This is a genomic window from Flavobacterium tructae (genome assembly GCF_001853485.1).
Classification (GTDB): Bacteria; Bacteroidota; Bacteroidia; order Flavobacteriales; family Flavobacteriaceae; genus Flavobacterium; species Flavobacterium tructae.
In genome coordinates, this window is record NZ_MIKE01000011.1 from 1,038,086 (window position 1) to 1,095,756 (window position 57,671).

Sequence of the window (57,671 nt, forward strand, 5' to 3'; positions counted from 1 at the left end):
TGTTTTGGTTAAAACCACGAATGTTGATTCTTGAATCTCCAAAACCACCACCAGCTTTAGTAGCATATACAGAAGGCGTGTTTCTTAAGATCTCTGGAAATTCCTGAGTTCCAAGTTTTTCCTGGATTTCAGCAGCTTTAATTGTTGAAACCGCTACAGGAGTTTTTCTGTCTTTTGCGATGTCAACGATTGTGCTTTTTACAACAATTTCGCTTAATTCATTAGAATTAGAAGTCAAAACGATTGTTCCTAAATTAGTAGTTTCACCATTTCTAACTGAAAATCTAAGAGTTAAATTCTCGTAACCTAAAAAAGAAATAACGATTTCTCCTGTACTTGTTGTTGCATTAAGAGTAAATTTACCGTCAAAATCTGTAGAAGTAGCAACTGTAGATCCTTTGATCACAACGTTTGCTCCCGGAAGTGAACCCACTCCATCGGTAATCATACCGGAAATTTTTCCTTGAGAAAATGCGGTTGAAACTATCATGAACAATAGTCCAGTAAGTAACCAATTTTTCATTGTCTTCATTTGTTAATTAGTTTATTGTTTTTGGCAAAATTATAACAATAAAATCAGATAATGTTATCAAACTGTTAAGAAAAGAAAGATTTGTATAATGTGTTGCGCATTAAAATGATTTTTCTTTTTTTTGTTAGATAAAATGAGGTTTTTTTGAATTTTTTGGTGTGAATTTTGTTAAAATCGTAATTATTTTAATTGTCTTGTAGCGCTAAACTTGCAGGAGATCGCTTTTTTAGCTGCTTACGTGATGCTTGTGTACGAAAAAACGCCTTAATTTTCATTAAATCAAGGCGTTTCAGTATGTTGTGTATGGATCTTTTTTGAGTTTTACTTATTTTTCAAAAAGTGATTTAATAAGAAAGAAGTCGAGCTATCATGATTTTTTACCGTCTTGGTGTTAATTTCATCCAAAATAGAATTCGCTAATTGCTTTCCTAGTTCTACTCCCCATTGATCATAACTGAAAATATTCCAGATAATACCCTGAACAAAAATTTTGTGTTCGTACAATGCAATCAGTGACCCCAGGCTTTTTGGAGTTAGTTTTTGAATTAAGATCGTGTTTGTTGGTTTGTTTCCGGTGAAAACTTTAAAAGGTAACAAGTAGGATGTTTTCTCTGCCGATAATCCTTGTTTGTCAAATTCAGTCTGAACTTGTGCAGCGGTTTTTCCGTTCATTAAGGCTTCAGTCTGAGCAAAAAAGTTGGACATTAGTTTGTCGTGATGATCTTCGTTACCGTATAGAGGTTGAACGAATCCAATAAAATCTGTCGGGATCAATTTTGTTCCTTGGTGAATCAATTGGAAAAAGGCATGTTGAGAATTGGTTCCCGGTTCTCCCCAGATGATTGTTCCGGTTTGATAGTTAACCGGTTTTCCGTCGCGGCCAACACTTTTTCCGTTACTTTCCATAGTAGCCTGTTGCAGGTAGGGAGCTAATTTCTGAAGATATTGAGTGTATGGAATTAATGCTTCGCTTTCAGCGCCAAAGAAATTGTTATACCAAATACTTAACAATGCCAGAATTACAGGAATGTTTTTGTCGAATGCTGTTGTCTTGAAATGTTCGTCCATTTCATTAGCTCCTTTTAACAGTTCGTTGTAGTTGTCAAAACCAATCGCTAACGAAATGCTTAAACCAACAGCGCTCCAAAGTGAAAATCTTCCTCCAACCCAATCCCACATTGGAAAAACATTGTCAGGATTAATTCCAAATTCAGTTACTTTTTGAATATTGGTTGAAACCGCGACAAAATGTTTGGCAATATCTTCCTGGGAAGCCGATTTCAAAAACCATTCTTTTATAGTTTCAGAATTAGATAAGGTTTCCTGAGTAGTAAAAGTTTTGGATACAATAAGGAATAAAGTAGTTTCCGGATTCAATTTTTTAATCACTTCGTTTACATGGTCTCCGTCTACATTAGAAACAAAGTGTAAGTTTAAGTGATTTTTGTAATACTGTAAAGCTTCAACCGCCATAACCGGTCCAAGATCAGAACCTCCAATACCTATATTTACTACGTCAGTAAAAGCTTTTCCGGTGAAACCTTTTCTTTCTCCCGAAATTACTTCGTGACTAAATTGTTTGATTTTGTTTTTTACCTCATAAACTTCCGGAATTACATTTTCGCCTTCTACTTTAATAACCGAAGATTCCGGTGCGCGCAACGCAGTATGCAAAACCGCTCTGTTTTCAGTCTGGTTAATGATTGCTCCTTCAAAATATTGGGAGATGGCTTCTTTTAATCCAATTGAATTGGCTAATTCCAGTAAAAGAGAAACGGTTTCCTGACTAATGTTGTTTTTGGAATAGTCAATTAAAAAGTCATTCCATTGTAAATTGAATTTTTCAACACGGGCATTGTCCTGTTGAAAAAGCTCTTGTATAGTAGTTTTATGAGTCGCATTATAGTGGTTTTGTAGATTTTTCCACGCTTCAGTCCCAGTTGGGTTTGTAGTGTTTAAAGCCATTTTTTGTTTAATTGAGAATGTGGTTATAAAAAAACAAAAATACTGAAATTAGTTCTAATTGCTTTAAGCTTCACAATTATATAACAAATAGTTACGAAAACGATATAACTGTTTATTTGTTCCGAATTCTTGCTGTAATTATGACAGCACCATCGTTTTCTTTTTCGTTGTAAATGATGCGGCTGCTGTTTTCATTTAAAAAGTCTACACTAATAATGTCAGTTTTTTCAAGGGGCAAAATTATAGTGTCTTGCTTTTTATGGTATCGAAACGGAACTCCGTTTATCACAATTAAAGGGGATTTTTTAATGATATTTTTTTCGAATGCCTGTTGGATAGATTCCGATACAAAATATTGGTTTTGTTTCTTATCGTTTAAAAGAAAAGTGTGTGGATTCGAACATCCCACAGCTATGGTACAAGAAAGCAGTAATAAGAATCGTTTCATGCGTCGATGTAGGATTGGATAGATACTTGTTTTTAAGTGGAAGTTTTACCAAATTTTCCACCAGGGCTTTTTATTGATTTCGATTCGCTTTTTGATTTTATTGATTTCTATTCTTTGAACTTCCTCTTTTTTGATAGTTGAATCGTCAAAGTGTAATTCACCGGAAAGACTGATACCAATAGGGGCTTTTGTTTTTTCTCTCCAGAGTTCGGTTTGTAATTCCGGAATTAGGGGAGCGTTGATTTTAGCGGTGAATTTTTGTCTTGCTTTTTCTATAATTTCTTCTTCGAGATTTGAAGTTGAATTTTTAAAAAGCGGAAGTGAGTTTCCGGGAATGTTGAGGAGGAAAATCTGGGTTTTGTTGTCGATTTTACAAATGTCCAATACTTTAAAGAAGGAATTGTCGTCCAGAAGAGCATGTCCGTTTTTTGCCGAATCCGGATTGAATTTGGATAAATCTCTTGCTCCGGCACTTGCAATTAAAAATCTACAGTTTCCGGAAAGACCGCCACCAATAAAGGACATGTCTGTGAAATCTTTTTCTTTTAATATTTGTCCAATTTGATAGGCAGTAAGTAAACTGTCATCTAAGGTGGTGTCTCTGTAGAATAATTTTAAATCTGAAAAAGTTTCATCAAGAAGGTCTTTAATGCGTTTGTTTTTCATGGTTGTTTCTATATTAAGGATAAAAACAGATTTTTATAGATTCCCAATGCTGTCCAGTTCTCTTTTCAAAGGTTCTATTTGCTGGAAGAAACGGGTCTTGTAATTTCCGGTTAGAGATTCTCCGGTTGGTAAATTAAGTCTTAAAGCATCTACCTGTACGCCATTTTTCCAAAAACGGTAACAAACATGAGGTCCTGTCGCAAGACCGGTGCTGCCCACTAATCCAATAGTTTGTCCCTGTGTCACACGCTGACCACGTCGAACTAAAATTCGGGACATGTGTAAATATTGAGTAGAGTAGGTTCCGTTGTGTTTTACTTTTACAAAGTTTCCGTTTCCTGCCGTGTATCCTGTTGCTTCTACAATTCCCGAGGCAGTTGACGAAATTGGTGTTCCGGTTGGAGCGGCGTAATCCGTTCCTTTGTGGGCTTTCCAGGTGTGTTGTACCGGATGAAAGCGGTTTGCGGTAAATCTCGAAGTGATACGGCTGAATTTAATCGGAGTTTTTAAGAAAAAGTTTTTCAGCGTTTTTCCCTGATCGTCATAATATTCTATTTTTCCTGAAGTAGTGTCTTTTTCAAATGGGAAAGCATAAATAATTTTGCCTTTATATTCAAAGAAGGCAGCTTCAAGATCTTCAACACCGTCGTAAGTTTTGCCGTTAATAAAACGTTCTGTGAAAATTAATCCATAACGATCTCCTTTTTTTAGTTTAAAGAAGTCAATCGACCATGAAAAAACTTTGGTAATTCTACTGGCAAGAGCGGCTTCCACGCTTTCGTTGCCCAGAGTTTCGGATAAGGAACTTTTTAAAACTCCTCCGATAATTTTACGTTTTAAAGTGACCGGTTTTATTTTTTTGCTGGCCTTTGCAATGCTGTCTCTTAAATCTATAACATAATAAGTCAGTGGATCCGGCTGATAAATAAAAACCTGTAACTTGTTTGTTTTGTTTTTTGAACGAAGTATAGTATAAGGTTTGTTGTAACGAATGGTTCTTACATTAAAAGAATCCTTTATTTGTTTTACAACATCATAGACTTTTTTGTCTCCAATATTCTGACTTTGAAGAATAGATCCAAATGAATCTCCTTTCTTAATAGTATCGTGAATAACATTGAAATCGGCGTAATTAAAACCAAATTCTACTTTTTTAGTTTTTGGCTTAGTGATTTTAGTTTCAACTTTTTCGGCAGTTTTATTGCATGAAAATATTGAGAATAAAACGATTATAATTACGAATGCTTTTTTCAAACTTTTAAATTTTTTTAGGAAATTAATTGGTTGTTTCATTTCCCCAATTGGACAATTCTTCTTCGGTCCACAATTTAGGAAAAAAGATGCGTCTTTGGTATTTTGGGTGCATATATTTTTGCCAATCACTTCCTCCGGTGGCTTCTCCGTTTCCTTTTCCGCTTTCCAGTATGTATTTTCTTGCAGTATTTAAATGCTGCATTACCCAGGTGATGTTTACCGTTTTGTCGTAATGACGCATCGCATCAATTAACTCCTGATTCTGTTGGTCCTCTAAAGGTAACTGAGTAAATTTCTGCCAGATATTTTTTGATTTAAAAGTTGACATTTGTCTTAGGAACTGATCCTTATACTTGTTTTCAAATTTCTGAAGTAAATATGATTTTTCTCCGGTTTGATAATCTTTTCCGGCAGCCTGCCAGTATAAATGTTCGAAACTGGTTTCTAGCGGAGTATTTTCGTCAAAGTTTGATTTGTATCGGCGATCGGTTAAATTGATCACATCTGTCGATGCAAATTCGATTAATCGGTATTGTGCACTTTGAAAGCCGCTTGCGGGAGTCAATGTATTTCGGAATTTCATGTATTGATCTACTTCCATTCCGTTTTCCATAATGCTAAACGAATTCGTCAGCATGTCAAAGTATCTCGTTATTCTGGATAATCTTTCACTGAAAAAGACAACCTGAATATCTTGCGTGTTGGAAATTTGGTCAATTTCCCACAATATCATTTTAAAGATCAATTCGTTTACCTGATGGTACATGATGAAAACCATCTCGTCAGGAAGCGTAGTGCGTTGGGTTTGTAAACTTAACAGGGCATCCGTTTGTATGTAGTCCCAGTAGGTGATAGGTTTTGACCAAAGCAATCCTTCTAGTTGTACATCGGTTTTTTGATTTATAGCTTGGAATTTAAGGTCAATTTCTTTTAAAATTGATTCTGAATGATCAGTAGGGTTCATTATTTTTTTGCTTTAAATGGATTTTTTAATCCTTTATATTCGTCAAGGTCGGCTTTAAGTGATCCAACAGCCAAATCTGCTTTTATGCGTATCGGAACTTTGTTCTCGTCGTCTGTAATCCAAAGAGTTACGCTTTCTTTTTCTTTGAAAACTCTCCCGGTTTGTACCAGTGGTTTGAAAACCATTGAAGAAACGGTACCAAATTTAGTTGTAATATCCTGTCGGCCTACATATTTTAACTTAAATTTTGTGATTTCATCATCAAAAAACATATCAATGGTGATGGCCTCACCTGATTTGAGTTTGTCTATGTTTGGATGGTTTCTCAAATAATAAAAAGAAGAGATAATATCCTGAACATTGTCGGTAATTACAATTGTTTTTTCGGTTTTGCGCTTGTAATCTTTTACTAAAACTTTTTTCTCAGACTGATCAAAAAAGCCTTCCTGATTTTTGGTGTAGCCTCCTTCGTTTATTTTTCTAACGTAACGATAAGGGTCTCCGTTTTGTTTGTCGAAATAACTTTCATAAAGGTCTTCCACCTTAAAGAAAAATTTTGACATTCCGGTTGTGTATCCTTTACCTACGGCATGAAAAACTTTTTTATTGTTGATCGTCGCGTCTTTAATTTCGAGAGTGGCATAGCCGGCGTTTATGATTCCGTAATGAATTCTGAATTTGAAGTATTCTCCGGTGTCAAAAGCATCTTCTTTTTGAGTGTCGAAACCTAGGGTCGTAAGAACTAATATGAGCAGGACTATTTTTTTCATAGTACATTTTTTACATTTCACTATTAAAGATATATAAATGCAAATTTTATTCCAAATGTATCAAAACAAAAAAACTCCGTCAAGGAATGACGGAGTTTTTATGCTATTAACTAACCAAAAAACTATAAATTATGAAATTTATATCAATTCGGAAGGAAACCACCCCTTCCTGATTTGCGAGTGCAAAGATAGATACAAAGTTCAAAAAATAAATGTTAAAAAGTGAGTTTAACATAACATTTGCATAAAAACCATCATTTTACAGAGAATTTTTTTGCATAATGTAAAAAAAATGCATTTTTACAGCGTTCCTCTCAATTCCTGCTCTCTCTCGATTGACTCGAAAAGGGCTTTAAAGTTTCCTGCACCGAATCCTTTTGCACCCATTCTTTGTATAATTTCAAAGAATAGTGTTGGTCGGTCCTGAACTGGCTTCGTAAATATTTGTAACAAGTAACCGTCCTCGTCAGCATCGACCATGATGGCCAGCTTTTCAATTTCGTTAATGTCTTCTTTCATCATATCCATATGCACGCCTAATCTTTCAGGAATTGCCTGATAGTAAGTGTGAGGAGGAGCAGATAAAAATTCAACACCTCGTGCTCTCAATTGTGATACTGTTTTGATGATGTCATCTGTAGCAATAGCAATGTGCTGGATTCCGGGACCACCATAAAAATCTAAATATTCTTCGATTTGAGATTTTTTCTTCCCTTCTGCCGGTTCGTTAATAGGGAATTTGATTCTTCCGTTTCCGTTAGACATTACTTTACTCATCAATGCTGAGTATTCTGTGGTAATTTGCTTGTCATCAAAGGATAAGAAATTTACAAATCCCATAACATCTTCATAGAATTTTACCCAGGTATTCATTTCATTCCAGCCTACATTTCCAACCATGTGGTCGATGTATTTTAAACCGGTTGGCTCCGGATTGTAATCCGACTTCCATTCCTGATACCCCGGAAGGAAAATACCGTTGTAGTTTTTTCTTTCCACGAAAATGTGAACCGTTTCTCCGTAAGTGTAGATTCCGGAACGGATTACTTCTCCAAATTCGTCCGATTCAACCGTTGGTTCCATAAAAGAACGAGCACCGCGTTTCATCGTTTCTTCGTAGGCGCTTCTGGCATCTTCAACCCAAAGAGCGGCTACTTTTACACCATCACCGTGTTTTTTAAGGTGTTCGTGAATAGGTGAATCCTGAGTTAAAGGTGTTGTCAGAACAATTCTGATTTTGTCCTGTTTTAAAACATAAGAGGCTTTGTCTTTTACTCCGGTTTCTAGTCCGGCGTATGCTAATGACTGATATCCGAAAGCTGTCTTATAATAATGTGCCGATTGTTTTGCATTCCCGACGTAGAATTCTACATAATCGGTTCCTAATAACGGAAGGAAATCCTGTGCTCCTTCAAAGATTTTTTCTAATCCGTATTCTACTGATTTTACTTCTTTTGACATAATGTTTATTTGTTTGATCGGTTAATCGTTTAATTGATTGAACCGTAGTGTTGTTTTTAAGATTTGTTTTTTACCGCAAAGCACGCGAAGTTATTTCGCAAAGTTCGCGAAGTTGTTATAGCGATCTTCGCGTAAAATCCTTGCGAACTTTGCGGTTAGATCGAAAATGGAATTACTCCGTCCAGGATTTGTAGTACTGACCGTCGTCAAGACCCATGGCTTCTTCTGTAACCATAAGTGGACGGAAAGTATCAACCATAACGGCTAATTCCTGTGTTTCTGTGTGACCAATGCTGCGTTCCATTGCGCCTGGCGCAGGACCGTGTGGAATTCCTTTTGGGTGTAAAGTGATATGACCCTGCTCAATATTGTTACGGCTCATGAAGTCACCATCTACATAATATAGAACTTCATCAGAATCTATATTGCTGTGATTGTAAGGTGCCGGAATTGCTTTCGGATGATAATCGTAAAGTCTTGGGCAGAAAGAACAAACGACAAAAGTAGCCGTTTCGAATGTTTGGTGTACCGGAGGCGGTTGGTGAACACGTCCCGTTATAGGCTCAAAATTATGAATCGAGAATCCGTATGGGAAATTGTAACCGTCCCAACCCACAACATCAAATGGATGTGTAGCATAAACCACTTCGTGAATCATGCCTTCTTTTTTGATTTTAATTAAAAAATCGCCTTTTTCGTCATGTGTTTCCAGTTCATTTGGCAAAATAAAGTCGCGTTCGCAAAAAGGGGAATGCTCTAAATGCTGTCCTGATTGGTTTTTATAACGTTTTGGGGTGTAAAAAGGAGAGTAGGATTCGACATAAAAAAGTCGGTTTTCTTCCGTCTCGAATTCTATTTGGTAAATAATGCCTCGTGGAATAATCAGATAATCACCATATTCAAACGGAATGTTACCTAACATGGTTCTTAATTTTCCTTTTCCTTTGTGGATGAAAAGCATTTCATCGGCATCGGCATTTTTGTAGAAATAATTTCGAAGTGATTCTTTAGGAGCTGCCAGTCCAATGATACAGTCTTTATTAACCATCATGGCTTTACGGCTGTCCAAAAAGTCATTTTCAGGTTTTAATTCAAAACCTTTAAAAAGTAACGATTTTATATTTTTTCCGATGGCAATTTTTGGCTCAACGGAATAGGAATTTAAAATTTCTTTTACCTGAGTGGGTCTGTGAACATGATAAGATAATGACGAGTGTCCATGAAAACCTTCAGTTCCGAATAATTGTTCGTAGTAAAAACCTCCGTCAGGTTTTTCGAATTGTGTGTGTCTCTTTTGAGGGAAGTCTCCAAGTTTGTGATATAATGGCATGGCTTTTCTATTAGATAATTTTAAAATTAGATAATTTGAAAATTTGAATTGTGTGAACAGATAACCAGCTCAATTTCTTAAAATTGACCAATTATCTCAATTCGATAGCTTCACTCAGGATTTCTCTTGATGAGGAATTGAAGATACTCTAATAAACCTGTCCATTTTGTTTTCATTATAACAAATGTCGTAATTTTTGCTGAGTAAAATTATAAATTATATCATTTATAAACATGATTTTTTTTAATTTTTTTTTGATATAATTTTTAAAGGGCAAAAAAATAGTACAATTTTGTTGAACTATTCTTTGGTTTACTGCTAAAATAAAAAACCAATACTAAACCAGGTGTAGCTTTTAGACATTTCGGGAGACCAGGATTGTTTAATCTCGATTGGGCCAATGATAGTTTCCAGTCCATAACCAACAGCATATCCGGTATATTTTGGCATTGAAATCCAGTCGACCTTCGTAAAAATATCATCTCCCAAGTTGGCAAAGTTGGCAGAAAGATTTACGTGATTCTTTTTGAAAATTTCATAATCGAGAGTAATTCCCGTTTTTATAAAGCTGTTTCCGGCTATACTTAGAAAATCGTATCCATAGAAATAATTGAAGTTGTTGATTTTGCTATAGCCATATCCTCCGAGTATAAAGTCGAAAAACGGAACGCTGTCGCTGCCAATGTTAAACCCTGCGTCGGCATCAATTTTGAAAGTAGCCTTTCTGAAGAACGTTTTTACAAAAGCAATTTCGGCCTTTGCGATCGAGAATGGTTTAAACTGTCGTGTATAGTCAGACGATGCTAAGTAGGTTTGTAAATCGGTAGAGAAGTACCAACCGGAGCGAGGGAAGCTTTTGCTGTCGAACGAATCGTATTTTAAATAACCAAAAAGACTAAGATAGCTGCTCTTTTCAATAGTATTTACTGTATTGTTAAGTGTTGGAGAGTCTATTTTTAAGTATTTGTACTCAAAGCCGCCCCCCATTAAAAATTTTTGTACAAAGATGGTTTGAAAATAGGCCTGATTGGTAATGTCTAAGAAGTCAACATTAATAAGATTGACATTTGGATTCTGTGCTGTTAAGGTATTTATACTTGTGGTGACATTCCGATTAAATTGATTCAAACGTGACTGGAATCCAAAACTGATATTAAAACCGTTTTCTATATAATAGTTGAAGTCGTACCTGAAGTTATCTCCCAGGATAACATCAAGTGAGGTAACATCATTTTTTAAAAAGGTCTTTTTGTGGGTAAGATTTAGCAGAATTCCACTTTTGTATAGCCCGTCATAATGCAGGCCAAGTTTTAAAAAAGTCTGAGTGGGATTTTCTTTTAAGACTATATCAAGGTCGTCCTGTTGCTCATCCGGCTGCAGACAGTAGGAAATGGTACTGAAGTTTTGGGTAGCATTCAGGTTATTGATTCCGGTTTTAAGATCGCTGTAGGTTATAGTGCTTCCGGGTTTAAAACGCAGCTTTCCACGAATGTATTCTTTTGTGTAATTCTCAAGATTTTCACTGTTTATCTCTTTGATTTGCAGTGTGTCACTTGCGATTTTTAGTTTGGGTTTTTTATAAAAATGAGCTTCATCGGTTAAAGATTTGATTCTTTCATAGACTGCAAAAGCTGCTTCTTCTCCTTTTCGGATAATTTCTTCTCCTTTGTCAAATGAAATTACGCCATAATCCCGAATGTCCGGTTTGATATAAACATCGGTATCCTTGATTTTATTTTTCATCTTATCGATAGACTGCAAATTGGTAATCTGTACGAGTATCTTGGTTGCGTTTTTCAGATTTTTACGATTCATAAGATCGTCCTGAACATCGACACCAATAATAATGTCAGCACCCAGATTGCGTACTTCTTTTATGGGATAGTTGTTGACTACGCCTCCATCTACTAATAAATTTCCATCAATTTCGACAGGGGTAAACAGGGAAGGAAATGCGGAACTCGCCATCATAGCCTGAACGAGATTTCCTTTGTTCAGCAAAACTTCTTCTCCGGTTTCAATATTAGTTCCGATACATAAAAAAGGAGTTGGAAGTTGATTGAAATCACGTACATGACGCACATTTCGGGTAAGACCACTTAACAAATTGTAATTGTACATCCCTTTTGAAAGGGCTTCCGGAATCCCGATTCTGAAGTTGCTAAAAGGCAATGCAATGGCATATAACTCATCATTTTTTTTGCCATAGAAGTTTTTGGACGATCGCGGTATGTAATCGTTGATGAGTTCATCAAAGTTGGTTTTCTTGAAAATGGAATCAATTTGAGAGGCATTGTAACCGGAAGCATAAAGTCCGCCGATTATAGATCCCATACTGGTACCACCGATAAAGTCGATTTTAATTCCGGCTTCTTCCAGAACTTTTAGAACTCCAATATGAGCGAATCCTTTTGCGCCACCACCACTTAAAACCAATCCTATTTTGGGCCTTTTAATACTATCCTTTTTCTGTTCCTGTGAAAATGCTTTTTGCGGATTTAGAAGCAACACTGTAAAAAGTAATAGTGTTGTGGTCCAGACTGAAACAGGCAACTGCGAACTACAAAGAGACTTTCCTTTTAGAAAGAAGAGAACAACTTTAGAAACATCTTTTTTCAGTGGAGAAAAAAAAGGTTTCGATGTGGTATTTTTGTGGGTCAGTTGATCTGGGCGCATAAAGATAACTAGTTGGTTTTGTAAAAGTCGACAATTTTTTTGGCTTTTGATACCCCTATTACATCAGATATTTCTTTTTCGGTAGCCAGTTTCAATCTTTTAACACTTTTGAAATGTTGTATTAACGTAAGCATTGTTTTTTCGCCAATGCCGGGTATGCTTTCTACTGAGGAGTTAAGTGCGGCTTTGCTTCGTTTGTCTCTGTGAAACGTGATTCCAAATCGGTGAGCCTCATTTCGCAGCTGCTGAATCACTTTTAAAGTTTCGGATTTTTTATCAAGGTACAACGGAATTGAATCTCCGGGGTAAAATAATTCCTCGAGACGTTTCGCAATCCCGATGATCGCAATTTTGCCGCGAAGTTCGAGGGCGTCGATACTTTTTAATGCCGCAGAAAGCTGCCCTTTTCCTCCGTCAATGATGATTAATTGTGGCAATGGTTCGTTTTCATCCAGTAATCTTTTGTAACGTCGGTACACAATTTCGGTCATCGAGGCAAAATCGTCAGGACCTTCAACGGTTTTAACGTTAAAATGGCGATAGTCCTTTTTGCTTGGTTTCCCGTCTTTAAAAACCACACAGGCGGCTACCGGATTTGTTCCCTGAATATTTGAGTTGTCAAAACACTCAATGTGACGGGGTTCAACAGGCAATCGCAGGTCTTTTTGCATTTGTGCCATGATCCGGTTGGTATGTCGGTCAGGGTCTACAATCTGTAATTGTTTGAGCTGTTCGATTCGATAAAATTTCGCGTTCCGAATAGACAGTTCTAATATTTGTTTTTTATCTCCTAATTGGGGAACAGTAGTTTTGATGTTTTCACCCAAGTCAATTTCAAACGGAACGATGATTTCTTTAGACAATAATTGAAAGCGCTCGCGTAATTCTATAATGGCAAGTTCTAATAATTCTTCATCCGTCTCTTCCAGCTTTTTCTTCATTTCTAAAGTATGCGAACGGATAATCGATCCGTGTGAGATTTGAAGGAAGTTAACATAAGCTGCCGTTTCATCGGAAACAATCGAGAAAACATCAATGTTTGTAATCTTCGGATTGACAATGGTGGATCGCGACTGGTAATTCTCCAGAACTTCGATTTTCTCTTTTATTTTTTGGGCTTCTTCAAAACGCAAGTCTTTCGCATACTGGGTCATCAGTCGTTTGAAGTCTTTCATACTTTCTTTAAAATTCCCTTTTAGAATTTCTCGGATTGCATCCACCTGTCTTTGGTAGTCTTCCAGAGATTCAAGTCCTTCACAAGGTCCTTTGCAGTTACCGATGTGATATTCCAGACAGACTTTAAATTTTCCGGAATCAATGTTGGACGGACTCAAATCAAAGTTACAAGTTCTCAAAGGATACAATTCCTTGATTAAATCGAGTATGGTATGTACAGTTTTGAAACTGGTGTAAGGGCCAAAATATTCAGAACCGTCTTTGATCATTTTTCGCGTATGGAATATTCTCGAAAAAGGTTCCTTCCTGATGCAGATCCAGGGATAACTTTTGTCGTCGCGAAGCAGTACATTGTATCGGGGCTGCAGGGTTTTAATCAGGTTGTTTTCCAATAAAAGTGCATCGGTTTCTGTGGGAACTACGATGTGTTTTATGGTGACAATTTTCTTCACCAAAACGTTGGTTTTGGCAGTATCATGTATTTTATTGAAGTAAGAGGAGACTCTTTTTTTTAGGTTCTTAGCTTTTCCAACATATAAAATCTTCCCGTCTTTGTCATAATACTGATACACACCCGGATTGTCCGGCAAGGTTAGGATTTGAAGATCTAAGGATGATGGTTTGTGCATTCTGTTTTGTTTCTGAAGATAGTTGTTATACTTTTAAAAAACCTTTTGTGGTATTAAAAAGCTTAACATTGATTTAGTTTCAAATTTACGAAATCAAAAGAATAATTTCTATATTTAGATTTTATAATTCTACATGAAAAACAGTAAACCCCTGATTATTTTTGGCGAATCAGTTTTGCCGGGTGAAAGTAAAACAATAAACGTTGAAATTGCACGTCTGCATACCACTACAAAATTGAATATTCCGGTTATTGTACGCCGTTCAAAAACGGAAGGTCCGGTCGTTTTATTTTCGGCAGGAATTCATGGCGACGAGATTAACGGTGTTGAAATAGTCCGACAGCTTATCAGCAAAAAAATCAACCGTCCCGCTAAAGGAACCATTATTTGCATTCCCATTATCAATATGTACGGTTTTGTCAATAAATCCAGAGAATTTCCGGACGGACGTGACTTAAACCGTGTTTTTCCGGGAAGCAAAAAAGGATCTTTGGCAAGCCGTTTCGCCTATCATATCGTAGCAGAAATTTTGCCGATTATTGATTATGCGGTTGATTTTCATGCCGGGGGAGCGAGCCGGTTTAATGTTCCGCAAATCAGGATTACGGAGAACAACCCGGAACTGAAAGAACTTGCCGATGTCTTCAATGCGCCTTTTACCTTGTATTCTAAAAATATTAGCGGTTCATTTCGCACTACTTGTGAAAAGGCTAATATAAAAATGCTGCTTTTTGAGGGCGGAAAATCTCTGGATATTAATGATACAGTGGCGAATGAAGGGGTAATGGGGGTGAAGCGTTTACTGAATTATCTGAATATGCTGGATCCTAAACATCTTGTCGAAAACGCAGAAGATCCTTCTATCTACATTAAAAATTCGGTTTGGCTGCGTGCGAAATGCTCGGGTCTGCTGCACGATTATAACAGGATTGGACGTTTTGTAACGAAAGGGACTATCTTAGCCATTATTACCGATCCGTTTGGTAAATTTGAACAAAAAGTAAAAGCACCGCATGACGGATTTGTGATCAATGCCAATCACTCACCCATCGTGTACGAAGGAGATGCGATTTACCACATGTCTAAAAACAGAGACGAGTATGCCGACGAATAAAAAAGAATTACGATTACACTATAAAAATCTTCGAAAAGAACTTTCAGAAAATGATATCGAAGAGAAAAGTCTGGCTATTGCCAATAATTTAATCCAATTGTCTATTTGGGATAAAACTTATTATCATGTTTTTCTTCCGATTGAAGAACAGCGAGAAGTAAATACAGAATACGTATTGCATTTGCTTTCCGGAAAAGATAAAGAAATAGTAGTTTCAAAAAGTGATTTTGAGACTCGCGGTATGACGCATTTTTTGTTGACCGATAATACCAAAATCAGAAAGAATGAATACAATATTCCTGAACCGGTAAATGGTTTGCAAGTTCCTTCTGAAACTATAGAGGTCGTTTTTGTACCGCTTTTAGCTTTTGATGTCTTCGGAAATCGGGTAGGATACGGAAAAGGGTTTTACGATAAGTTCCTGTCAGAATGCAAGCCCGAAACGATTAAGATTGGCCTTTCTTTTTTTGAAGCTGAAAATCAGATTGGGGATGTTTTTGAATCAGATGTGAAATTGGATTACTGTGTGACGCCTTTAAAAACCTACGCTTTTTAATTGCAAATTAAGAATTTGGCATAAGCAAATTTAATGACTTGGCAGTCTTAGATTTAAGTTTGCTTATAGCATTGATGCAATTTCGTAGTGATTGATACCCATACAAAAAATCCCAAACACCATTTTAAGATTGGTATTTGGGATTTTTTTATTTGATTTTTTGAAGATTTATTTTACTTCCCGAATGGTCGAAGCATCAATCCAGCCTTCCGTTCCATCGGTTAATTCTATTTTTTTCCAGCCCCCAACAGTTTCCAAAACATATACTTTGGCTCCTTCGTGCAGTAAAATAATTGAGGAACCTGCTTTTTGAGGTTCGCTGCGAACTTCACTTAATTCGGCAAAAACAATTGCAGGACGGTCGTTGCTAAAATGATTTTTTTCAGACATTCCCGCTGAAACACTTAAAAGTAAAGCAATCAAAAGAACAAACATTCCAATAAAATAAATTCTTTTCGACAGAGTAAGCTGTGAGAAATAATATCCGATAAAAGTTAGCAAGAAAGCAAATGCGATTGCGATAGAAATTATTGCCCAGGTGTTGTAATCGAAGATTCCGGTAAAATTCTGAATCAGTTTTGCAAAACCTACTTTTGGGACTTCTTTAATTTCATCGATGGTTAGCTTTTTGGCAAATTTTAAGTTGTTTAAGGTCTCCGAATCATGTGGTTTTAAAACCAGTGCCTTTTCATAATTATATATCGAAGGAGCTACTTTGTTTAATTTGTAGTAACTGTTCCCCAAATTAAAATACAATTCTGCCGATTGCTGTTTGTCTTCTTTGATAATACTTTCATAAACATCAACTGCTTGCTGATATTGCCCTTTTTGATACAGCGCATTTCCTTTTTCAAAGCTGTTTTGAGCAAAGAAAATCTGAGTGATTAGTAAAAAAAGATATACTATGTTTTTCATTTTACTGTAGTTAAACCTGGCAGGTTTTTAAAACCTGTCGGGTTTGATTTTTTAAGTTTAAACGATTTGTTTCTCTAAGTCCGAAATGATCAGAACAGCTTTATCAAAATCTTGTTGGATTGATGTACTCGATGCCGGAGCATATCTCGCAAATTCACAGTTTTCGGTAAGATTAATGAAACTTTGAACCGATTCGGGATTGGCATTTCTGGACAGCAGTAAGTCGCTAATATTATCTTTACTCATTTCTGAAGTTTCGATATGCAGTTTCGCTTTTAGGAAATTGTGCATCGCTTTTTCCAGAGCAATATAAAACGGTTCTTTGTTGTTAAGTTGTTTTTTAGCTTCCGATAGATATTTTTTCGCCAGCTTATTGTTCATTTTAATACGGTTTCCGGTAACGTCACCGTCAATTGCTTCTTTTCTTTTCTTAGCCAGAATAATGATTGGCAGAATTACGAAAGGCAGATACAATAGGGTGTAATATAAATTAGAGCCGTAAAAATCATTTTTAGCGATCGAAACTAAAGTTGTTTTAGGTTTGATGTACTTAAACTGTTCTGTTTTTGCAATTGCATTTGTAGCCGCATGTGCAGGGGCATTCGCTGCCGATGGCATTGGGCCGTCTAAAACGTCAATCATGATTTCCTGTGAAGTGATCGTTTTGTACGAACCTGTGCTCAAATCAAAATAAGAAAACTGCATGGGTTTGATTGCGTATTTTCCTTTGTATTGTGGAATAATGGTGTACTTGTCGCTTATTTTTCCGGACATTCCCGAAAGTGATGTGGTTACTTTTTCATCGTGAACCGGATCGTACATTTCTAAAGCATTAGGAACGACAGGTTTTGGCAAAGTAAACAATTTCATGTTTCCGTTTCCGGCTGCACTCACAAATAAGTCAAGACTTTCTCCGCTCTTCAAGGTTGTTTTAGAAGGGGTAACCGTAAAATTAAATTTACCTACAGCGCCGCCAAAACCTTCAGGTTTGGTAGCTTCCGGTAAAGGTCGTACATTGATTGTTTTGGCTCCGGCCGAAACCACTTTGTTGTCGTCGCTTACAATCATCTGACCAAACATATCACGACGGTTGGTAGGCAATTGTACGCCTATATCCAGTGAAAGTGGTTCAATGGTAAGTCTGCCTGATTTTTGAGGATACAAAATGGTCTTTTTCAAGACTACATAATAACATCTTTGCCCTTGATAACTTCCCTGTTCAACAGCAAGTTGTTTGATATCGATATTCTGATTCCAGAAGTCGTTGTATTTAGGTTTAGCCAACTCTTTGAACCCGGTTACATTGATATAGTTGAAATACAGTTTGTAAACAACAGTTATCGGTTCGTTCAAATACGGATTTGTTTTTGAAATTTCGGCCACAAGGTGTAGCATTTCATCACCTGTACTTGATCCCTGAGGTCTGTCATTAGGGTCTCTTTCCTGTGCAATAGCATTGGTTACCACAATTTTTAAAGGTGCCGTTTTGTAGATCTGACCATTGTATTCAATAGCGGCTTGTTTGATTGTTACCGTCCCTTTGTGGTCCGGCTGTAAGATATAGGAATAGATTTTTTGAAAAGAACTTCTTCCATTAATCCAGGACTGGCTTATTTGCTGGCTTGGTCCGGCTACAACTTTAAAACCATCAAAAGAAGGCTGGTCAAAGTTGTCCCCATCAACATTCATGATGAAGTCAATACGAAGCCTTTCGTTTACTCCAAGCGTATTCTTGCTTACTTTGGCTTCAAATTGAACTTGAGCCATAAGCCCCTGAAAAGTGAATAGTAATAGAATTAAATATCTTTTCATTACTTGTTTAATCTTTTTTTATGTTGAATCGTTTAATTGGTAATTTGTTTAATCGTTTTTCTACAGTTTTGCTGTTTGTCCGAATTAACAGTTAAACGAATAAACGGTTAACCTAAGAATCCTACCAGTCTTTTTCTGTTTTTTTCGGGTTACCTTTTACTTTTTGGGCGTTGACTTTGTCCTGAATTTTCTTTTCTTCGTTGTTTACGGCATCCAGCAAATTCTGAACTCTTTCTTTAGATATACCTCCAGGCATTGGTTTTGGCTCCCCTTTATTGTCTGATTTGTCATCCTTCTTAGGGTCATTTTTACCGTCTTTTTTATCTTTGTCTTTATCGCCTTTGTCGTCTTTTTTCTGATCGTCTTTTCCGTCCTTTTTGTCTTTGTTGTCGCCGTCTTTTTTCTGATCGTCTTTTTTGTCGTTCTTTTTATCTTTATCCTTGTCCTTGTTTTTGTCGTTTTTCGGAGGATTTTCTTTTAGTTTCTGTTTTGCCAAAGCATAATTGTAACGGGTCTCATCATCGGTAGGATCGTTACGCAAAGCTTCTTTGTAAGCTTCAACGGCCTGTGTATAATTTTTCTCTTTCATAAAAACATTCCCTAAATTGTGAAATGCCTTGTGTTTATCAGGTCTTGCTTTAGCATTTTTTATCGCTTTAGCGTAAGCAAACTTAGCCTCAGAAACCTGATTCTGTTTGTATATAGTGTTTCCCAGATTATAAGGAGCAGCAGTACGTTTTGGGAATTTTGATTCTGAAATTCTGTAATTGGCTTCTGCGTCCGTAAATTTATTCTGCTTATATTCTTCATTAGCCTCGGGCAATGTCTTGTCTTTCTCCTGAGCAGAAACTGCTAAAGAAAATGTGAGTAAAATATAAAGAAGTAAATTTTTCATTCTAATTTTTTTATGTTTTGTTTCCGGTTTTATGGGAAACAATTATTTCTTTTCGTTAAATAAATTCAACTCTTTAATCCAGTTTGTTTTTCTTTCCAAAAGGAAAATGTCTAAAAACAACAACAGAAAAGCAAATCCGATGAACCACTGAAATTGTGATTGAAAATCGGCCATTTGAGTTGCTTCGAATTCTGTTTTCTGAATGTTATTTAAGGCATTCTTGATGTATTCCAGCACTTCTTTGGTATTTCCGCCGTAAACATAACCACCTTTGGTCGCTTTTGCAATATTTTTTAAATCTTCCTGATTTAATTTTGTGGTAACGGTTTGCCCGTTTTGGTCTTTTTGATAACCTCTGACTACGCCATTTTCTTTTAATGGAATGGTACCTCCTTTTTCAGTTCCAACACCAATGGTAATAATTTTCATCCCCATTTTATTGGCTTCTTCTGCAGCAGCGGTAGCGCCTTCAGAGTGGTCTTCTCCGTCAGAAATCAGAATCAGTAATTTACTGGTTTTGCTTTTTTCGTCAAAATAAGTAGAAGAAAGTCTGATGGCCTCATCCAAAGAAGTTCCTTGTGAAGAAACCATATCAGGAGTCATGCTTTGCAGGAACATTTTGGCAACACTATAATCGGAAGTAATCGGTAAAACCGGAAAGGCACTTCCGGCATAGGCTACGATCCCGATTCGGTCACTTCCTAAATTGTTGATGATTTGAGAAACCAGCTGTTTACTTTTCTCCAAACGGCTTGGTGCCACATCTTCGGCAAGCATACTTTTTGAAACGTCAACGGCAAAAACAATATCGATTCCTTCCCGTTTTACGGTTTCCATTTTAGTCCCAATCTTCGGATTTACCAATCCGATAATTAAACAGGCAAGTGCCAAAAGCAATACCGATAATTTTAGGACAGGTTTAAAAACAGAGCGTTCCGGGCTAAGTCTTTTTACCATTTCAAGATCACCAAATTCACGCTGTTTTTTCTTTTTCCAATACATATTGAAAAGAAAAATACACGCCACAATCGGGAGTAAGAATAAAAGGTATAAATATTTTTTTTCGTCTAATTCCATATAATTTCTAAAATTCCAAGAATCTAAATTCCAAATTCCAATTTTTGTTGTTGCGCTAAAAGCTATTCTTTTTTAAATTCCAATTTTAAAAATTCCTAAATTCCAATTTGTTATTTGGAATTTTATTATTGGAATTTTATAATTTTTTCAAAATTAAATGAAGCTTCTGTAAACTGTATTTCTTAATCCTACTTCCAATACTAACAAAAAGGCGGCAAGTAAAACAAATACTCGGTACTTTTCGTCGTAATCGTAGAATTTTAGTTCCTGTATTTCGGTAGTTTCGAGTTTATTGATGGCACTGTATATTTCGGCTAATCGATCGTTGCTGGTAGCTCTGAAGTAAGTTCCGTCTGTTTTACGGGCAATACTTTTCATCAATTGCTCGTCGATTTCTACTTTTTGCATTTTAAACAGGAAACCTCCGTTTGGTGCGTATGCGTATGGCGACGGAGCCATTCCGTTCGTACCAATTCCGATCGTGTACACCTTTATTCCGTATTGTTTCGCAATGTCAGAAGCAGTTTCTGGCTCGATAAAACCGGCATTGTTTACTCCATCAGTCATCAAAATAATCACACGGCTTTTTGCTTTACTGTCTTTTAAACGATTTACAGCGGTTGCCAATCCCATTCCAATTCCCGTTCCGTCTTGCAGCACCGTATCGTATTTGATTCCTTTGATAGCTTCTAGGATAATAGCTTTATCGCTTGTAACAGGAGTTTTGGTATAAGCTTCTGAGGCATATAAAACCAATCCGATTCTGTCGTTTGGCCTTTCTCCAACAAAATCTGCCGCCACTCTTTTTAAAGCTTCCATACGGTTTGGCTTTAAATCTTTGGCCAGCATACTTCCCGAAACGTCAATTGCCATTACGATATCAATCCCTTTCGTGGTCTTGGTCTGATTGCTGATGTCTACTGTTCTTGGTCTCGCTAAGGCAATAATTAAAGAGCTTAAAGCGATAATCCTGAAAACATATAAACAAGGTTTTAATTTGGTCAATAGCGATTCGCTGTTTTTGAAACCCTGAGTTGAACTCATTTTTAAAGTCGCCGATTGCTGGTTGCGTTTCCAGAAAAACCAAGCGATCGCAATTGGGATTAACAGAAACAACCAAAAAAATTCCGGATTTAAAAAAGTTATCTTATCCATTAGTTACTCGCTTTTCTAAGTTCTACAGAATTTAATATTCTGGTTGTAATATCATTGGCATAGGTGTCTCCTTCTTCGTGTAAAATCAAGATCTGTTGTAATCCCTGATCTTGTTTAAAAAGTAAAAGTTCATAATATGCTTTTGTACTTGTTTTGTCAATAGGATTGAAAACGGTCATGGTTCCGTATCCTTTTAGTCCCTGAACACCTTCATTGGTTTGGAAATCTTCTTGTTTCACAATAATATTTTGTCCGCCCTGAGCTTCAATAACTTTTAAAGAACCTTCTAATGCTTTGGCTAAGTCAAGCTCTACAGGATTCTTAAACTTGCTGGTAGAAACGGTTACGTAGAAGTTTCCAACCATACTTCCGTAGGCGAAAAGCTGCATTTCTTTGATTAGGGCCATAGTTTCTTTCGGAAGGACTTTTTGAGTATCCATACGTTTTAAAACCTTAGGAGTTTCAATCAGGATGCCTGGGTTTCCGTACTCACTTTTTACCCATTCCCCTTCTAATAATTCTTTTGAAGGATGTCCGATTACATTATCTTTTACATAATTAAAACCTTTTGTAACGATAAAGAAGGCAGTGGTGGCAATCAGTAAAAATAAAACAGATCCTACTGAGATCGCAATACGTTTGTTGCGTTTCTTTAACAACTGAAGTTTTATCTGTTTTTGTTTTTGTGCTTCGTTCAATAATTGATCCTCTTCTTCTGCCGGTACTTCGGTTGGAATAGCATTATCAAGTGTCAGGATTACTTTCTGAATTTTATTTCGGTCTTCTGTGATTTCAAACTCTAAGGGTTTGGATTTTGCAAATTTCACTAAATCTGCCTGACGTAAAACACGTTCTAGGTTTTCAACGGTTTCCGGTGTTAAAGTCATCTTCTTTTTGGTAGAAGCAGTTCTGATGGCCTGAATCAATTCAGAAGTGGTGCTTTCCATTGCCGGAATATGAATTGCCTCCTCGATGTAGTTTCGGGCAATATCCGTCAATTCACTATAGTATTCTTTAATTTCTCCTTTTTGTACCAGTTCTTTCTGCTCCAGATTGTTCAATAAACTTGTCGCTTTTTCGATAGGAGTTTTGTAAACTTCCTCTTCTATCTTTTTCTTTTGATGTTTCTTAACATACCAATAAACAAACGCTCCGATGGCAAGAATTAGAATCAGAATCAAAACATAAATCCACCAGTCACCAATCGAATTGTCAGCAGCTGTAATGTCCTTGATGTCGTACATTTTTTGCTGTAACGTATCGACTTTTACATTGGCCACTTCAACGCGAATAGAATCTGTTGCGTATGGCTTCTTGTCAATTAAAATTTTAATAGACGGAATAGTATATTTTCCGGAATCAAATTGGGTTAATCCGTATTTTTTAATCAGTTCGTAAGTGTCATTTTTCTTAACAGTGTCGATAGGATAGGATTGAATAACCTCTAAAGGACCAATGTTTTTTAGTTTGGGAAAAACAACCTTAGATTTTGAACTTACAACTGTTTTAAGAGTTAGTTTAAATTCGGCACCAATTTTATTTTTTGTAGTATCAATGCTTGTCTCAACTTGTTTTTGTTGCGCAAAAACAGCTGAGGAAAGTAAAAATAAAAATATGTAAAATTTTAATTTCATTTGGTTTTTGATTTCAGATTTTGGTCTAAAATGAATGCTTAAAAATGGAACACGGATGACACAGATTTAAACGGATTTTTTTATCTAAAGATTCTATAATTCGTGTAATCTAAACAGTCTGACAATCTAAATTATCTTGATTTGAAATAACCTAATAATTTGGTCACGTAATTTTCGTCGACTCTTGTATTTACGACACCAGCTCCGGATTTACTAAAAATATCCTTGAAATAATTCACTCTGTCCTGATAGTGTTTTTCGTAATTCAGTCGTACTGTTTTTGAGCCGGTATTTACCAATTGAATTTTCCCTGTTTCGGCATCCAGCATACTTACCATTCCTAAATTAGGAATTTTTTCCTCACGGATATCGTACACACGTACCCCGGTGATATCATGTTTTTTAGAAGCAATTTTTAAAGTCTGCTCATAATTTTCGGCCATGAAATCGGAAATCATAAAAACGATCGCTTTCTTTTTTTGTGTTCCGGACAGGAATTTCAAAGCTTGCGAAATATCGGTTTTGTGACTCTTTGGTTCAAATTCAATTAACTCACGAATGATTCGGAGTACATGAGAACGTCCTTTTTTTGGGGGAATATACAACTCTACATTGTCAGAGAATAATATTAAACCAATTTTATCATTATTTTGTGTAGCCGAAAAAGCCATCGTTGCCGCAATTTCGGTGACGATGTCTTTTTTAAACTGACTTTTTGATCCAAAACCTTCAGAGCCCGAGATGTCTACCATTAAAACCATGGTTAGCTCACGCTCTTCTTCAAAAACTTTTACGTGAGCTTCGTTGTAGCGCGCCGTTACATTCCAATCGATGTTACGAATATCATCGCCATATTGGTATTGACGTACTTCACTAAAAGTCATTCCTCGCCCTTTAAAGGAAGAGTGGTATTCTCCCGAAAAGATATGATTACTCAGTCTTTTGGTTTTGATTTCTATTTTCCGTACTTTTTTTAAAAGCTCTTTTGTATCCATTTTATTTGTTTAAAGTTTAAAGTTTTAAAGTTTCAAGTTAGTCTTGCAACAACCTGAAACCTGAAACTTGAAACAAATTTTTAAGGTACCTCAATCTCGTTTACGATTTTGTTGATAATGTCTACAGAAGTAATGTTTTCGGCTTCAGCCTCATAAGTGATACCAACTCTGTGACGCAGAACATCGTGTACAACTGCACGAACATCTTCAGGAATTACATAACCACGACGTTTGATGAAAGCATAACATTTTGCTGCGTTAGCTAAATTGATACTTCCACGTGGTGATGCTCCAAAGCTGATAAGAGGTTTTAAGTCGGCAAGCTTGTATTTTTCCGGATAACGGGTAGCAAAGATGATATCTAAGATGTATTTTTCTATTTTTTCGTCCATGTAAACTTCACGAACAGCTTCTTGTGCACGCAAGATTTGCTCAACAGAAACTACAGGATTTACTTTTTCGTAACTTCCTTTTAAGTTTTGACGAATTACGAAACGCTCTTCGTCAATTTTTGGATAATCAATTACAGTTTTAAGCATAAAACGATCGACCTGCGCTTCAGGAAGCTGATAAGTTCCTTCCTGCTCGACCGGGTTTTGGGTAGCAAGTACTAAAAACGGACGATCTAATTTGAAAGTGGTATCGCCAATGGTAACCTGCTTTTCCTGCATCGCCTCTAAAAGTGCCGATTGTACTTTTGCCGGAGCACGGTTAATCTCATCGGCAAGAACGAAATTAGCGAAGATTGGTCCTTTTTTAATGGAGAATTCGTTGGCTTTGATGTTGTAAATCATTGTTCCAATAACATCGGCAGGCAATAAGTCAGGAGTAAACTGAATACGGCTGAACGATCCCTGAACCGCTTGCGACAATGTATTTATCGCTAAAGTTTTGGCTAATCCCGGAACACCTTCAAGTAAAATGTGCCCTTGTCCTAAAAGTCCGATTAGTAAACGCTCGACCATATGTTTTTGGCCCACAATAACTTTGTTCATTTCCATTGTAAGAAGGTCTATAAAAGCACTTTCTCTTTCAATTTTGTCATTTATCGCTCTAATGTCTAAAGTCGTTGTATTTTCTTCCATATAAATATTTTTAAAACCTTGATTTTTATGCCTAACTTTTGAGAGTGCAAATTGAATATTTTTTGAGAAGTAAGATGTTAAAAAATGGTTAAAACTTCGACCAAAGACCTAATTTTAAGGACGAATTGGGAATCTATTTTTATATTTTTAAGAACTTTGGTGATTATGCTTCAGAAAAGCATATTTATTACCAAAAATAACGCAATAAAACCATGAGTAAAACAGCATTATCGCCTATTATTTCGGGCACTATGAATTGGGGTGTATGGGATAAAAACCTAACGCTTAAAGAAATGGAAAACATGATACAGATCTGTATCGAAAACAAAATTACTACTTTTGATCACGCAGATATTTATGGAGCTTATACTACGGAAGCTGATTTTGGAAAAGCATTTCAGGCCAGTAAAATTTCACGTGAAAAATTACAATTAATCACCAAATGCGGTATTCAGATGATTGCCGAAAGCCGCAAAAATACAATTAAACATTACGACTACTCTAAAGAATATATTGTGTGGTCTGTTGAAGAATCACTAAAGAAACTAAAGACAGATTATGTGGACGTTTTTTTACTGCACAGACCTAGTCCGTTGATGCAGGCCGATGAAATTGCGGAAGCCGTTGAAAAGTTAAAATCAGAAGGAAAAATTATTGATTTCGGACTTTCGAATTTTACAAGTTCTCAAACCGAATTGATTCGTCAGAAAACCGAAGTGAGTTATAATCAGGTGCAATTTTCGGCAACGAATTTCGAACCGATGGTTGACGGAAGTTTCGATTATATGCAAACTCATGGGATTCGTCCTTTGTCATGGAATCCGCTTGGAACGGTTTTTAGAGAAGACACTAAAAAAACACGTCGTTTGAAAAAGCTGTTTTCGGATTTAGTGAAGAAATACGGATTTGGTTCGGATACCCTTTTACTGGCCTGGATTTTAAAACATCCTGCTAAGGTAATTCCGATTGCGGGAACTGTTAATATTGCCAGAATTCAGTCGTTGATGAAAGCAGTAGAATTGGAAATGGATAAGGAAGACTGGTTCGCGATCTGGACAGAAAGTATGGGCGACGATGTTGCTTAATTTTTTTAAGTTTTCAGTCGCAGTTTTGAGTATTCAGCGAAAATGCTAAAAATATTTTGCCACAGATTAACAGATTAGAGATGATTGATTAATCTGTGAAAATCTTTTAATCTGTGGCAAAAAAATAAAAATATACAATGAAAAAAACAGTTTTAATTACTGGAGCCACAAGCGGAATTGGAAAAGCAACCGCACAAATACTGGCCAAAAATAATTTTAAAGTGATCCTTTGCGGAAGACGTATGGATCGCTTAAACGAACTTGAAAAAGAACTTTCTGAGTTTACAGCAGTACATTCTTTAGCATTTGATGTTCGGGACAAAAAAGATGTTTTTGAAAAAATTGCTTCTCTTCCTGCATCCTTTTCAGATATTGATATTTTGATTAATAATGCCGGAAATGCTCATGGTTTAGACCCGATTCAGACCGGTGATTTAGACGATTGGGATGCTATGATTGATATCAATGTAAAAGGACTTTTGTATGTTTCAAAAGCGGTGATTCCGAAAATGACAGCCAAAAAATCAGGTCATATTATAAACATTGGTTCAACAGCCGCAAAAGAAGTATATCCGAACGGAAATGTGTATTGCGGAAGTAAACATGCCGTTGATGCGATTACAGCCGGAATGCGAATCGACTTAAATCCTTTCGGAATTAGAGTTGGAGGAATTCATCCCGGTATGGTGGCAACCGAATTTAGTGAAGTACGTTTTAAAGGAGATACTGAGAGAGCTTCAAATGTATACAAAGGTTTCGATCCGCTGCAAGCCGAAGATATTGCAGATATTATTCATTTTGTAGTTTCAAGACCGTATCACGTTAATATTGCTGATTTAGTGGTCATGAGTACGGCACAAGCCTCGTCGACAATTGTTAAGAGAGATTAATTAGACTTCTTAGACTAGCTTAGATCTTTAGACTTTCTTAGATTTTTTAAACTCTAAATCAGTAATCTTAAAATTGGATTGACATGCTTATTAAATTTTTAGATTAATTTAGGTGTCTGAGAAGTTTGATGTTTTTTTTCCAACTCAATAATCTAACATACTTAGAATGTCTAAAGATCTAAGCTAGTCTAAGAAGTTTAAGCCAGTCTAATAATCTAAAAAAAATGATCAACAAACGCCTTTTGATAAAAAACCTGCTCGCTCATAACGACGAGAGTAGTTTTTATGATAAGAAAAGGCAACTGAATCTGCATTCGCGGGAAGGAAAAGGGAAATTCCTGAAACATATCTGTGCCTTATCCAATTCAAACCCGACCAATAATTCTTATATCGTGGTGGGGGTGGAAGATCACGACAACGAAATCGTTGGGGATGATTTTTTTGATGATAGCCGAATTCAGAATCTCGTGAATGCCTTTTTAGAAAATCCGCCTAAAATTCAATACGAGAATGTACCGTTTCCCAATCTTCCAAAAGATAAAGTAATCGGATTGGTGACGATTAAACCCAAAAGTAAAATCTCTTATTTTAAAAAAGGAATTCATACCATTCTTGCTAATAGTGTTTTTATGCGACGGGGAAGTAATTCTGTTCCTGTTGAAGGCGAGGTCGAAAAGAACTATCAAAATACAGAAACGGTCATCGGGATCGAAAACAGCTCAAGAAACAGTATTCAGTACACACTTGACGGGGTAATTGATTTTATGAATTTCAGACACAAAGACATGTCGCCTAAGTACCATGTTTTTAAAGAATTATTTGTGATCTGCTGGGCAGGAGTTCCTAAAAAATCCAGAGATAAAACATTCTTATCCCGCGTTGATATTGAGTTGATAAACGAACAGATTAAGCTTTTTTATTCTGCTCAGGATGTGGTTACGATTGTTTATGATGAAGATAGTTTTACCATAACAGAATATGTTCCGTTGGGGTTAAATGACAAGACCAGTTATTATCCGTTGGAGAAGCAAACCATTCATTTTTTTGACAACGGTTATTATAAAATTGAAAATGAAATGCTTTTTCAGCCCCCGGAATTCAATCGGAAAATGTTGTATCATATTTACAATTCAAATATCGCGCTACTCCAAAAACTTCAGAAAGGGATCGCTTTGTCAGAGCGTGAATTAAAAGATCTGGAAAATCTGCCTTCTACTTTTATGATCTGTCATCTGAATGGTTTTGAGGATGCCAAACAAAAATTGATTGATGCCAAACTGCTTTTAAAGCCTTTTGGGAATATTTACCTGTCCTTTAAAGAGGCGCTTCGAGTTTTGCGTAAGATGAAATACGATGTTCAGGAAGGGGCTAAATAGAGGTTCTAAGTTGCTAAGGTTCTGAGATTCTAAGGTTATTTTTGAAACGTGTAACTTTGTTTGAAATTATTGGTACTTTAAATACTTGCCGACTTCATCGTATGGAAATAATAGCTCTTTAGGCCCGTCGGCATAAGAAGCGGCTTCGTAGGAGTTGTAATACAAGAGTAATCCTTCTTTCGTATAAAAAATATTCTGTGGCAGGTGGAATTTATCATTTTCAAACATTAGACCAGTTGCATTGATATTTGATTTTTCAGGGATTTTATATTTTTTGCGGAATTCCTTTTCGGCATAAGCCATAAATTCTTTTTCGTTTTTAAAGATCTGATCGATGAAAATTGTTTTTCCGGTTTTGGAATGAAACAGTAAGGAACGATATCCCTGATAACCGTGTGCACCTCCGGTAAAAGTATAGTGATCAATTTTGATATTGATAATCTCGTCAGATTCAAATTCGACATTCCCTTTTACGGTCGCTTCCCATCCGAAAGTTTCTGTTGGGAATTTTTTGTGCATTTCTTCATAAGAAGCTATAAAAGAGGCTGCCAAAGATTTGTATTCGTTAGCTTTTTTGGGATCTTCTTCAAAATAGACGATCTCTTTTATCACAGAGAAAACTTTTTTATTAATACTGTCGGCAACAACAGGAATATTTTTTGCAACAGGAACGTCGATCGTTATTTTCGGGCAGTCCTTTTCGCAGGGGATTGTAGATTCTTTTTCAAATGACTCATTTTCAAATGAAAGTTCTTTGCTGCAGCTTACAAACGTTAAAAGCAAAAAGAGTATAAAAGGATAATGTTTCATGTCAAAAAATGTTAATTATATACAAAGGTAAGAAGTTGTGTCAGGATTAAAATAAATTAAACGGTAAATTTGTAGCAGAATTAAGGATTTAAAATTTATAAACATATGAAATTCAATACTAAAGTAATACATGGGGGTCAGCATCATGATCCGGCTACAGGAGCGGTTATGCCTCCGGTGTATCAAACTTCAACTTTTATACAAACCAGTCCGGGTAAGCCTTTGGCGGATTATGAGTATAGTCGTGCTTCAAATCCAACGCGTACAGCTTTAGAAAATGCTTTGGCCAGTATTGAAAATGGTACTCGTGGATTGGCTTTTTCATCAGGCTTGGCAGCAACAGATTGTATTTTGAGATCGTTTAAAGCCGGTGATGAGATTATCGCAATGGATGACTTGTATGGAGGAACTTACAGAATGTTCTCCAGAATATATAAAGATTCAGGAATTAAGTTTCACTTTGTGGATATGACAGATATCGAAAAACTGAAATCATTAATCAATGAAAATACGAAACTGATCTGGGTGGAGACGCCAACTAATCCGTTAATGAAATTAGCAGACATTCAGGAAGTAGCCAAAATTACGAAAGCCAACAATATTTTATTTGCTGTCGATAATACATTTGCTACTCCTTACTTGCAAAAACCTCTTGATTTGGGTGCTGATATCGTAATGCACTCTGCAACAAAATATTTAGGAGGACACTCAGATGTAATTGCGGGTGCTTTAATTGTAAAAGATGAAGCTTTAGGAGATCAGCTGCATTTTCAGCAATTTGCGACCGGAGCGACATTAGGGCCAATGGACAGCTTCCTGGTTTTAAGAGGCATCAAAACACTTTCGTTAAGAGTACAGAGACATTGTGAAAACGGAGAAAAAGTGGTTCAATATTTAAGTAAGCACCCTAAGATCGATACGGTTTATTATCCGGGCTTAGAAAGCCATCCTTTTCATGAAATTGCCAAAAAGCAAATGAAAGCTTTTGGAGGAATGGTATCTTTTACTTTTAAATCAGGGAAAAAAGAAGACTCAATTGCTTTTTTAGAGAAGCTGAAAGTTTTTACTTTGGCGGAGTCTTTAGGTGGAGTGGAATCTTTGGCCAATCATCCGGCTTTGATGACACACGCATCGATCCCGGCAGATAAAAGAGCCGAAGTGGGTATTACCGATGACTTAGTTCGATTGAGCGTTGGTATTGAAGATGCCGAAGACTTAATTGCCGACTTAGAGCAGGCTTTAGCATAAAAAAAAAGGTATAAAAAAAATCCCAAATTCCAATTTGTATTATTTTGGAATTTGGGATTTTTTATTTGGGATCTATAAAATTATAAGTATTGAATATATCCTATATTAAACCAAATCTGAGCGTCGTTTGATTTATTTTCTTTGTAAATTTTCTTATTCGGATTTAGACCGTCTACCCAGTCGGAGCTAAAAGCTTGAAAACGACCTTCAAGCATTAAATCGCTCATTTCATTTAATTTATAATGAACACCTATTCCGGCAGTACCCGACAAAACAATACCATTTTCACTCGAAAAGCCATATTGTCGACCATCTGAAGGAGTCTGGTACTTAGGAAATGTAGCTTCGGGACTTCCCAACTTGCCAAGACTCGAACTAACTTCTGTAGTATAATAACTTACCAAGAAACCTAAACTGACATAAGGACTGAAAGCACCTACAGAATTTTCATAATAATGTATTTTCAGGGGAGAAAACTCCAGTTGGGATCCAAGACTTATTACAGTCGATTTTCCTTGCATGGCTTTGAGTTGTCTAACACCTAGTGTTTCAGGTTTTTTCTCGATCCATTTTCCAAAATGATTCAGTTTGGTACTATTGAATGAAAGTTCTGTTCTCACTTTGAAATGTTCCGAAAAGAATCGTTCTCTGTTACTGTTGGTGGAAAAATTGATAAAGTGAACCAATCCAACTCCAAATCCTGTATTTCCAAGATTAGTGTCCAGGTCGTTTCTTTCTCCAAAATCAGACTGAAAAGTTACAGGGCCGAATATTAAACCAACTTCGTGAGCCAGTCTTGATTGTGCGGTTGATACTGTTGAGATGCCCAGAAAGGCAAATAACGTGAGTATTATAGGTTTGAGCATAGGTTTGGGCTTTCAAATCCCGGCAAATATATAAAAAGAGGAGGAACTAAGAAGTATAAAGAGCTGTATTGATGAATATTTATTAAAAATATTAAAATATTAGATATATCGGTAGTAATTTACTTTAAAAAGCAAAACCTAAAATATCTTTTTTCTTGATTTAGTGGATAATGAATAAAAGTTTAAGAGAATCGTAAAAAAATATTCAATAAATGTCATTTTCGATTACCTTTGTCGTAAATAACGAAAACGTTTTCTTAAATGTTAATAATCTAATAATCATGTCACAAAGTATTACCGCTTTTATGGATTCGGTTAGTCAAAAAAACCCGAATGAATCAGAGTTTTTACAAGCAGTTTTAGAAGTTGCCGAAACGGTAATTCCTTTTATTGAAGAAAATAAAAAATACCAGAACAAAATGCTTTTAGAGCGTATGGTAGAGCCTGAACGTGTTATCTTGTTTAGAGTGAACTGGTTAAATGACAAAGGAGAAATCCAGGTTAATAAAGGATATCGTATCCAGATGAACTCAGCAATCGGACCTTACAAAGGTGGTTTGCGTTTTCATCCTTCTGTTAACTTAAGTATTTTGAAGTTTTTGGCTTTCGAGCAGACTTTCAAAAATAGTTTAACAACATTGCCAATGGGTGGTGGTAAAGGAGGATCTGATTTTGATCCAAAAGGAAAATCAGATAATGAAATCATGAAATTCTGTCAAAGTTTTATGACGGAACTTTCAAAACATATCGGAGCTGATACTGACGTTCCTGCCGGAGATATCGGAGTAGGTGGTAGAGAAGTAGGATATATGTTTGGTCAATACAAAAGATTAAGAAATGAATTCACCGGAGTTTTAACTGGGAAAGGAATTTCTTTCGGAGGATCATTAATTCGTCCTGAGGCTACAGGTTACGGAGCAGTTTATTTTGCTCAAAGTATGTTGGCAACTAAAGGAGATGACTTTGAAGGGAAAATTGTTGCTGTTTCAGGTTCTGGAAACGTAGCACAGTACGCAACTGAAAAAGCAACTCAATTAGGAGCAAAAGTAGTTACATTGTCAGATTCTGCAGGATACATTTATGATGCAGACGGAATCGATGCTGAAAAATTAGCTTTCGTAATGGAGCTGAAAAATGAGCTTAGAGGAAGAATCAGTGAGTATGTGGCGAAATATCCAAATGCAAAATATGTAGAAGGAAAACGTCCATGGGAAGTTAAATGTGATGTAGCATTACCATGTGCAACTCAAAACGAATTGAATGGTGATGAAGCTAAGGTTTTAGTGGCTAACGGTTGTATTGCTGTTGCAGAAGGAGCAAATATGCCATCTACACCAGAGGCAGTTACTGTTTTCCTTGATGCTAAAATTTTATTCGCTCCGGGAAAAGCTTCTAATGCTGGTGGTGTTGCAACTTCAGGTCTTGAAATGTCGCAAAACTCATTGCGTTTAAGCTGGTCTTCTGAAGAAGTTGACGAAAGATTAAAAGGAATCATGTTAGCAATTCATGCTTCATGTGTAAAATACGGTTCGGATAAATCAGGTTATGTTGACTACGTAAAAGGAGCTAACATTGCAGGATTTGTTAAAGTTGCCGATGCTATGCTTGCTCAGGGTGTAGTATAATTTTTTAGTTATAGTTTTTTAGTGCCTCCATTTGTCTTTTTTAAAGACAAATCGGAGGCATTTTTTATTTGCAGGAGAACAAAAATCAAATACTTTCGTTTGTAGTATATTTGTCTATCTGAATTTATCAAATAATGAAAAGAAAGTTTTTGTATGTTTTACTTTTGTTGGTAGTACAATTTTGTTTCTCTCAGAATAAATTGTCCTGGCAAGGGTATTTTTCGTTTAATGAAATAAAAGATATCTCGCAATCTTCAACAACTGTTTTTGTAGCTTCAGAGAATGCTCTTTTCTCTAAAAATATAGCTCTGAACACAGTTAAAATAACTACAACGGTCGATGGACTTTCCGGGCAGACCATTTCTGCTTCATACCATAGTGAAGAATTTAAGAAAACCATAATTGGATACGAAAACGGACTAATGATTGTGGTAAATGAAACCGATGGCAGTATATTAAAGGTTATTGATATTATAAATAAACAATTACCGTCCAACCTGAAAAGAATTAACCATTTTATGGAATATAAGGGAGTGGTTTATGTTTCGTGCGATTTCGGAATTGTACAGTTCAATTTAACTAGTCTGAAATTTGGAGATACTTATTTTATTGGAGATAATGGTGTCGAAGTTAGAGTAAGACAAACGGCTTATTTTAATGGATTCTTTTATGCTGCGACTTCAAACGGAATTAAAAAAGCCAACAGTACAAATGCTAATCTTATTGATTTTAACCAATGGAGTCTGGTAAACGGCGGTGACTGGAGCAGTATTGAATCGTTGGATTCAGAGCTGATTGCGATAAGTTCGGCAGGATTCATACACCGATACAACTCCAATTCATTTGTTGGGTTTTTACAGCTTCCAAAACCTTCAGTCGATATGCGTACTGTAAATAATAATCTAATAATCACGACGCCGGATGTTGTTTATGTGTATAACAATCAAATGGTATTGATGCGTCAGATTACCAATACACAGGTCTTGGATAATACGCTGAATTTTACCTGTTCTAGTGTTGTTGGAGATCAAATATATATAGGGACAAAAGAAAAGGGATTGTTTTCATCGACACTTTCAGGAACTTCCGCTTTTCAGAATAATACACCATCAGGACCGGTTCGAAATAATATTTTTTCTTTAGATGCAAGTCCTAATGCGCTTTGGGCAGTGTATGGGGATTATGATACTTTTTACAATCCGTATGAGCTAGATAGTTATGGAGTGAGTAAGTATAGTACTTCGGGCTGGCTAAACATTCCTTACTCAGGGGTTTTTGGAGCGAAGTCAATGACAAGGGTAATTACGAACCCCAGTAATGAAAAACAGGTTTTTGTAAGTTCCTTCTTCTCCGGATTGTTGAAAATAGAAAACGATATCCCGGTCTTATTGTACAATGAAAAAAATAGCGGATTAGAGTCGATTTCGTTCGCAGGGCCCAACTATATTGATGTTCGTATTAATGGAACTGTTTTTGATAAAACGGGAAATTTGTGGGTCACTAACAGTAGGATTAAGAACGGATTAAAAGTTTTGAAAACCGATGGAAAATGGCAAAGTTATGCGACAAGTACAATTCTTAAAGATGCTGAAACAACCAATTATGCCGGGATAGTGATCGATAGAAACAATACCAAATGGATCGCAACGAGTAATGACGGGGTAATTGCTTTTAACGAAAGTAACAATACTTTTAAAAAGATTACTTCCGGTGCTGATTTAGGGAATTTACCAATCGAAGATGTGAGAGCTGTGGCGCTTGATACGAAAAATCAACTTTGGATTGGTACCACAAAAGGACTGAGAGTTTTATCCAATGTTGGAGGATTCCAGACCGAAAGCCAGCTAAAAGCGAATCCAATTATAATTATGGAAGACAATTTGGCTCAGGAGCTGCTTTATGAACAGTTTATCACATCGATTGCAGTAGACGGAGCAAATAATAAATGGATTGGCACAATTGATTCCGGGATTTTCATGGTATCGCCAAACGGTCAGGAAACAAAATATCATTTTACAATAAACAATTCGCCTTTGCCAAGTAATGTAATAAACGATGTTAAAATCAATAGTGCTACCGGCGAAGTCTTTATTGCGACCAACAAAGGAATGATTTCGTTTAAAGGAATTGCAACAGGAGCAAACGAAGATTTGAATAATGTTTACGTTTATCCAAATCCCGTGCGGCCTAACTATGCCGGAACCGTAAAAGTTGCCGGACTTATTGATAAAGCCAATATAAAAATTACAGACATCGAAGGTAATTTAGTTTACGAAACTACTTCATCAGGTGGAACAATCGAATGGGACACGACTGCTTTCGGAAAGTATAAAGTTGCTTCCGGCGTCTATATGGTTTTTATTTCAGCCGAAGATGGAAGTGAAACTAAAGTAAAAAAGGTAATGATAATTAGGTAATTTGCTAATTGAGATAATTGGATTTTTAGATTGTTGGATCATTAGAAAGAATTAACATCTAAGCAGTCCAATAGTCTAAAAATCCAATAATCTAAGAAATCTAACATCTAAGAAGTCCAATAATCTAAAAATTTAATCTTGCTAGTCAAAACCAAAGCAATAGTAATCTCATCGTTAAAATTTCAGGAGAAAAGTCTGATCGTAAAGTGCTTTACACTTTCACACGGACTGAAATCTTATTTTGTACGTGATGCCTTTTCGAGTCGGAAAGCAAGTCAGAAAATTGCTTATTTTCAGCCATTGTCCGTTCTGGAAATTGAGGCGATGCATAAGAATAAAGGGACTTTAGAAACTTTTAAAGAGATTAAAACAGCAGTGCCTTTTCAAAGTATTCATACCGATCTTGTAAAAAGTACGATGGTTATGTTTTTGTCTGAAATGCTTCATTATTCCATTCAGGAAGAAGAAAAAAATGAAGCCTTTTTTGTGTTTTTAGAGACAGCACTGAGTTGGCTCGACCACCATGATGAAATTTCGAATTTTCATTTGATTCTGCTTTTGGAAGCTACAAAGTATTTTGGTTTTTATCCTGATGTTTCAGAAGTCGAATTTTCTTATTTTGAAATGATTGACGGCGTTTTTACTTTGTTTCATGGGGCGAATACTTTGACAGAACATGAAACAAATCTTTTTAAGAAATTAATTGATCTTAAATTCGAAAACGATCAGAAGGTTTTTCATGTAGCGGAAAGGCAAATTTTACTGAAAATCCTTATTGATTACTACGGTTTTCATTTGGAAGGATTTAAAAAACCAAAATCTTTAGAGGTTTTAAAGGAGATTTTTTCTTAATTTTTTAAAATCGGCAATCTTTTTTACGAGATCTATTAGAAATTTTCTATCCGGGCGCTTTTTTTAAACATCTTTTATCTATATTCCTCAAAATTCCTTACTTTCGCACCTCGTTTAAGAAAAGTATAAAATGAGCACAAAATTTACTGAATACAAAGGACTTGACTTGCCAACAGTAGCGTCAGAAGTACTTGATTTTTGGAAGAAAGAAAATATATTTGAAAAGAGTGTAAGTACCCGTGAAGGTGCTGAGCCTTATGTGTTTTTTGAAGGTCCGCCTTCAGCAAACGGATTGCCGGGAATTCACCACGTGATGGCTCGCGCAATTAAAGATATTTTCTGTCGTTACAAAACTCAAAAAGGTTTTCAGGTAAAAAGAAAAGCCGGTTGGGATACTCACGGATTGCCTGTAGAATTAGGTACCGAAAAAGAACTTGGAATTACAAAAGAAGATATTGGTAAAACTATTTCTATTGAAGAATATAACGAAGCGTGTAAAAAAACCGTTATGCGTTATACCGATGTATGGAATGATTTGACCGAAAAAATGGGATATTGGGTAGATATGGAAGATCCGTATGTGACCTATAAGCCAAAATATATGGAATCGGTTTGGTGGCTTTTGAAGCAAATCTACGACAAAGGTTTGTTGTATAAAGGATACACCATTCAGCCTTACTCACCTAAAGCAGGAACAGGATTGTCTTCTCACGAAGTAAATCAGCCCGGAGCGTATCGTGATGTTACGGATACTACAATCGTAGCACAATTTAAAACGTTACCGGAAACATTACCTGCATTTTTGAAAGGTTTTGGAGATATTCACATTCTGGCCTGGACGACTACTCCATGGACATTACCATCGAATACCGCTTTGACAGTTGGACCAAAAATCGATTATGTTTTAGTAAAAACGTTCAATCAGTATACTTTTGAGCCAATCAATGTGATTTTAGCAAAAAACCTGGTAGGAAAACAATTCGGAAAAGGATTTTTTGCCAGTGAAGACGATGCTGATTTTGATAAAGTGAAAAACGGCGACAAACAGCTTCCGTATAAAATTGTAGCAGAAGCAAAAGGAGCTGATTTAGCAGAAATTCGTTATGAGCAATTATTGCCATATGTGTTGCCTTATCAGAATCCTGAAAATGCGTTCAGAGTAATCACAGGAGATTTTGTGACCACAGAAGATGGAACAGGAGTAGTGCATACGGCACCTACTTTTGGAGCTGATGATGCTAAAGTAGCAAAAGAAGCAAAACCGGAAGTGCCACCAATGCTGGTTTTAGATGAGAATGGTACAGCGGTTCCTTTAGTAGATTTACAAGGAAAATTTACTGCTCATGTAGGTGATTTGGCAGGGAAATATGTGAAAAACGAATATTATGATGCAGGTCAGGCGCCAGAGCGTTCTGTAGATGTTGAAATTGCTATTCGATTAAAAGAAGAAAATAAAGCCTTTAAGGTTGAAAAATACGTACATAGTTATCCACACAGTTGGAGAACTGATGAGCCGTTATTATATTATCCGCTAGACTCATGGTTTATTAAAGTAACCGATGTCAAAGATAGAATGTTCGACCTGAACGAAACTATCAATTGGAAGCCTAAGTCTACTGGTGAAGGACGTTTTGGAAACTGGCTGAAAAATGCTAACGACTGGAACTTATCTCGTTCTAGATATTGGGGGATTCCATTGCCAATTTGGAGAACAGAAGACAAGAAAGAAGAAGTTCTTATTGGTTCTGTTGAAGAATTGTATAATGCGATCGAAAAATCTATCGAAGCAGGCTTTCAAAAAGAAAACCCATTCAAAGGTTTCGAAATCGGAAATATGTCTGAATCAAACTATGATTTAGTTGACCTGCATAAAAATGTAGTCGACGGAATTACTTTGGTTTCAGCTTCAGGCCAGCCAATGAAACGTGAAAGCGATTTGATTGACGTTTGGTTTGATTCGGGAGCGATGCCTTATGCACAATGGCATTACCCTTTTGAGAATAAAGATAAAATCGATGAGAATAAAGATTTCCCTGCGAATTTCATCGCAGAAGGTGTCGATCAAACTCGTGGATGGTTTTATACACTGCATGCAATCGGGACTTTGGTTTTCGATAAAATTGCGTACAAAAATGTCGTTTCGAATGGTTTAGTTCTGGATAAAAACGGACAAAAAATGTCGAAACGTTTAGGAAATGCAACAGATCCTTTTGAAACAATTAAGGAGTACGGTCCTGATGCCACACGTTGGTACATGATCTCTAACGCAAATCCATGGGATAACTTAAAGTTTGATATTGAAGGAATTGCTGAGGTTCGCCGAAAGTTCTTCGGAACCCTGTATAATACATATTCATTCTTCTCGTTATATGCCAATATTGATGGGTTTAAATATGCAGAAGCTGAAATTCCGTTAAACGAAAGACCGGAAATCGATCAGTGGATCATGTCGGAATTACATACTTTGATAAAATTTGTTGACGAATGTTATGAAGATTATGAGCCTACGAAAGCAGCAAGGGCTATTTCTGACTTCGTTCAGGAAAACTTAAGTAACTGGTACGTTCGTTTGTGTCGTCGTCGTTTCTGGAAAGGAGAATACGCTCATGATAAAATCGCAGCCTATCAAACGCTTTACACTTGTTTATTAACGATAAGTAAGTTAAGTGCTCCGATCGCTCCTTTTTTTATGGATAAATTATACCGCGATTTAACAGGTTCGACGCAAACAGAGCAATTTGCCAGTGTTCACTTGGCAGAGTTCCCGAAATTTGTCGAAAACTTTGTTAATAAAACGTTAGAAAGCAAAATGCAGAAGGCGCAAACTATATCGTCTTTGGTTTTGTCACTGCGTAAAAAGGAAATGATTAAAGTACGTCAGCCTTTGCAAAAGGTAATGATTCCGGTACTTGACGAGAATCAGAGGGCCGAAATTGAAGCGATTTCTGAACTTGTAAAAGCAGAAGTTAACGTTAAAGAAATTGTGCTTTTAGACGACGATTCAGGTATTTTGGTGAAACAGATTAAACCTAATTTTAAAGCTCTTGGGCCACGTTTCGGCAAGGATATGGGATTGATTTCCAAAGAGATACAGTCTTTTTCGGCAGATCAAATCAATCAATTGGACAAGCAGGGAGCATTGGATATTGTAATTGCAGGAAATACCGTAACTTTATCCTTAGAAGATGTCGAAATAACATCTCAGGATATTGAAGGTTGGCTGGTTGCAAATTCAAATGGAATTACGGTTGCACTTGATATCACAATTTCAGAAGAATTGAAAAACGAAGGAATCGCGAGAGAATTGGTAAACAGAATTCAAAATATTCGTAAAGATTCAGGATTTGAAGTTACCGATAAAATTAAAGTTCAAATAAAAAGAAGTGGCCTTTTAGAAGAGGCAATTCTAAAAAATGAAGACTATATTAAGTCTGAGACATTGACTGATGATTTGGTTTTTGTTGACGCTTTGGAAAACGGCACAGAAATTGAATTTGATGACATTAAAACAATGATATTAATTTCAAAATAATATAAGATGATAGATGAAATTACAAGATACTCTGATGCTGATTTAGCAGAGTTCAAAGAAATAATTCAAAGCAAAATACAAAAAGCACAAGCTGATCTGGATTTAATAAAGAGTGCTTATATGAACGATTTGAATAATGGAACAGATGATACTTCTCCAACTTTTAAAGCATTTGAAGAAGGAAGCGAAACAATGTCTAAAGAAGCAAACTCACAGTTGGCGATCAGACAGGAAAAGTTTATACGCGATCTAAAAAACGCATTGTTCCGTGTTGAAAATAAAACTTATGGTATTTGTAAAGTAACAGGTAAATTAATCAGCAAAGAAAGGCTTAAAATCGTTCCTCATGCTACAATGAGTATCGAAGCTAAAAACTTACAGAGATAATTTTCAATTTTAATACTCCATAAAATAGACGCTCCTTACCAGGGGCGTTTTTTTTGTTTAATGTTTAAATGGTTTTGTTTAAGAAGTAACGGAATACTAAATAAAGAATTCAATTACAAAAGGACTAAATGTAGTAAAAAAATAGTGGTTGCTTTTTGTAGGAATTTTTTAGGCGATAGTTTTTGGGATTAAAACAAGTAAAAATAATTAGAACTGCCAGTTTGGAAGGCAGTTCTAATTAAAAAAGAAGGCTTGTAATTAAGCCAGATTTTTTTCCAGTTCTAATTTGTGTTTTCTTAAAACAGCTCTTGTCATTCCTAAATTTGCTTTAGTAGAGTCAGCGGCAAGATAGATCATGAATTTTTTGTTGGGAGAAATGTCGATGATGTGAATTTGATTCGAAAGTGTAATCAAAATGTCTTCGATCTCCTGGTTTAAATTTAAAGCTTTTACTGCGCTTAATTTTGCTTTAACCACTTCCAGGTTGTAAGCTGCTGCAAGTTCAGGATCAAATGCCGGGTCTGTTGTTAGGTTTCCAAAGCTTAATCCTGATTCGATTTCTGTTACAGCTACTGCAATAAAGCCGTTTACGTTAGTTTTCATTTCATTCAAAAAAACGTTTAAAAAGTCATTACTCATAGTTTTCGGGGTTTGGTGTTAATAGAAATATGTTATTTTAACAGTGAATTTTTGCTTAACTCAGCAGCAGTTTCCTCGGTCGATCGTAATAATAAACCCAGATTGCTTCCGTCTTTTGAAAATGTAATAATGAAATTTGTGCCGCTTATTTTGTTTCCGATAATAACTCCTTCGGCGGTTTTTAAAAAGAGTTGTTTTAAGGAACCTTTTTCAAGATCTAATAATAATTTGTCGCTCATCGATACTATGGCAGAGCTCATTGCGGCAATACTGTCTGCATAGTCTAAGTGAAGTGATGTGATTAGTTTTCCTTTTCCATTGATAATTAATGCTGCGGAAGATTTGGTATGAAGCAGAAAATCGTTTAGAGTAGTTGTGATTTCATTCATATTTGTAGGATTTAAGAAAGTTGTTAAATTCTTTTCGTTTTAATACCGTATAAAGGGTAAATATGATCTTTTAATCTAAACAAGTGTTAATTTTTGTTAACAAATATAAATTAAATTATGTATCATTGTAATACCAAATCATGAATAATTTTATTTATTTAACATTAAAATCTTGTAAAATGGCTAAAGTGTTGAAATTTAAAGAGGTAAGCTCTGATGTGGAGCACAGAATGAAAGAATTTGAAAAGATTCGTATTCAGTTAAAGACGCAGGTCAAAAAAGCTGAGGCTAAAAATGCAGCAGCAGGAAAAGAAGGAAAGGGGCTCTTTAAGTCGATTTCAGAATTCTTCGCTGATCCTCCTAAAAAGTCAGCGCAGTCAAATGTTAGAAAATAGATTCTCCATATGGGTGATGAATTGATGTAATACCTGCTCGTTTGTCCTCAAAAACAATTAACGCTCCATTGGGAGCGTTTTTTTTGATTAAATTGTTATTTTTGCCGCATCAAAATTTAATAAAATGTCATTACGAAAAGCGTATTTGCTTATATTCTTAGTTTTAATTGTTGATCAGCTTTCAAAAATCTATGTAAAAACAAACTTTGCTCTGGGAGATGAAGTGGTAGTTTTTGACTGGTTTAGAATTCATTTTATTGAGAATGAAGGAATGGCGTGGGGAACTAAAATTCCCGGAGAATATGGTAAATTGATCTTGACCGTTTTCAGAATCTTTGCTGTATTTGGAATTGGATACTGGTTAGCCGATTCGGTTAAGAAGCGTTATTCTAATTATTTAATTGTTGCCATTGCTTTGATTTTTGCCGGAGCTGCAGGAAATATAATCGATTCAGTGTTCTACGGAGTTATTTTTGATGCGAGTCATGGTAATTTGGCTACACTTTTCTCGCCTGAACCTTATGGAACTTGGTTTCATGGTTTGGTTGTAGACATGTTTTACTTTCCGATCTGGAGAGGTACTTTGCCTGCCTGGTTTCCTTTATGGGGGGGTGAAGAGGTTTCTTTCTTTAATGCGATCTTTAATGTTGCCGATGTAGCAATTTCTACAGGAGTAGGTATATTACTGGTTTTTAATAAAAGAGCATTTCCTAAAACAGCATAATTTTTATAGAAAATTTAAAATATTCAAATTCCAAGTTCCAATAGCTGTATGTGTTAAATGCATCAGATATTGGAATTTGGAATTTTACATTATTGGGATTTAGACTCTGTTTAAAATTAATGTGTTATTTTTACCCTACGAAAAACCAAACTCATGCAAAGTCCGTCTTTCTCTATCTATGATGCATCTGCAGGCTCTGGAAAGACCTATACTTTGGTAAAAGAGTATCTTAAAATTATTCTCTCTTCTCCAAGGAACGATGCTTATCGCAACATTCTGGCAATTACATTCACTAATAAAGCGGTTCATGAAATGAAAAGCCGTATTGTTGGGAGTTTGTCTGAGTTTGCAAAAGAAGAGCCTTCTGCAAAAGCAATCGATTTGATGGAGGATTTGTCCCGGGATACCGGATTTTCGGTTATTAAGATTAAAACAAAATCTCAAAATATTATCAAGCACCTAATTCATAATTATGCTGCTTTTGATATTTCTACCATTGATAAATTTACACATAAAGTAATTCGCGCTTTTGCACATGATCTTAATCTGCCAATGACTTTTGAAGTCACTTTGGATACAGAGAATTTACTGGTTGAGGCGGTGGATGCTATAATTGCACAAGCCGGTCAGGACGAAACATTGACTAAGTTGCTGGTTGATTTTACGATGGAAAAAACCGACGACGATAAAAGTTGGGATGTTTCCAGGGAAATCTTAGAAACGGGTAGGTTGGTTCTGAATGAAAATAATCGGAATGAAATCTCTCATTTTCAGGATAAATCTATCGAAGAGTTTATTGAGATCAAGAAAAAAATGCTCGCTTTGTGTAAAGAACTCGAGTCTGAAAATGAAAATTTTGCGATTGAGGCACTTGCTTTAATCGAAAAAAACGGAATCGATTTGAAGTCATTCTCTCGCGGAACTTTTCCAAATCATTTAGAAAGTATTCGCGACGGGAAATTTAATCCGCGAAATAAAACTTTTCACGAATTTGACGATATAGCAATCAATAAAACAGCAAAAGACCGTGCGTTAATTGAAAATATAATACCTGAACTGCTTCAGATTTTGGTAAAAATCTATAAGAATTTCGAAAAAAGAGATTTCTATAAAGCCTTTTTGAAAAATATTACGCCACTTTCGCTGTTGAATACGGTTAGTAATGAATTGGCTAAAATTCAATCAGAGCAAAATGTACTGTCGATTTCTGAATTCAACGCCATTATTCACCGTGAAATTCAGAATCAGCCCGCACCTTTTATTTATGAGCGTTTGGGAGAGAAGTACCGCCATTTTTTTATCGATGAATTTCAGGATACCTCCGAGATGCAGTGGCAGAATTTGATTCCGCTGATTCATAATTCGCTTTCCGGAGAAGACGATTTTGGGAATAAAGGGACGCTGATGATAGTGGGAGATCCGAAACAATCTATTTACCGATGGAGAGGGGGAAAAGCAGAACAGTTTATAGAATTAGGAAAAGAAGAAAATACTTTTTTTAACCACAAAAAAGAGGTTAAGCATTTAGATACAAATTACCGCAGTTATAGTGAGGTAATCGAATTCAATAACGATTTTTTTAAATTAATTTCGACAGAGTTTACCAATGAAGATTACAAAGATTTGTATGAAAATCATAGTTTTCAGAACATAAATTCAAAAATGGGAGGGTATGTCAATATCTCTTTTCTTCCTGTAATCGAGAAATCAGATTATGCAGACGAAGAAGAAGTGGTCGAGAAATCGGATCTGTATGTCTTAGCGACTTTAAATACTATTCAAAAAGTTCTTAGGGAAGGTTTTGAATACAAGGACATTGTAATCTTAACCCGAAAAAGAGATCAGGGAATTGCTATTGCGAACTATTTAACGGAGCAAAAGATCCCACTTTTATCATCCGAGACCCTGATGATTCAAAATGCAACAGAGGTGCGTTTGATTGTTTATTTGCTGAAATATTTAAACAATAGTGCTGATTTAGAGTCGAAAGCCAATTTTCTTCATTTTTTGGGATCCAATAAAGAAGTTAAGATGCCGATTCATGATTTTATTGCCTTAGGGATGTCTCAAAAAAAGGAGGGTGATTTTGAAAAATGGCTTTTAACTTTTGATGTTTCGCTTTCTTTTGAAGATGTTCGTAAAAAATCCTTGTATGAGGCAGTTGAAATTATAATTGCAAAATTTATTCTTCCTGATGAAGGAAATGCATATGTTCAGTTCTTTTTAGATATCGTTTTAGAACGAGATATGAGAAATCAGGCAGGTATAGCTGATTTTTTAAGTTATTGGGATAAAAATGCGGAGAAGTTTAGTATTCCGTCTCCTGAAGGAAACAATGCTGTTCGGATCATGACGATACATAAATCAAAAGGGTTGGAATTTCCGGTTGTTATCATGCCATTTGCAGAAGAAGACTACAATCGAAAACCAAAGGATAAATTATGGCTCGACACTGAGGATGTTAATTTAGATGTTCCAAAAGCTTTGATCGATAATAGTAGCGCAGTTGAAGGTTTCGGTGAGAGTGCTTCGGCAGTTTTTAATTTGAAGAAACAAGAAGAACTGCTGGATAATATAAATGTTTTGTATGTAGCTTTGACACGTGCTGAAGAGCAATTGTATGTGATATCGCAAGGAATGAAAGAACGGAAAGATGGTGAATTGCCTAATAATATGGCTTCTTTTTTTATTCGGTATCTAATGCATAAAGGGGTTTATGATACTGAACGATCAGAGTATGAGTTTGGCAGTAAGATTAGGCTTTCGAGTTCTGTAAAATCAGTTGATTTGGTAAAGACAATTCCTGTTGTTTCGGAAGTTTTAGATCCGAAAAACATTAAGATTGCACAACGAGAGGCTTTAATGTGGGGAACGCATCAGCAGGAAGCAATAGCTTATGGTAATATAGTGCACGAAATTCTGGCTTTTGTTAAGGATCAGTCGGATGTGGATTTGGCAATTACAAAAGGAATTGAGAACGGATTGATTACAAATGATCAGGTCGAGATGGTTTCAAAGACACTTCAGGAAATTGTGAATCATCCGGAATTAAGTATTTGTTTCGATGGGAATGCAATTATTTTGAACGAACAGACAATTGTTCAGAAAGAAGGAAGGATTTTAAAACCCGATCGTATTGTTCTGACTTCAAACAAAGAGGCCTATTTGTTAGATTATAAAACAGGAGTGATAAATTCGAAGTATGCAAAGCAAATTCAGGAGTATCAGGAAGCTATAGAGGATCTGGGGTATAAAGTGTTAAAAAAAGCGTTGGTATACATCGGATCAGAAATCGATGTAGTAAATTTGTGAAAAAATTAATCAGATGTTAAAGGTTTGACTAGATATTTTTGTATTAAGTTGTTAATTTTTAACGTTTTAAATAAATAGAAATGTACGGTAAAATAAAAGAACATTTGCAAAATGAGTTGCAAACAATTGAAGAAAACGGAATTTTCAAGAAAGAACGCATTATAACTTCGGCACAAGATGCTGAGATAACGATTTCCACAGGAGAAAAAGTTTTGAATTTTTGCGCCAACAATTATTTAGGACTTTCATCACATCCTGAAGTGGTACAAGCGGCAAAAGACGCAATGGATTCACATGGTTTTGGGATGTCGTCAGTACGTTTTATTTGCGGAACACAGGATATTCATAAAACTTTAGAGAAAAAGATTGCAGATTTTTATGGTACAGAGGATACTATTCTTTATGCAGCAGCCTTTGATGCCAATGGTGGTGTTTTCGAACCTTTGTTAGGAGAAAATGATGCTATTATTTCAGACAGTCTGAACCATGCTTCTATTATTGATGGAGTTCGTTTGTGTAAAGCAGCGCGTTACCGTTATGAGAACAGTAATATGGAAGATTTAGAGCAGCAATTAATTAAAGCAAATGAAGCTGGTGCGCGTTTCAAATTAATTGTTACTGATGGAGTTTTCTCAATGGACGGCCTTGTAGCGCCTCTTGATAAAATTTGTGACCTTGCAGATAAGTACGATGCTATGGTGATGGTGGATGAATGTCATGCTGCAGGATTTATCGGAGCGACCGGAAAAGGAACTCTCGAAGCAAAAGGAGTTATGGGAAGAGTTGATATTATTACCGGAACCCTTGGTAAAGCTTTAGGTGGGGCAATGGGAGGTTATACGACTGCTAAAAAAGAGATCATCGAATTGTTGCGTCAGCGTTCAAGACCGTATTTATTCTCAAACTCATTGGCGCCGGCTATCGTTGGGGCTTCAATTAAGGTGTTTGAATTATTGGAAAAGGACACTACGTTGAGAGATAAATTAGAATGGAATACAAATTACTTTAAAGAAGGAATGAAAAAAGCCGGTTTTGATATCATTGATGGAGATTCAGCAATCGTTCCGGTGATGTTATATGATGCGAAATTATCGCAGACTATGGCAAATGAATTATTGAAACAAGGCATTTATGTAATCGGATTCTTCTTCCCTGTAGTACCTAAAGAAAAAGCGAGGATTAGAGTGCAATTATCGGCTGCGCATACAAAAGAGCACTTAGACAGGGCTATAGACGCTTTTACAGTTGTCGGACAAATGTTAAAAGTTATATAATTCCCACTTTGGTCGAATTTTTGTAGGTTTTTTTTAACATTTCATTTTGTATTTAAAAATTTTGGTGTTACTTTTGCTTGTAATTAACTAAATTGTAATTAAAAAAATTAAGTATGAAACATCTTAACAAACTTTTAGTTGCTGTGATGATGGTGATGGGTTTAAGTTCTCACGCACAAGACAGCAACAATCCATGGGCTATCTCTTTTGGAGTTAATGCCGTTGATACTAGAACAAGTTCTGGGTCAGGAAGTGGTTTCTTCGATCAACATTTTTCTCAGCCATTCGCTGTAAAAGACAATTGGAATATCCTTCCTTCTCTATCTTACATTGGTGTGAGTAGATATGTAGGTGACGGTTTTTCTGTTGGCTTACAAGGATCTGTAAACAAGATTGATAAGTTAGTTACTTTCGCTCCAGGTGCTGCAGGGCATGATAGTAGAGGTAATGTGGTTACTAATCCTGGTGATTTGATGTATTACGGAATTGATGCTACTATTAAATATAGCTTCCAGGAATTAATCAAATCTAAAGTAATCGACCCTTCTTTATCTGTTGGTGGAGGTTATACTTTCTTCGGAGATAGTAGTTTTGGAACAGTTAATCCAGGTGCTGGTCTTACTTTCTGGTTTACTGATGCTATTGGTCTTGAACTTGGTACAAGATACAAATGGCTTGTGTCTCCTAACGAGGCTAAAACTGCAGATAGATCTCACTTCCAACACACTGCAGGTCTAGTTTTCAAATTCGGAGGTAAAGATACTGACGGAGACGGAATCTACGATAAAGATGACGCTTGTCCAGATGTTGCTGGTTTAAAACAATTCAACGGATGTCCTGATACTGACGGAGACGGAATTGTTGACGCTTCTGACGCTTGTCCAGATGTATTTGGTTTAGCTGCATTAAACGGATGTCCTGATACTGACGGAGACGGAATTGCTGATAAAGATGACGCTTGTCCAGATGTTGCTGGTTTAGCTGCTTTAAAAGGTTGTCCTGATACTGACGGTGATGGTATCGCTGACAAAGATGACAAATGTCCTACAGTTGCTGGTCCAAGAGAAAATGGTGGTTGTCCTTTCTTAGACGCTGACAAAGACGGTGTAGCTGATAAAGATGACGATTGTCCTACAGTTGCTGGTCCTGCTTCTAACAGAGGTTGTCCTGAAGTAACTACTGAAGCTTTAGAAGATCTTAAAGTTCAAGCTAGAGCGGTTTACTTTAACTCAGGAAAAGCTACTTTCAAAACTGGTGACAAAGAAACTCCAGCTAGATTAGATGCTATTAAAGAAATCCTTAAAAACTATCCAAACGCGAAATTCTCTATCGAAGGACACACAGATAGTACAGGTTCTGCAAAAATCAACGACAAACTTTCTCAAGAAAGAGCTGACGCTGTGAAAAATGCATTAATCGAAAGAGGTGTAAATGCTGAGAACTTAGAGTCTAAAGGATTCGGATCTTCTCAACCAGTTGCAAGCAACAAAACTGCTGCAGGTAAAGCACAAAACAGAAGAACAGAAATTAAACACATTGGTTCTAAATACCAAGGTAAAATCTAATTTACTGTTTAAATAAATACTAAAAGCCATTCTTAATTGAATGGCTTTTTTTATTTTTATCACATGATAAATACTTCTTTTCTCGGGAAAATAGCAACGGTTATAATTCAGGACTATTCAGATAAACTTGCTGAGACAACTATTATTCTGCCTAATAAAAGAGCAAAAGTTTTTTTAATTGAGGCCCTGAAAAATGAGACGAAGAAAACGATACTTTCGCCTGAAATTATTAGTATTGAAGATTTTGTACAGGACGTAGCCTCGATCCGATCCGTTGATTCAATTGAGCTTTTGTTTGAGTTCTATGAAGTGTATCTTTCTGTAACAGAGAAACAACATCAGCAGTCTTTTGAATTATTTGCCAATTGGGCAAAAACGCTTCTGCAGGATTTTAATGAAATCGATCGCTATCTGTTAGATCCTTCCCACGTCTTGTCCTATTTGAGTGATATTGAAGATATCAAAAAATGGGGGATTGAAGTCGAGAACAAAACCAAACTTTTAGAGAATTATATTGATTTCTGGAAACTTCTTCCACTGTATTATGATTCGCTATACAATCACTTACTGAACAAATCGATTGGATATCAGGGATTGATTTATCGTGAAGCTGTAAATAATCTCAATCACTTTTCCAATACCGTTTCAAATCGTAGTTTCATTTTTGCAGGATTTAATGCTTTGAATGCTGCTGAAGAAAAAATTGTACAGCATCTTTTGGCTTTAGATCAGGCTAGAATTTATTGGGATGTTGATCAGACTTTCTTAAATGATCCTTATCATGATGCCGGACTCTTTGTGAGACGTTTTAAAGAAAGCTGGAAACATTATAAAGTCAATCCGTTTGAATGGATTGTAGACGATTTTTCACAGTCTAAAAACATTCAGATCATAGGGACGCCTAAAACAATTGGTCAGGCAAAATTGGCGGGTAGTATTATCGAAAATATGATCACAGAAAACCCAACTACTGCTTTAGATAAAGTGGCTATTGTGCTGGGTGAGGAGAATCTACTGATGCCGGTTTTGTATTCCCTGCCTTCTTCGGTTGGAAGTCTGAACATTACAATGGGGTATTCGGGAAAGAACAACCCATCGCAGATATTAATCGCGAAATTGTTTAGAATGCATACCAATGCGCTTTCACGTAAAGGAGAAAGTTATGTTTTTTATTATAAAGATATACTTGATGTTCTTACACATCCGTTGGTTGAACCTTATGCCAATGCCAGTAATTTGGTTCGGATTATCAAGGAGAATAATTACACTTTTATTACGCATAATCGGGTTTTAGAACTCCATTTGAATCCATCGCCATTGTTTGATCTGCTTTTTCAAAAATGGGAGAATGGATCGATTGCTGTTCTTGAAAATGTTTCGGCACTTTTGGTTATGATAAAAGAAAATTTCAGCAATGACAATGAGGAGGAAAAAATTGCCAAAGCTTTTGTTTATGCCGTTTTTAAAGTAATTAATAAGCTGATCAATTATTACACAAAACACAATCACATTGACAACATAGACACTTTGCATGCGATCTATAAACAGATTATTGATGTTGCTGAAGTTTCGTTTGAAGGAGAGCCTTTACGCGGACTGCAAATTATGGGGGTTCTGGAAAGTCGTGTGCTGGATTTTGATACCGTAATTGTAACATCTATGAATGAAGGAAAGTTCCCGGCTGGAAAATCTCAGAATTCATTTATTCCCTATGATGTTAAAAACGAATTGGGATTGCCTACTTTTAAAGAGAAAGATGCCATTTATACCTATCACTTTTACCATTTACTGCAAAGAGCCCAAAATATCTATTTGATTTATAATACGGAAAATGATGGATTGGATGCCGGTGAACGTAGTCGTTTCATCACACAATTGGAGGTAGAGAAACAAAAGAAGCACAACTTAACGTTTGATATCTATAATCCCGTTTTACCTACAACAGCTTATCAGCCTATGGTGGTTCCCAAATCTGATGCTGTGATGGATCGTTTAAAAGAAATCGCACTTGCCGGTTTTTCTCCTTCTGCTTTGACGAGTTACATCCGAAATCCGATAGACTTTTATTTTCAAAAAATACTTCGAATTAGGGAAGTGGAAGAGGTTGAGGAGAATATCGCGCTGAATACGCTCGGAACTATCATTCACGAAACGTTAAAAACACTTTACGAGCCCTTTATAGGTAAGTTCATATCAGAAACAGATCTCGAAAATTGTTTCAAATTATTGGATGCCGAAGTTCTAAATCAGTTTAAATTGGTCTATAAAGAAGGAGAGATAAAAAAAGGACGTAATCTTCTAGCCTTTGAAGTAGCGAAACGAAATGTCTCTAATTTTTTGAAAATGGAATTAGAATCTCTTAAAAATGGAGATGCGGTTCAAATCATAGCTTTGGAGGAAACATTTGAACGCGAATTAAATCATCCGGATTTGCCGTTTCCTGTTTTAATTAAAGGAAATGTGGATCGTATTGAATTACGCAACGGGAAAATCCGAATTATCGATTATAAGACAGGAAAAGTTGAAAAGACAAATGTCATCCTGAAATCATGGAATGGATTGACTCAGGAGCTTAAAAATGATAAAATTATCCAGGTTTTGGCTTATGCCTTTATGTTTGAAACCAAAGCGAAAGAAATTCCCATAGAAGCAGGTATAATTTCTTTTAAAAATCTTAAATCAGGTTTTTTGCCTTTCACATTCAAAGAAGATAAAGAGATTACTACGACAGTTTCCAGAGAAATTTTGAGTAATTATTTAGAGGAAATTGTATTACTGTTAAAAGAGATTTTTGACCCGACAATTCCTTTTGAAGAGAAAATGGATTAATCGACTTTATTTAGAATATTAGTTTTTATGGTTTCCTGATGAAAAAAGCGATCTCATTTCTGGAATTACATCAAAAATGGACTTTTTTTAAATGAATTTTATGAAGTAAAATGTTATGATTTTTATGGAGTATGTTTCTTTTTGATGAATTTATCTACAAATTTCACTCTTTAAACAATCAAAGCATAAACTATAAATAAAAGTGATTCAGGGGCTTAGGATTAGTGTATAAAAGGAATAACTTTGCCGAAATTTTTAAAAAGAAATTTTTAAAAAAGTATAAATTTTTGCCCCCAACAAAAAGAAGAAAAGGCTGTTTCGATAATTTTTCGGAACGGTCTTTTTTTATGCTGAAGGCCGTGATCTAAGAGAAAAATTGAGATAAAACGGTTTTTAATTCCTCTTTGTTTTCAATATGACTCATATGTCCGTCTTCGAAAGAAATGAGTGCTGCTGTAGTATCATCTATCTGAGTGCGGGAGTCTTCGTAATCCAGAACAGGATCTTTTTTTCCTAAAATTAATAAAACGGGAAAAAGGTTTTGTTGTAAAAGTGCTTCCCTGTCTTTTCTGACTTTCATTCCTTCGAGTGAAGCTATAATTCCTTGTAAAGGTGTTAGGAGTGCCTGTGTTTTTACTTTTTCAATTTCTTCGGTTAATCGGATTCGGTTGTTCTCACTAAACAAATTGCCAATTGCCAGGCTCACAAAGGTTACGTAATTTTGTTTGACTGCTTTGATAGCTCGTGTTCGGTTAAGTTTTCTCTCCGGACTATCCTCCTTTGAAGTAGAGTTGAGTAAAACCAGTTTCTGAATGTTTTTTGGAAACAATTCGGCGAAAGCCAAACCAACATAACCGCCCATCGAATGTCCGACAACAGTAGTTTTTTCAATTTTTAAATGGTTCAGAACTTCCTGAACGGCATTGGCATTGTCTTCCATCGTATGCACGTATCCCAAAGAATCCGATTCGCCGTGTCCTAATAAGTCGATTGTAATGACACGATATTTTTCGGAGAAAAAATCAACATAGTCTTTCCACATTTTTTTGTTTTCCAGAAAGCCATGAAGGAATACAATTGCATTTCCGGTTCCCGAATCTGAGTATGATATTTTGGTATTTTTGTATAAAAGCGTTTTCAAAATGAACTTTTTTTGTTGTCAGGCACAAAGTTAAGAAAGCTGAAGTAAAATATCGAGATGTCTTGATTTAATTGGGAAATCTTTAAAACGGGAATAAATTTATTTATAGCAAAATACGGTTTGTGAACGAATTAAAAATGGCTTCCATTTCTGAAAGCCATTACAAATTAAAATCGGTTATCACCATCTAAAAGATTTCCTAATCCGCCAAGAAGGCTGCCTTCGTCGCGGCTGTTTCCGCCAGATTTTGGTGCAGATGCAATAATGCGGTCAGCCAGTCTCGAGAAAGGCAACGATTGTATGTAAACCGTTCCGGGACCTTTTAAAGTGGCATAAAATAATCCTTCGCCGCCAAAAATAGAATTCTTAATTCCGCCAATAAATTCAATATCATAATCTACATCTTTGGTAAAACCTATGATGCATCCGGTATCTACTTTTAGAACTTCGCCTGGCCCTAATACTTTTTTAGCCATTGTTCCGCCCGAATGTACAAATGCCATTCCGTCTCCTTCGATTTTCTGCATAATAAAGCCTTCACCGCCAAATAAACCACGTCCAAGTTTCTGAGAAAATTCTATTCCGACAGAAACACCTTTAGCAGCGCATAAAAACGAGCTTTTTTGGCAGATAAATTTGCCTTGAAATTCTGTTAAATCAATCGGAAGAATTTTTCCGGGATATGGCGACGCAAATGAAACTTTACTTTTGCTATTGCCTTGGTTTAAAAATGCTGTCATAAATAAACTTTCGCCGGTAAGAACTCTTTTACCTGCGTTTAAAAGTTTGCCAAACAAACCTGAGCCTTGTTGTTGAGAACCGTCTCCAAATATCGTTTCCATCTGGATATTGTTTTCCATCATCATGAAACTGCCGGCTTCGGCAATTACAATTTCCTGCGGGTCCAGTTCTATTTCAACATATTGCATTTCTTCACCAAAAATCTGATAATCTATTTCGTGTGCTTGCATAATTTCTTAATTTATTTGTTTTTAAAATTAGACTAATAATGCCGTAGAATGTTACACTCTTTAGTGAGTTACCGTTGTTTTTAAGAACATTAAAAGATTTTGTTATTTTAAATTAGTCTTAATTATGTTTTTTATTGCTTTGAATTTTATATTTTTGCAACGTTATTATATTTTATCAGAATGGCGTTAGTTAGTGATTTGACCACCAAAGTATTATTTGAAACCGAAAAAGGATATAGTTATCAATGTGATTTGACTAATAGTGTAATTATCAATTTTGTTGATACAGTGTCAAGTTACAAAATTCATGATTTTTTGATTTTTCAAAGAAAGGTCAATAGCGTTGACATTCTTAATATGCTTTATGACTTATCTGACCGGTCAGACGCACAATTGATTGAAACCACCAAAAGAAATTTTTCCAGAAATCTTACTATCTGTGAAATAGTGCAGTTAAGAGATTTATTAAACGGAACTAAATTTACCCTCACTTTACATTCTATGCTTTGTAACATTGTAAACGTAGAGCTTATTTAGATTCTTACTTAGATCAAATCCAAATTTTCAAGCAGTTGGAGGAGCCTCCTTTAATTTTTGTAATTTTACACATATAAAAATTAGAGGATATGAAAGATTTATTAAGAACACGTACTTCATTAGTTGAAAGTGTAGAAAATATATTAAACTTACAAGCAAAATTAGAAAGTGACGCTTCTAACAAATATTTAGCTATGGCTGCATGGTTAGATAGAAACGGTTATGCTAATACAGCATCTTACTTATACAAGCAAGCCGAAGAAGAAAGAGAGCATTTCCTAAAAGTTTTCAAATATATTACAGATATGGGAGGGATTGCCGTTACGCCGTCTGTTCCGGAAGTACAACAAGAGTTTGCTTCTTTGAGAGAAGTATTTGAAATTGCTTTGCAGAATGAAATTGCAGTTACACAAGCAGTGAATAAAGTAATTGCAAAATGTAGAGCTGAGAATGACTATGCTACAGAAGATTTTATGATGTGGTATGTTGCTGAGCAGAGAGAAGAAGAGAAAAACGCAAGAAGAGCTTTAGAGCTTTTTGATTTGATTGATGAAAGCGAAGCTGCCGGTAAATTCCAGTTGGATGTGCAAATCGCAAAAATCGGAGAGTAACTGATATATAAAATTGAAAAAGCCCTTAATAAATTTATTAAGGGCTTTTTTCTATTTATTCATTCATCAAGCTTTCAATCTCGTCAGCTTCAATAGGAATGTTGCGCATCAGGTTAAAAGGTTCTCCTTTTTCCTGAATTACTACGTTGTCTTCTAAACGAATTCCGAAACCTTCTGCCGGAATGTAAATTCCCGGTTCAACCGTAAAAACCATATTGGCCTTCATTGGTTCGTGAAGCAATCCGTAGTCGTGGGTGTCCAGTCCCATATGGTGGGACGTTCCGTGCATGAAATATTTTTTGTAAGCCGGCCATTCCGGATTTTCGTTCTGAACATCGGCTTTGTCGATCAAACCTAAACCTAATAATTCAGAGGTCATCACTTTTCCTACTTCTACATGGTATTGTTTCCAAAGTGTTCCCGGAGTCAACATTTTTGTAGCTTCGTTTTTTACTCTTAAAACAGCATTGTAAACAGCTTTTTGTCTTTCGTTATATCTTCCCGAAACCGGAATAGTTCTAGATAAATCACTCGAGTAGTTGGCGTATTCGGCAGCAACATCCAGTAAAATTAAATCCCCTTCTTTACATTGCTGGTTGTTTTCGATGTAATGCAAAACATTCGCATTGTTTCCCGAAGCAATAATTGGAGTATAAGCAAAGCCTTTAGAGCGGTTGCGAATAAATTCGTGAATCAACTCCGCTTCGATTTCATATTCGGTAACATTTGGTTTTACAAACGAAAGTAATCTGCGGAAACCTTTTTCGGTAATGTCACAGGCTTGTTGAATCAAATCAAGCTCTTCGCTTTCTTTTACAGAACGAAGACGTTGTAAAATCGGGTTGCTTTTGGCTACATTGTGTGCAGGATAACGCTCTTTCCACCATTTTACAAATCGGGCTTCACGGGTTTCTGTCTCCACTGTAGCGCGGTAATGTTCGTTGGTGTTGATGTACATCGTATCGGCATACGTCATCATTTCGTTCAAAATCTTATGAAAATCCTGTAACCAATACACCGTTCTGATTCCTGAAACCTGAAAAGCACGTTCTTTAGTCAGTTTTTCACCTTCCCAGATCGCAATGTGTTCGCTGGTTTCTTTCAGGAAAAGAATTTCTTTTTGATGCTCGTAAGGTGCATCCGGAAACAAAAGTAGAATACTTTCTTCCTGATCTACACCACTCAGATAAAAAATATCTCGGTGTTGTGCAAACGGTAAAGTACTGTCGGCACTAACCGGGTAAATGTCATTAGAATTAAAAACGGCAACTGAGTTAGGTTTCATTTCTGCCGTGAATTTTTTGCGGTTTTTTACAAAAAGAGCGCTGTTTATTTGGTGATATTTCATAATAATTCGGTTTTTGAACTTCGAATTTCAAAATTACGTTTTTTCAGCAAACAGCATGAAATTGATTTCTTAAAGTTTTATTATTTGTTTTGTGTTCTACTGAGGGAAGTTGAAGGATAACCGCAAAGGGCGCTACGGTTTGCGCAAAGCACGCTGGTTTTTTTCTCACAAAGCCGAAAAGTAACCACAATCTTGTCATACTGAGGAACGAAGAATCACACACGGAACTCGACAAAGATTGGCGATTTTGTTTCACGCAGATTCTGCAGATTTTGCAGTTTTTTTTCTTTTTACGGTTAGCCTTAACCACAATCTTGTCATTCTGAGGAACGAAGAATCACACACGGAACTCGACAAAGATTGACGGTTTTGTTTCAAATAATTTTATGGATTAACTTTTTTTGAATTTATCGAAATGTACAAATTGAAATACTATTTTAGCCAAAAAATTAATAATGTAGGCAGATTCATTCAATTATTAAAATGTAGATTTATAATTGACGAACTGTTTTAACAAATGAATATTTATATGAAAATTAAAGGCTTATTTACTTTTTTTACGCTGACTTTGTTTCAGTTTCTTACTGCACAAACTTATGAATTGCATAATTCTATAAACTTTAACGATGTTAATGATGGACGTAATGTCCCTGATGGAATTACCTGGTTCAAGCCAGATGCTTTGCGTTATGGTATATATAGAACAAGTGGTACATGGGATGCACCAAATTATCAACAACTAAAATTAGCCTTTCGAACAGGTATTGTTATCGATGGTGGGTATGAAAATCCTAAGAGTGGTACAGTGATACAACCTAACGATGGAAAGGTTGGTATTGGGATTGATACTCCCAGCGCAAAGTTTGAAGTACGAGGTAATTCTGCAGTTTATAGTGATTTTGCTTCTTATCCCGGGAAAACGGTTAATGGTTTTCTTCCTAATGGTAAAGAACCAACATTGGTTATTAGTGAAAAAATTTCAGGAACAATGAATTGGGGTGTAGGAGGGCAATTTACCTATAAAGGAGGATTAAGTTTTGGAAGAGGAGGTTCAGGGATTTATTCTGTAAATCCTAATCCTGCGGGGAGTAGTTTATATGGAGACATTCGTTTTCATACCACAGATTGGAATGGTTCAGATTATACTAATTTTGATAGAATGGTTATTACTTTAGGAGGAAATGTTGGAATTGGGACAGTATCTCCACTTTACAAATTAGATGTTTGCGGTACAATTAGAGCACAAGAGGTAAAAGTTGATTTATCGGGAGGTTGTGATTTTGTTTTTGAAGATGATTACAAATTAATGGATTTGAATAAGTTGGAAGAGTTTGTAACTCGAAATAAACATCTTCCGGAAATTGCATCTGAAAAAGAGATGATTGCAAACGGACTTGAAATGAAAGAATTTCAAATGAAATTACTACAGAAAATCGAAGAACTTACTTTGTATACCATCGAACAGAACAAAAAACTTGAAATTCAAAATAAGAAAAGTGAAAAACAGGAGAAAGAATTGAAGTTAATGAAACAAAAAATAAAGAGACTGGAATCATCAAGAAAATAAATATTTTGATTTAACCGCAAAGTACGCTAAGGTTTACGCAAAGCACAGTAGTTTTTTCTCGCAAAGTCACAAAGAGGCAATTAAGTGCAATCTTGTCATTCTGAGAAACGAAGAGTCACACCCGAAACTCGACAAAGATTGGCAATTATTATTTCACGCAGATTTCATAGAT

Annotated in this window: 46 protein-coding genes (1 of these 46 cut by a window edge); 20 read left to right on the forward strand and 26 right to left on the reverse strand. The window is 35.9% G+C overall.

Annotation, left to right across the window (positions count from 1 at the left end; translation table 11 throughout):
* The 11 genes from BHE19_RS06445 to uvrC all read right to left on the reverse strand — a co-directional run.
* A protein-coding gene (locus BHE19_RS06445) for a TonB-dependent receptor (protein WP_070906401.1) crosses the window boundary here: on the reverse strand, positions 1–532 show its 5' end (the start). Its footprint begins 2,297 nt before the window's first position; only the first 532 of its 2,829 coding nucleotides appear in the window; the start codon lies at positions 530–532; its stop codon lies beyond the left edge, outside the window.
* Between the two features lie 321 nt (positions 533–853).
* Complete coding sequence (pgi, locus tag BHE19_RS06450) at positions 854–2,497, reverse strand: glucose-6-phosphate isomerase (protein WP_070906402.1); 1,644 nt, start codon at positions 2,495–2,497, stop codon at positions 854–856.
* Positions 2,498–2,609: 112 nt separating this feature from the next.
* A complete protein-coding gene (locus tag BHE19_RS06455) occupies positions 2,610–2,945 on the reverse strand; it encodes a hypothetical protein (protein ID WP_070906403.1) in 336 nt (111 codons plus the stop codon).
* Positions 2,946–2,990: 45 nt separating this feature from the next.
* Positions 2,991–3,611: a hypothetical protein gene (locus BHE19_RS06460; protein ID WP_070906404.1), complete on the reverse strand. Its 621-nt coding sequence runs from the start codon at positions 3,609–3,611 to the stop codon at positions 2,991–2,993.
* A 33-nt stretch (positions 3,612–3,644) separates the two neighbouring features.
* On the reverse strand, positions 3,645–4,865 hold the full coding sequence (locus BHE19_RS06465; RefSeq protein WP_070906589.1) for a M23 family metallopeptidase: 1,221 nt from the start codon (positions 4,863–4,865) through the stop codon (positions 3,645–3,647).
* Positions 4,866–4,887: 22 nt separating this feature from the next.
* The gene (locus tag BHE19_RS06470; protein ID WP_070906405.1) at positions 4,888–5,829 is read right to left on the reverse strand and encodes a tryptophan 2,3-dioxygenase family protein; all 942 of its coding nucleotides are present in this window, start codon (positions 5,827–5,829) and stop codon (positions 4,888–4,890) included.
* Positions 5,829–6,599, reverse strand: a complete 771-nt coding sequence (locus BHE19_RS06475) for a DUF3108 domain-containing protein (RefSeq protein ID WP_017497442.1) — start codon at positions 6,597–6,599, stop codon at positions 5,829–5,831. Before BHE19_RS06475 ends, BHE19_RS06470 begins: the two co-directional genes overlap by 1 nt.
* Positions 6,600–6,899: 300 nt before the next feature.
* A complete protein-coding gene (hppD, locus tag BHE19_RS06485; RefSeq protein WP_017497444.1) occupies positions 6,900–8,060 on the reverse strand; it encodes a 4-hydroxyphenylpyruvate dioxygenase in 1,161 nt (386 codons plus the stop codon).
* A gap of 172 nt (positions 8,061–8,232) precedes the next feature.
* On the reverse strand, positions 8,233–9,390 hold the full coding sequence (locus BHE19_RS06490) for a homogentisate 1,2-dioxygenase (RefSeq protein ID WP_017497445.1): 1,158 nt from the start codon (positions 9,388–9,390) through the stop codon (positions 8,233–8,235).
* A 318-nt stretch (positions 9,391–9,708) separates the two neighbouring features.
* Positions 9,709–12,066 carry a patatin-like phospholipase family protein gene (locus BHE19_RS06495; RefSeq protein WP_083342477.1) on the reverse strand — a complete coding sequence of 786 codons (2,358 nt, stop codon included), beginning with the start codon at positions 12,064–12,066 and terminating at the stop codon, positions 9,709–9,711.
* Between the two features lie 8 nt (positions 12,067–12,074).
* Positions 12,075–13,871, reverse strand: a complete 1,797-nt coding sequence (uvrC, locus tag BHE19_RS06500) for an excinuclease ABC subunit UvrC (protein WP_070906406.1) — start codon at positions 13,869–13,871, stop codon at positions 12,075–12,077.
* A gap of 133 nt (positions 13,872–14,004) precedes the next feature.
* Here uvrC and BHE19_RS06505 point away from each other — a divergent pair, with 133 nt between their 5' ends.
* Positions 14,005–14,985 carry a succinylglutamate desuccinylase/aspartoacylase family protein gene (locus BHE19_RS06505; protein ID WP_070906407.1) on the forward strand — a complete coding sequence of 327 codons (981 nt, stop codon included), beginning with the start codon at positions 14,005–14,007 and terminating at the stop codon, positions 14,983–14,985.
* Positions 14,972–15,541, forward strand: a complete 570-nt coding sequence (locus tag BHE19_RS06510; RefSeq protein WP_070906408.1) for a 5-formyltetrahydrofolate cyclo-ligase — start codon at positions 14,972–14,974, stop codon at positions 15,539–15,541. The genes BHE19_RS06505 and BHE19_RS06510 overlap by 14 nt, the downstream gene beginning before the upstream one ends.
* A gap of 168 nt (positions 15,542–15,709) precedes the next feature.
* On the opposite strand, the gene BHE19_RS06515 is transcribed toward BHE19_RS06510, so the two are convergent.
* The 8 genes from BHE19_RS06515 to BHE19_RS06550 all read right to left on the reverse strand — a co-directional run bounded on the left by BHE19_RS06515 (position 15,710) and on the right by BHE19_RS06550 (position 25,109).
* The gene (locus BHE19_RS06515) at positions 15,710–16,456 is read right to left on the reverse strand and encodes a tetratricopeptide repeat protein (protein ID WP_070906409.1); all 747 of its coding nucleotides are present in this window, start codon (positions 16,454–16,456) and stop codon (positions 15,710–15,712) included.
* 57 nt (positions 16,457–16,513) lie between these two features.
* Positions 16,514–18,268: a BatD family protein gene (locus BHE19_RS06520; RefSeq protein WP_070906410.1), complete on the reverse strand. Its 1,755-nt coding sequence runs from the start codon at positions 18,266–18,268 to the stop codon at positions 16,514–16,516.
* A gap of 121 nt (positions 18,269–18,389) precedes the next feature.
* A complete protein-coding gene (locus BHE19_RS06525) occupies positions 18,390–19,163 on the reverse strand; it encodes a tetratricopeptide repeat protein (RefSeq protein WP_026110087.1) in 774 nt (257 codons plus the stop codon).
* Between the two features lie 42 nt (positions 19,164–19,205).
* Positions 19,206–20,240: a VWA domain-containing protein gene (locus BHE19_RS06530; protein WP_017497453.1), complete on the reverse strand. Its 1,035-nt coding sequence runs from the start codon at positions 20,238–20,240 to the stop codon at positions 19,206–19,208.
* Positions 20,241–20,393: 153 nt separating this feature from the next.
* Complete coding sequence (locus tag BHE19_RS06535; protein WP_017497454.1) at positions 20,394–21,395, reverse strand: vWA domain-containing protein; 1,002 nt, start codon at positions 21,393–21,395, stop codon at positions 20,394–20,396.
* On the reverse strand, positions 21,395–23,029 hold the full coding sequence (locus tag BHE19_RS06540; protein ID WP_070906411.1) for a hypothetical protein: 1,635 nt from the start codon (positions 23,027–23,029) through the stop codon (positions 21,395–21,397). Before BHE19_RS06540 ends, BHE19_RS06535 begins: the two co-directional genes overlap by 1 nt.
* A 131-nt stretch (positions 23,030–23,160) precedes the next feature.
* Entirely contained in the window at positions 23,161–24,024 is an 864-nt protein-coding gene (locus BHE19_RS06545) for a DUF58 domain-containing protein (protein WP_017497456.1), read from the reverse strand.
* An 80-nt stretch (positions 24,025–24,104) separates the two neighbouring features.
* Positions 24,105–25,109 carry an AAA family ATPase gene (locus BHE19_RS06550; protein ID WP_070906412.1) on the reverse strand — a complete coding sequence of 335 codons (1,005 nt, stop codon included), beginning with the start codon at positions 25,107–25,109 and terminating at the stop codon, positions 24,105–24,107.
* 212 nt (positions 25,110–25,321) lie between these two features.
* Here BHE19_RS06550 and BHE19_RS06555 point away from each other — a divergent pair, with 212 nt between their 5' ends.
* From BHE19_RS06555 to BHE19_RS06565, 3 genes are all read left to right on the forward strand, one after another.
* The gene (locus BHE19_RS06555; RefSeq protein WP_070906413.1) at positions 25,322–26,194 is read left to right on the forward strand and encodes an aldo/keto reductase; all 873 of its coding nucleotides are present in this window, start codon (positions 25,322–25,324) and stop codon (positions 26,192–26,194) included.
* Positions 26,195–26,331: 137 nt separating this feature from the next.
* A complete protein-coding gene (locus BHE19_RS06560; RefSeq protein ID WP_070906414.1) occupies positions 26,332–27,084 on the forward strand; it encodes an SDR family NAD(P)-dependent oxidoreductase in 753 nt (250 codons plus the stop codon).
* Positions 27,085–27,308: 224 nt separating this feature from the next.
* On the forward strand, positions 27,309–28,460 hold the full coding sequence (locus tag BHE19_RS06565; RefSeq protein WP_017497461.1) for an ATP-binding protein: 1,152 nt from the start codon (positions 27,309–27,311) through the stop codon (positions 28,458–28,460).
* A gap of 66 nt (positions 28,461–28,526) precedes the next feature.
* Here the strand turns inward: BHE19_RS06565 and BHE19_RS06570 are convergent, their stop codons facing one another.
* Positions 28,527–29,270: a DUF3298 and DUF4163 domain-containing protein gene (locus BHE19_RS06570; protein ID WP_070906415.1), complete on the reverse strand. Its 744-nt coding sequence runs from the start codon at positions 29,268–29,270 to the stop codon at positions 28,527–28,529.
* A gap of 105 nt (positions 29,271–29,375) precedes the next feature.
* Here BHE19_RS06570 and BHE19_RS06575 point away from each other — a divergent pair, with 105 nt between their 5' ends.
* The gene (locus BHE19_RS06575; RefSeq protein WP_017497463.1) at positions 29,376–30,518 is read left to right on the forward strand and encodes a cystathionine gamma-synthase; all 1,143 of its coding nucleotides are present in this window, start codon (positions 29,376–29,378) and stop codon (positions 30,516–30,518) included.
* Positions 30,519–30,598: 80 nt separating this feature from the next.
* Here the strand turns inward: BHE19_RS06575 and BHE19_RS06580 are convergent, their stop codons facing one another.
* On the reverse strand, positions 30,599–31,384 hold the full coding sequence (locus tag BHE19_RS06580) for a THC0290_0291 family protein (protein WP_017497672.1): 786 nt from the start codon (positions 31,382–31,384) through the stop codon (positions 30,599–30,601).
* A gap of 281 nt (positions 31,385–31,665) precedes the next feature.
* Between BHE19_RS06580 and gdhA the strand changes: the two genes are divergently transcribed.
* From gdhA to BHE19_RS06605, 5 genes are all read left to right on the forward strand, one after another.
* Positions 31,666–33,009, forward strand: coding sequence for an NADP-specific glutamate dehydrogenase (gene gdhA, locus BHE19_RS06585; protein ID WP_070906416.1), 1,344 nt, complete (start codon positions 31,666–31,668; stop codon positions 33,007–33,009).
* A gap of 134 nt (positions 33,010–33,143) precedes the next feature.
* A complete protein-coding gene (gene porZ, locus BHE19_RS06590) occupies positions 33,144–35,426 on the forward strand; it encodes a type IX secretion system anionic LPS delivery protein PorZ (RefSeq protein ID WP_070906417.1) in 2,283 nt (760 codons plus the stop codon).
* Positions 35,427–35,564: 138 nt separating this feature from the next.
* The gene (gene recO / locus BHE19_RS06595; protein WP_070906418.1) at positions 35,565–36,278 is read left to right on the forward strand and encodes a DNA repair protein RecO; all 714 of its coding nucleotides are present in this window, start codon (positions 35,565–35,567) and stop codon (positions 36,276–36,278) included.
* A gap of 130 nt (positions 36,279–36,408) precedes the next feature.
* Positions 36,409–39,810: an isoleucine--tRNA ligase gene (gene ileS / locus BHE19_RS06600; protein ID WP_070906419.1), complete on the forward strand. Its 3,402-nt coding sequence runs from the start codon at positions 36,409–36,411 to the stop codon at positions 39,808–39,810.
* A gap of 6 nt (positions 39,811–39,816) precedes the next feature.
* On the forward strand, positions 39,817–40,197 hold the full coding sequence (locus BHE19_RS06605; protein ID WP_017497677.1) for a TraR/DksA family transcriptional regulator: 381 nt from the start codon (positions 39,817–39,819) through the stop codon (positions 40,195–40,197).
* Between the two features lie 258 nt (positions 40,198–40,455).
* On the opposite strand, the gene BHE19_RS06610 is transcribed toward BHE19_RS06605, so the two are convergent.
* Complete coding sequence (locus BHE19_RS06610; protein ID WP_017497678.1) at positions 40,456–40,836, reverse strand: hypothetical protein; 381 nt, start codon at positions 40,834–40,836, stop codon at positions 40,456–40,458.
* Positions 40,837–40,868: 32 nt separating this feature from the next.
* The gene (locus BHE19_RS06615) at positions 40,869–41,225 is read right to left on the reverse strand and encodes a roadblock/LC7 domain-containing protein (RefSeq protein WP_017497679.1); all 357 of its coding nucleotides are present in this window, start codon (positions 41,223–41,225) and stop codon (positions 40,869–40,871) included.
* Between the two features lie 179 nt (positions 41,226–41,404).
* Here BHE19_RS06615 and BHE19_RS06620 point away from each other — a divergent pair, with 179 nt between their 5' ends.
* From BHE19_RS06620 to BHE19_RS06645, 6 genes are all read left to right on the forward strand, one after another.
* Positions 41,405–41,620 (forward strand): hypothetical protein, encoded by a 216-nt coding sequence (locus tag BHE19_RS06620; protein WP_017497680.1) that lies wholly within the window; start codon positions 41,405–41,407, stop codon positions 41,618–41,620.
* Positions 41,621–41,744: 124 nt separating this feature from the next.
* The gene (locus BHE19_RS06625; protein WP_070906420.1) at positions 41,745–42,344 is read left to right on the forward strand and encodes a lipoprotein signal peptidase; all 600 of its coding nucleotides are present in this window, start codon (positions 41,745–41,747) and stop codon (positions 42,342–42,344) included.
* A gap of 153 nt (positions 42,345–42,497) precedes the next feature.
* Positions 42,498–45,656, forward strand: a complete 3,159-nt coding sequence (locus BHE19_RS06630) for a UvrD-helicase domain-containing protein (RefSeq protein WP_070906421.1) — start codon at positions 42,498–42,500, stop codon at positions 45,654–45,656.
* Positions 45,657–45,736: 80 nt separating this feature from the next.
* Complete coding sequence (gene kbl / locus BHE19_RS06635) at positions 45,737–46,930, forward strand: glycine C-acetyltransferase (protein WP_017497683.1); 1,194 nt, start codon at positions 45,737–45,739, stop codon at positions 46,928–46,930.
* A gap of 113 nt (positions 46,931–47,043) precedes the next feature.
* Positions 47,044–48,495: an OmpA family protein gene (locus BHE19_RS06640; protein ID WP_070906422.1), complete on the forward strand. Its 1,452-nt coding sequence runs from the start codon at positions 47,044–47,046 to the stop codon at positions 48,493–48,495.
* 63 nt (positions 48,496–48,558) lie between these two features.
* Positions 48,559–51,324, forward strand: coding sequence for a PD-(D/E)XK nuclease family protein (locus tag BHE19_RS06645; protein ID WP_070906423.1), 2,766 nt, complete (start codon positions 48,559–48,561; stop codon positions 51,322–51,324).
* Between the two features lie 364 nt (positions 51,325–51,688).
* Here the strand turns inward: BHE19_RS06645 and BHE19_RS06650 are convergent, their stop codons facing one another.
* On the reverse strand, positions 51,689–52,465 hold the full coding sequence (locus tag BHE19_RS06650; RefSeq protein WP_070906424.1) for an alpha/beta fold hydrolase: 777 nt from the start codon (positions 52,463–52,465) through the stop codon (positions 51,689–51,691).
* A 167-nt stretch (positions 52,466–52,632) separates the two neighbouring features.
* The gene (locus BHE19_RS06655) at positions 52,633–53,436 is read right to left on the reverse strand and encodes a TIGR00266 family protein (RefSeq protein ID WP_017497688.1); all 804 of its coding nucleotides are present in this window, start codon (positions 53,434–53,436) and stop codon (positions 52,633–52,635) included.
* A 180-nt stretch (positions 53,437–53,616) separates the two neighbouring features.
* Here BHE19_RS06655 and BHE19_RS06660 point away from each other — a divergent pair, with 180 nt between their 5' ends.
* Together BHE19_RS06660 and BHE19_RS06665 are read left to right on the forward strand one after the other, a co-directional pair.
* Positions 53,617–53,973 carry a hypothetical protein gene (locus BHE19_RS06660; protein WP_070906425.1) on the forward strand — a complete coding sequence of 119 codons (357 nt, stop codon included), beginning with the start codon at positions 53,617–53,619 and terminating at the stop codon, positions 53,971–53,973.
* A gap of 89 nt (positions 53,974–54,062) precedes the next feature.
* Positions 54,063–54,584 (forward strand): ferritin, encoded by a 522-nt coding sequence (locus BHE19_RS06665; protein ID WP_017497690.1) that lies wholly within the window; start codon positions 54,063–54,065, stop codon positions 54,582–54,584.
* A 55-nt stretch (positions 54,585–54,639) separates the two neighbouring features.
* On the opposite strand, the gene BHE19_RS06670 is transcribed toward BHE19_RS06665, so the two are convergent.
* A complete protein-coding gene (locus tag BHE19_RS06670; RefSeq protein WP_017497691.1) occupies positions 54,640–55,932 on the reverse strand; it encodes an aminopeptidase P family protein in 1,293 nt (430 codons plus the stop codon).
* 529 nt (positions 55,933–56,461) lie between these two features.
* Between BHE19_RS06670 and BHE19_RS06675 the strand changes: the two genes are divergently transcribed.
* Entirely contained in the window at positions 56,462–57,499 is a 1,038-nt protein-coding gene (locus tag BHE19_RS06675; protein ID WP_070906426.1) for a TMF family protein, read from the forward strand.
* The last annotated feature ends 172 nt before the right edge of the window (positions 57,500–57,671 follow it).

Coding starts and splice junctions, on each gene's coding strand:
- pgi (WP_070906402.1), bottom strand. CDS start 2,497: ATGGCTTTAAACACTACAAACCCAACTGGGACTGAAGCGTGGAAAAAT.
- BHE19_RS06455 (WP_070906403.1), bottom strand. CDS start 2,945: ATGAAACGATTCTTATTACTGCTTTCTTGTACCATAGCTGTGGGATGT.
- BHE19_RS06460 (WP_070906404.1), bottom strand. CDS start 3,611: ATGAAAAACAAACGCATTAAAGACCTTCTTGATGAAACTTTTTCAGAT.
- BHE19_RS06470 (WP_070906405.1), bottom strand. CDS start 5,829: ATGAACCCTACTGATCATTCAGAATCAATTTTAAAAGAAATTGACCTT.
- BHE19_RS06475 (WP_017497442.1), bottom strand. CDS start 6,599: ATGAAAAAAATAGTCCTGCTCATATTAGTTCTTACGACCCTAGGTTTC.
- hppD (WP_017497444.1), bottom strand. CDS start 8,060: ATGTCAAAAGAAGTAAAATCAGTAGAATACGGATTAGAAAAAATCTTT.
- BHE19_RS06490 (WP_017497445.1), bottom strand. CDS start 9,390: ATGCCATTATATCACAAACTTGGAGACTTCCCTCAAAAGAGACACACA.
- BHE19_RS06495 (WP_083342477.1), bottom strand. CDS start 12,066: ATGCGCCCAGATCAACTGACCCACAAAAATACCACATCGAAACCTTTT.
- uvrC (WP_070906406.1), bottom strand. CDS start 13,871: ATGCACAAACCATCATCCTTAGATCTTCAAATCCTAACCTTGCCGGAC.
- BHE19_RS06505 (WP_070906407.1), top strand. CDS start 14,005: ATGAAAAACAGTAAACCCCTGATTATTTTTGGCGAATCAGTTTTGCCG.
- BHE19_RS06510 (WP_070906408.1), top strand. CDS start 14,972: ATGCCGACGAATAAAAAAGAATTACGATTACACTATAAAAATCTTCGA.
- BHE19_RS06515 (WP_070906409.1), bottom strand. CDS start 16,456: ATGAAAAACATAGTATATCTTTTTTTACTAATCACTCAGATTTTCTTT.
- BHE19_RS06520 (WP_070906410.1), bottom strand. CDS start 18,268: ATGAAAAGATATTTAATTCTATTACTATTCACTTTTCAGGGGCTTATG.
- BHE19_RS06525 (WP_026110087.1), bottom strand. CDS start 19,163: ATGAAAAATTTACTTCTTTATATTTTACTCACATTTTCTTTAGCAGTT.
- BHE19_RS06530 (WP_017497453.1), bottom strand. CDS start 20,240: ATGGAATTAGACGAAAAAAAATATTTATACCTTTTATTCTTACTCCCG.
- BHE19_RS06535 (WP_017497454.1), bottom strand. CDS start 21,395: ATGGATAAGATAACTTTTTTAAATCCGGAATTTTTTTGGTTGTTTCTG.
- BHE19_RS06540 (WP_070906411.1), bottom strand. CDS start 23,029: ATGAAATTAAAATTTTACATATTTTTATTTTTACTTTCCTCAGCTGTT.
- BHE19_RS06545 (WP_017497456.1), bottom strand. CDS start 24,024: ATGGATACAAAAGAGCTTTTAAAAAAAGTACGGAAAATAGAAATCAAA.
- BHE19_RS06550 (WP_070906412.1), bottom strand. CDS start 25,109: ATGGAAGAAAATACAACGACTTTAGACATTAGAGCGATAAATGACAAA.
- BHE19_RS06555 (WP_070906413.1), top strand. CDS start 25,322: ATGAGTAAAACAGCATTATCGCCTATTATTTCGGGCACTATGAATTGG.
- BHE19_RS06560 (WP_070906414.1), top strand. CDS start 26,332: ATGAAAAAAACAGTTTTAATTACTGGAGCCACAAGCGGAATTGGAAAA.
- BHE19_RS06565 (WP_017497461.1), top strand. CDS start 27,309: ATGATCAACAAACGCCTTTTGATAAAAAACCTGCTCGCTCATAACGAC.
- BHE19_RS06570 (WP_070906415.1), bottom strand. CDS start 29,270: ATGAAACATTATCCTTTTATACTCTTTTTGCTTTTAACGTTTGTAAGC.
- BHE19_RS06575 (WP_017497463.1), top strand. CDS start 29,376: ATGAAATTCAATACTAAAGTAATACATGGGGGTCAGCATCATGATCCG.
- BHE19_RS06580 (WP_017497672.1), bottom strand. CDS start 31,384: ATGCTCAAACCTATAATACTCACGTTATTTGCCTTTCTGGGCATCTCA.
- gdhA (WP_070906416.1), top strand. CDS start 31,666: ATGTCACAAAGTATTACCGCTTTTATGGATTCGGTTAGTCAAAAAAAC.
- porZ (WP_070906417.1), top strand. CDS start 33,144: ATGAAAAGAAAGTTTTTGTATGTTTTACTTTTGTTGGTAGTACAATTT.
- ileS (WP_070906419.1), top strand. CDS start 36,409: ATGAGCACAAAATTTACTGAATACAAAGGACTTGACTTGCCAACAGTA.
- BHE19_RS06605 (WP_017497677.1), top strand. CDS start 39,817: ATGATAGATGAAATTACAAGATACTCTGATGCTGATTTAGCAGAGTTC.
- BHE19_RS06610 (WP_017497678.1), bottom strand. CDS start 40,836: ATGAGTAATGACTTTTTAAACGTTTTTTTGAATGAAATGAAAACTAAC.
- BHE19_RS06615 (WP_017497679.1), bottom strand. CDS start 41,225: ATGAATGAAATCACAACTACTCTAAACGATTTTCTGCTTCATACCAAA.
- BHE19_RS06620 (WP_017497680.1), top strand. CDS start 41,405: ATGGCTAAAGTGTTGAAATTTAAAGAGGTAAGCTCTGATGTGGAGCAC.
- BHE19_RS06625 (WP_070906420.1), top strand. CDS start 41,745: ATGTCATTACGAAAAGCGTATTTGCTTATATTCTTAGTTTTAATTGTT.
- BHE19_RS06630 (WP_070906421.1), top strand. CDS start 42,498: ATGCAAAGTCCGTCTTTCTCTATCTATGATGCATCTGCAGGCTCTGGA.
- kbl (WP_017497683.1), top strand. CDS start 45,737: ATGTACGGTAAAATAAAAGAACATTTGCAAAATGAGTTGCAAACAATT.
- BHE19_RS06640 (WP_070906422.1), top strand. CDS start 47,044: ATGAAACATCTTAACAAACTTTTAGTTGCTGTGATGATGGTGATGGGT.
- BHE19_RS06645 (WP_070906423.1), top strand. CDS start 48,559: ATGATAAATACTTCTTTTCTCGGGAAAATAGCAACGGTTATAATTCAG.
- BHE19_RS06655 (WP_017497688.1), bottom strand. CDS start 53,436: ATGCAAGCACACGAAATAGATTATCAGATTTTTGGTGAAGAAATGCAA.
- BHE19_RS06660 (WP_070906425.1), top strand. CDS start 53,617: ATGGCGTTAGTTAGTGATTTGACCACCAAAGTATTATTTGAAACCGAA.
- BHE19_RS06665 (WP_017497690.1), top strand. CDS start 54,063: ATGAAAGATTTATTAAGAACACGTACTTCATTAGTTGAAAGTGTAGAA.
- BHE19_RS06670 (WP_017497691.1), bottom strand. CDS start 55,932: ATGAAATATCACCAAATAAACAGCGCTCTTTTTGTAAAAAACCGCAAA.
- BHE19_RS06675 (WP_070906426.1), top strand. CDS start 56,462: ATGAAAATTAAAGGCTTATTTACTTTTTTTACGCTGACTTTGTTTCAG.